The organism is Methylorubrum zatmanii (assembly GCF_014845115.1).
GTDB lineage: Bacteria > Pseudomonadota > Alphaproteobacteria > Rhizobiales > Beijerinckiaceae > Methylobacterium > Methylobacterium zatmanii.
Map to the genome: position 1 here is coordinate 1 of NZ_NKUI01000061.1, position 50,272 is coordinate 50,272.

The following is a 50,272-nucleotide window of genomic DNA, read 5'->3' on the forward strand; positions in this document are numbered from 1 at the left end:
GGTCCCGGCCTCGGTGCGCACCGCCGGCTTCTCCCTCGCCTATTCCCTCGCCACCGCCTTCTTCGGCGGCTTCACGCCCCTGATCTCGACATGGCTGATCGAGCGGACCGGGGATCAGGCCGCCCCCGGCCTGTGGATGGCCTTCGGCGGCGCCTGCGGCCTCGCCGCCACATTGCTGATCTACCGCCGCGCCTCCTGGGAGGTCCGGCCGGCGGTCGCGCCCTAAGTCCGGCTTGAACAGGCGCCTTCAGACGGCGATGCTCGCCGGCACAACATCGGCGGCCGAGCCCCTATCTCGCGCCGGAAACGGGACGGAAAGCGCAAGACGATGAAAGCCCTGGTGTGCAGCCGGCTCGGCGGGCCGGAGGATCTCGCGGTGGAGACCCTGCCCGATCCCGTGGCGGGGCCCGGCGAGGCGCTGGTGCGGGTGCGGGTCGCGGCGCTGAACTTCTTCGACACGCTCATCATCGCCGGCCGCTATCAGGTGAAGCCGGAGCTGCCGTTCTCGCCCGGCGGCGAAGCCTGCGGCGTGATCGAGGCGCTGGGGCCGGGAGCGGAGGGCTTCTCCGTCGGCGACCGGGTGATGGTCCATGTCAGCCACGGCACCGCCCGCGAGCGGATCGCGGTGCCGGTCCGGCGCCTCGCCCCGGTGCCGGATTCCGTCTCCGACGAGACCGCCGCCGGACTGTCGATCACTTACGGCACCACGCTCCACGCCCTGCGGGACCGCGCCCGGATCAAACCCGGCGAAACCCTGGTGGTGCTCGGCGCCTCCGGCGGCGTCGGGCTCGCGGCGGTGGAACTCGGCAAGCTGCTGGGCGCGCGGGTCATCGCCTGCGCCTCCTCCCCCGCGAAGCTGGAGACCGCCCGCGCCCACGGCGCCGACGACCTCGTCGACTATCAGGCGAACAACCTGCGCGAGGAGCTGCGCCGGCTCACCGGCGAAACCGGCGTGGATGTCGTCTACGACGCGGTCGGCGGGGATCTCGCCGAGCCCACCATGCGCTCGCTCGGCTGGAAGGGCCGCTATCTCGTGATCGGCTTCGCCGCCGGCGAGATCCCGAAATTTCCCCTCAACGTCATCATGCTCAAGGGCATCGACATCCAGGGCGTCCATTGGGGCGCCTTCGTCGAGCGCGAGCCGGAGGCGCATGGCGCGAACCAAGCCCAGCTCCTCGCCTGGGCGGCGGAGGGCCGGCTGACCGTGAAGGTGCACGGGGTCTATTCCCTCGACGCCTACGAGGAGGCGCTGGGCATCCTCAAGCGGCGCGAGGCGGTAGGGAAGGTGCTGCTGCAGGTCGGCGCTTAAGCTCGGCGCCGCGCGGGGATCAGCCCTGACGGGCCAAGGCCGCGGCGATCCGGGCGGCTCCGAGACCGGTGCCGGCGCCCACGGCGTGGCGCCGGTCCAGGGCGATGGCCCCGCGATGGCTGGCATGGGTGATGGCGATGGCGAGCGCATCCGCCGCGTCGGCGAGCTTGAACTCCGCCTTCGGCAGGAGGAACCGCACCATCGCCTGGATCTGGACCTTCTCCGCGTGACCGGAGCCGGCCACCGTCTTCTTCACGAGGTTGGCGGCGTATTCCGCGACGGGCAGCCCGGCCAGGGCCGGCACCAGCAGGGCCACGGCGCGGGCATGGCCGAGCTTGAGCGTGGCCTGGGCGTCCTTGTTGACGAAGGTCTCCTCGACCGAAACTTCATCGGGCGCATAGGTGCCGACGATGCGGGTGAGGCCCTCGTGCAGTTCCCGCAGGCGCAAGGCCAGGGGCAGGTCGCCGTCGGAGGTGACGACGCCGCAGGCGAGATAGGACAGCTTGGTGCCCCGCGCCGTGATCAGCCCCCAACCGGTGCGGCGCAGGCCGGGATCGATGCCGAGGATGCGGACGTCGCTCGTCATGGCCCTGAGCCTTCCTCACGCGCGCCCGCCACGTCGGACGCCGCTTCGCTGAGCGAGCAGGCTCGAAACGAGACCTGCCCGCCGGGTCCGGCTTCATACGGCACATATCGTGAACGGAGCGTTGCGGCAAACCCACACCCGCTCCGCACTCTCATTGCAGCTTGAATTCACCCTCGAGCCGGAGGGCGACCTCATCCCCCAGGAGCGGCAGGAACGCGTTCACGCCGAACTCCGAGCGCTTGATCACGACCCAGCCGTCGAAGCCCACGGAATAGGCCTTGTCGACCGGGTTGACGCCCGCTTGGTTGAAGGTGGCATCGAACGAGACCGGCTTCGACACGCCGCGCAGGGTCAGGGTGCCGTTGACGCGGGCGGTGGTCGGGCCGGTGGGATCGACCGAGGTGCTGACGAAGGTCGCCTGCGGGAATTTCTCGACGTCGAGGAAGTCGGGCTGCTTGAGATGGGCGTTGAGCGTGTCGTTGAGCCCGTTGACGCTGCCGGTCCCGATGGTCACGGACAGGGTGCTCTTGCCCGGCTCCTTGGGGTCGAGCACCAGCTCGCCCGAGACATCGGTGAACTGGCCGTAATAGGTCGAGAAGCCGAGATGGCTGATCGACCACGTGATCTTGCCGTGGGCCGGATCGAGCCGGTAGCGCCCGGCCTTGACCTGACCGGGATCCTTGGTGAAGGCCGGGGCGGCCTCCTGGGCGCGGGCGCCGCCCGGCCCGGTGAGGATCAGCCCCGCCGAGAGGAAGGTCGCGAGGAGGGTGGCGAGCGTGCGCTTCATGCGGTCACCTTGTCGGTTGGGCCACCACGACGGATATGGCGTAACGCCAAGCGCGGCAACGGACCGATGCGCCCGCGCGGCGCTTGAGCGCAATCGAACTCCGCTCTCCCCGGAGGGATCGGTCGGCGTTCGCATGAGGATCGGCACGCTCAGATGATCGGCAAGCTCAAGGGCCTGGTGGATTCCTACGGCGAGGATTTCGTGATCCTCGACGTCAACGGCGTCGGCTACGTCGTGCATTGCTCCGCCCGCACCCTGCAGCGCCTGCCGAAGCCGGGCGAGGCCACGGACCTCGCCATCGAGACGCATGTGCGCGAGGACATGATCCGCCTCTACGGCTTCCGCTCGGATGCCGAGCGGGAATGGTTCCGCCTGCTCCAGACGGTGCAGGGCGTCGGCACACGGGTGGCGCTCGGGGTGCTCTCGGTGCTGGAACCAGAGGCCCTCGCCACCGCCATCGCCACCGGCGACAAGGGCGCCATCGCCCGCGCCCCCGGCGTCGGCCCGCGGCTCGCCGCCCGCCTCGTGGCGGAGTTGAAGGACAAGGCCCCCGCCTTCGCTCCCATCGATCCGGCCCTGGTGGCGCTCACCGGCGCGGTCGAGGACAGGACCGCGCCCCAGCCGGTCGCGGACGCGATCTCGGCCCTGGTCAATCTGGGTTATCCCCAGGTCCAGGCCTCCGCCGCCATCGCCGCCGCCCTGAAGGGGGCGGGTGAGAGCGCCGGGACGCTGGAGGCGAAGACGTTGATCCGGCTCGGGCTGCGGGAGCTCGCCCGGTAGAAGGGGCCTCAGCCGCCCTCGTCGAAGGGCGGCGGCTGCAGCCTCTGCCAAGCCGAGGCGATCCGCTCCGGCTTTACCCCGAGCGCCTCGGCGCAGGCGAGCAGAGACGGCTCGTCGCCCATCACATGGTCGAGCACGGCCCCGAGGAAGCTGGGATCGTGCATGCTCTCGCGCAGGGTTCCGGGCGCCAGGCCGCTCGCGGCCACGAACCGGAACAGACGGTCCTCGTCGGCGGCGAGCCATCCGAGCACATCGACCGCGAGGCGCTCGCTCGCCGCATCGCTATGATCAAGTTTGCGTTTCATCAACGAGTAGCAATCTAAGAGAGGACGAAGGCAGGGCCACGGAGTGGAACGCCATCGCGACCGCGCCGGAGCAGGTCATGAAGAAAACCGTTCTTATCGTTGAAGACAACGAGCTGAACATGAAGCTCTTCAACGATCTGCTGGAGGCGCACGGCTACGCGACCCTCAAGACCGCCAACGGCATCGAGGCCATCGAGCTGGCCCGGGCTCACCATCCCAACCTGATCCTGATGGACATCCAGTTGCCCGAGGTGTCGGGGCTGGAGGTGACGAAATGGCTTAAGGACGACGACGACCTGCGCGATATTCCAGTGATCGCCATCACCGCCTTCGCCATGAAGGGCGACGAGGAACGCATTCGTGAAGGCGGGTGCGAGGCCTATCTCTCCAAGCCGATCTCCGTTGCGAAGTTTTTGGCAACAGTCCGCAAGTACATTGGAGACGAAGGCGCTTCCTGAGAGCCATCCGGCCCGGACGCCCTGCGGCCCTCCCGCCGCAGATCGGAGGAACGATGTCGGCTCGCGTTCTGGTCGTGGATGACCTCCATCACAACGTCCGCCTGCTCGAAACAAAGCTCTCCCTCGAATATTTCGACGTCGCCGTGGCCATGAACGGGCCGGATGCCCTGGCGATCTGCGAGCGGGGCGCCTGCGATCTCGTCCTCCTCGACGTGATGATGCCGGGCATGGACGGATTCGAGGTCTGCCAGCGGCTCAAATCCAACCCCGACACCGCCCATCTGCCGGTGGTGATCGTCACCGCCCTCGACCAGCCCGCCGACCGATTGCGGGGCCTCGATCCAGGGGCGGACGACTTCCTGACCAAGCCCATCGACGACACCGCGCTGATGACGCGGGTCCGCAGCCTGCTGCGGCTCAAGGCGGTGACCGACGAACTGCGCTCGTGTGCCCTGGCGGCCCGCAAGATCGGCGGCCCCGATCCCCTGGCCCTCGCCGCCGCCGATACCGGGGAAGGCGCGCGCATCCTCCTCGTGGAGGACCGGCCGAGCGCCATCGATCGCATCGGTACGGCGCTGGCGCAGAAGCACACCGTCACGGTGGAGACCGATCCGCACCGGGCCCTGGTGCGGGCGCCGGAGGGAGAGTTCGACCTCGCCATCGTCAGCCTGGATCTCGATGGGCATGACGGCCTGCGCCTGTGCAGCCAGTTGCGCTCCCTCGAGCGAACCCGCAACATGGCGCTGATCATGATCGGCGAGACGCACGAGAAGGCGCGCATCACCCGCGGCCTCGATTTCGGCGTCAACGATTACCTGCTGCGCCCGATCGACCGCAACGAGCTGATCGCGCGGGTGCGCACCCAGGTGCGGCGGCGGCGCTTCTCGGAGACGCTGCGCCGGGCGCTCCAGACCTCGATGGAACTCGCCATCACCGACGACCTGACGGGGCTGCACAACCGGCGCTATCTCGACCGGAACATGGGGGCGATCTTCGGCGAGGCCGCCTTGCAGCAGAAGGGCCTTGCCTGCCTCCTGCTCGACATCGACCGCTTCAAATCGATCAATGACACCTACGGCCATGAGGCGGGAGACGAGGTGCTGCGCGCCTTCGCCGAGCGCATCCGCCAATACGTGCGGCCGGTGGACATCCTCGCCCGCTACGGCGGGGAGGAGATCGTGATGGTGGTACCGGGCGTGGAACTGCCGGACGCGCGCGCCATCGCCGAGCGCATCCGCGAGCGGATCGAAGCCTCCCCTTTCGCCGTCCGGGGCGGAACACTAGATATCGGCGTCACCGTTTCGGTCGGCGTCTCCGTCCGGCGCCCGACCGATTCCGGCCCCGCCGACATCCTCAAGCGGGCCGACGACGCCCTCTACCGCGCCAAGTCCTCCGGTCGGAATCGGGTCGAGGCGGCGGCGGCCTGACCGACCGGCCGCTCAATCCGGCACCGGCATGCGGACAACCTCGGGATTGGGCGGGGAAACACCCAGAAGCCGGGCGATCTCGTCGCCCTCGCCTCCGCCGAGCAGATCCGCCAGCGTGGTGCGGTCGAGCACCGCCAGGAAGGCGGCCAGGGCCTCGCCCAACACGCGCCGCAGGCGGCACGGCGCGGTGATCGCACAGCCAATTCCGGCAAAACAGTCGACCAGCGCGAGATCGTCCTCGGTCTGACGGACGACGGCTCCGACCACGATCTCCGCCGGTGCCTTGGCGAGGCGCAGGCCGCCGCCGCGACCGCGGATGGTCTGGACCAGCCCGAGCCGCCCGAGCTGATGCACCACCTTGGTGAGATGACTCTCCGAAATCCCGTAGGCGGCCGCGATCTCGGCGATCGAACTCTGCCGGGGCTCGCGCAGCCCGACATAGATGAGCGTCCGCAGGGCATAGTCGGTGTAGCGGGTCAGGCGCATGGCGGTTCCGGGCAGCTTATAAGGTATATTTTAATTGCATCTTTTCCAGGCCCTGCCTAAAAGGTTCATATCGAATGAACCTTTGGATCCGTCGATGCCCACGCCCCTCTCCGCCCGTACCATCGCCGTCGTCAAAGCGACCATTCCGGCCCTCGAAACCCATGGGCTCACCATCACCCGGCGCATGTACGAGCGCCTGTTCCAGAACACGGACATCCGCGACCTCTTCAACCAGTCGCATCACGGCGAGACCGGCTCACAGCCGAAGGCCCTCGCCCTGGCGGTGCTGGCCTATGCCCGCAACATCGACAATCTCGGCGTGCTCACCGGCGCCGTCGAGCGCATCGCGCAGAAGCATGTCGCGCTCAACATCCTGCCGGAGCATTATTCCTTCGTGGCCGATGCCCTGATCGGCGCGATTCAGGACGTGCTCGGCGAGGCGGCGACACCGGAGATCGTCGAGGCCTGGGGCGAGGCATACTGGTTCCTGGCCGAGTTGCTGATCGGCCGGGAGGCGACGATCTACCGTGATCTCGCCTCCAAGTCGGGCGGCTGGAACGGCTGGCGCGACTTCGTGGTGGAGAGCGTCACCCCGGAGAGCGAGATCATCCGCTCCTTCGTCCTCGTTCCGGCCGATGGCGGCCCGGTGCTGCGCCACGAGCCGGGTCAATATCTCGGCTTCCTGCTGGATCTGCCGGGGCGCGGCGTGCTGAAGCGGAACTACTCGATCTCTTGCGCGCCCAACGATCGCGCCTATCGCATCACGGTCAAGCGGGAGGCCAAGACGGAGCATCCCGCCGGCCTCGTCTCGAACTGGCTGCACGATGCGGCCATCGCCGGAACCGTCCTGAAGGTCGCGGCCCCGGCGGGCGACTTCTTCCTCGACCGGTCGAGCAATGCGCCGGTGGTTCTGGTCAGCGGCGGCGTCGGCCTGACACCGATGGTGAGCATGCTGGAAAGCATCACAGAGACCACGCCCGAGCGGCCGACCTGGTTCGTCCACAGCGCCCTGAACGGCCGGGTGCATGCCTTGCGCGAGCATGTCCGTAACCTCGCGGCGAACCGGGACAATCTGCGGGTGCGGATCTTCTACACCGCGCCGGAGGCCCAGGACCGTGTCGGCGAGGCCTACGACATCCCGGGCCCGGTCACGGCGGAGTGGCTCGTGGCCAACACACCGTCGGAGCAGGCCACCTACTACCTGTGCGGCCCGAAGTCGTTCCTGGCCTCTCTCGCCAACGGCCTCGTCCGGGCCGGAATCCCGGCAGAGCGGGTGCGTTTCGAGTTCTTCGGCCCGGCCGACGCGCTTCTCGAAGAGCCGAAACAGGCCGCCTGACCCGCAGCAGGGGATGAAGCCTCACCCGGACAGCGAGCCCGGAGGAGGGTCTATCCCGCCCCCGGATCGGTCTCGTCGCCCTGCGCCGGGACGCCCGGCTTGCCATCGGTCTTCTCGCTCGGATCCTTGACCGCATCGGGGGCGCTGTTGGCGGGTTTCGTCCCGCCCTCGCGCTCCCGAGGCTTCCGGCGATCGTCCTCCGCCTGCCTGTCCATGGCACCCCTCCTCGGAACCCGTCAGGAATGTTTCGCCGAATTTTTGGCTCGGGCCGGCTCACCGGCCACGGGCCGACCCTCCTGCGGGCCGGACGACGCCATGCGGTCGGAATGGCCGCCGGATGAGCCACCGAGGGCGGGCGGCGTCTGCCCCGCCTGCCCCTTCTGACCGCCCGCGCCCCATTCACCGCGCCGCTCGGCATCCGAGCGCCCGCCCGACCCCTGGGACGTGATCGCCGCCTGCTCGGCGGTCTGGTGGCCTCCGCCCGCCGGATGGGGACCGCGCGAGCCGACGGCCTCGTCGGGCTTGCGCGTGCCGGTATTGCTCAGATCCTCGTCGGGCCGGTTCTCATTTCCCATGGCGCGGCGCCTCCTCCTGCCCGACGGCGGCGGTGGCGCGCTCGATCGCCTCCTGCGCCGTGTCGTCGGGAGTGGCCGGCGAGGGGGATGGCGAAGAGGACGGGTCGGAGATCCGGCGCAGGTTCTCCTCGGGCGTCTCGGCCTCGGTCTGATCGACGGCGTCCTGGCGCGGCAGGCCGGAGGCGATGCGCGCCGCTTCGGCCCGGCCATCCGGATCGCTCTTCAGATCCGCCTGGGTCCGGGAGGGAATGCCGACATCGAGGGGAGACGCGGTGCCGAAATCCTGGCCGTTGCGGTCCGCGTCGGCGCTGAACTCCTTCAGCGACGGCCGGGAGCGGGTGTTGTCCGTCATAGCGTCCTCCTGATCTGACCGGGACAACCGCCCGGAGCCGGAGGAGTTGCGGCGCGGGCTCGCGACGGACCCGCGCCGGCCTTTCGGTCTAGCCGATGCCCTCGAACAGCACCGAGGAGATGTAGCGCTCGGCGAAGGAGCAGGCGACGGTGACGATGCGCTTGCCCTGAAACTCCGGCCGGCCGGCCAGTTCCAGCGCCGCGGCGACGTTGCCGCCCGTCGAGATGCCGCCGGGGATGCCCTCGTACTTGGCGAGGTCGCGGGCGGTGTCGATCGCCTGCTGGTTCGTCACCTTGAGCACGCCGTCGAGCACGTCGGTGTGCAGGTTGTCGGGGATGAAGCCCGCGCCGATGCCCTGGATCTTGTGGGGACCGGGCTGGCCGCCGGAGATCACCGGGCTGTCCACCGGCTCCACCGCGAACACCTTGAGGTTCGGCAGCCGGGGCTTCAGCACCTCGCCGACGCCGGTCACCGTGCCGCCGGTGCCCACGCCCGCGACGAAGGCGTCCAGCTGCCCCTGTGTGTCGTTCCAGATCTCCTCCGCGGTGGTCTTGCGGTGGATCTCAGGATTGGCCGGGTTCGAGAATTGCTGCGGCATCACCGCACCGTCGATCTCGCGCAGCAGCTCCTCCGCCCGGGCGATGGCGCCCTTCATGCCCTGGGGGCCCGGCGTCAGCTCGAGCTGCGCGCCGAGGAAGGCGAGCATCTTGCGCCGCTCGATCGACATCGTCTCCGGCATGACCAGGATCAGGCGGTAGCCGCGGGCGGCGGCGACGAAGGCGAGGGCGATCCCGGTATTGCCCGAGGTCGGCTCGACCAGGGTGCCGCCGGGCTTGAGCCGGCCGGACGCCTCGAGGGCGTCGATCATGTTGACGCCGATGCGGTCCTTGACGCTCGAGATCGGGTTGAAGAACTCGAGCTTGAGCAGGATCTCCGCATCGACGCCCCGCTCCTTAGGGAGCCGGTTGAGGCGCACGAGCGGCGTGTTGCCGATGGTCTCGGTGATCGAGCCGTAAACGCGGCCATGCCCAGGCTTCCGCGCGATGTCCGAGGTCGAGAGGTCTGTCATCGTCTGTCCGCTCCCTGGCATCGGCCCGAAAAGACATGGCCCGTTCCCGGGCAAAGCCGATGCGAAAACAAATGCTTCGCGCCCCGTCCCAGCGGAAGGCGCCCAGGCGACGGGTAGCCGATTTCGCAAGCTCCGTCGAGGTTTGACCCTGACGGATACCGGCGCTTTACACGGCCCCGACATGCTTGAGCTTGGGGAGAGAATTTTATTTTCTTTTATCGCCCTCGAACGACAGTATTGTCATCCGCGCCCGGGCGACGATTCACCCGTGTCGTGGCGTCAGGCGACGAACAACCGGGTAGCGAGGACGAGAAGGCCGATCCCGGAGCCGGCGGCGAGGGCGGCGATCGCCGCGGCCCCCTCGTGATGGGCCCGGACGAAGTCGTAGCGGGTCGCGGCCCAGGCCGCCGGTCGCGCCCTCGGAACGACACGCTGATGAGACCGGGCAATCCGCATTCCGCCTCTCCGCCTGACCGGCCGCGCGGAGCGCAACCGAGGGCGGGAGCAAACGGCCGGGAGACCTGACGGAGGATGAATCCCGGATCTCAGCTGCGAATCGTCGTCAACGGAGCCTTAAACCGACGGCGCCGACTTTTGCAGAAAGCCGGCGACCGCCTTTCGGGCCGATGCTTCGTGTCTCGCACAAACCTCCCGCCACGCTGTCGCATCCCGAGTGAGAGCGTCAGGGACCGGGAGTTTCGTGAGACAATTCTTACAGCGCGCGGTCGAAGCGCAGCTCGCCGTTCGGGCTGCGGATCACCAGCTGCGAATCCACCAGATCCCATTGGCCCGCCGTCCGCAGGGCGACGAGGAAGGCCTGCTCGCTGGCGGCGAGGGCCTTGTCGCAGGTCTTCTTGGTCAGGGCGAGCGGGCCGACGGCGAGATGCTGCTCGCGCAGCGGGAAGGCGGTGGCGGTGAAGGTGTTGCAGCCGCCATAGCCGCGGGCACGGTACTGCGAATCGATGATGAAGCTCGGCCGGTCCGCACCGGTGAACGGCTTGCCGTTCATGCTCACCGCGGTCCACATCGAGCCGAGGGGAAACACCTTTTCCTGAGCCTTGGTGCCCGGAACGTATTGCGGCTTCTTCTCCTGCTGCTTGGCGCCAAAGCCGGACGGATTGCCGCCCATCTGCATCTGCGCCATGGCCGGCCCGGCAGCGAGCACGCCCGCGGCGACCGCACCGATCAGCGCGGTGGTCAGCATCCTGTTCATCGTTCAGCCCCCTTTCTGCTCGGCCGCCTCATCCCGTCCGGTGAAGCCGAGCCGGCACCGCCCTGGTCGGCAGGCACCAGCCAAGCGTCGCCCGCACAATTGCGAAGGCTCGCGGAATCGTCAGAAATTCAAGCACAATTATGGTCGAGGCGGGGTTACCACCGATACGCCCCCTGCACCACGGCGGCACGCTTGTGCACAGCCGAACCGCTGGCGGGCCGCCGATGCCGGACGGCGGCCGGTTTCTTATGCCCTCGCCGAAACGATCACGGCACCGGAATCGTTGATCGGTCCGAGGCCCGGCGCGGCCGGGCCCTCAAGGATGGAAAGAGCGAGGAGAGTGGCGTGACCGGATCGGACGAAGGCGTATCGAGCGGAACCTCGCCCAACACGATGACGCCCGCCCAGAGCCGGGCGGCACGTGGCCTGCTGGGCTGGTCGGAGGCGGATCTCGCCCGCCGGTCCGGCCTCGACGAGGGCTTCATCAAGGGGTTCGAAGCGGGAACGGGCGATCCCGCCTCGGGCCGGATCGAGGCCCTGCGCAGCGCCCTGATGCAGGGCGGCATCGTCTTCACCGATGGGACGACGCCTGGCGTGCGGCTCTCCGAGCAGCAACGCGGCGGCAACGAGGGCACCCGGCTCGACCAACTCACCACCGAGAACGACCGCTGAGGCGGCGCATTATCGGGTCGCGAGGGCCTTGAGGTCGAAATCCGGATCGGCCGCCTGCTCCGGCGTCACTGTCTTCGCCGCGGCCAGCAGGCGGCGTGCGGCCATGTGATCGGCGGGACGGTCGACCGACTCGACGGCGCTGAGGGCGCCAGCGCGGAAGCGGAAGACGGAGAAACCGGCTCCCGTCCGCCTGACGACGCTGGCATCGCCCGGCGCGGCAAGACCGGCGATCTGGAGCTTGCGCGGGCCCTGATCGCTCCAGAACCACGGCACCGCATCGTAGGCGGAGGGCCGGCCGGTGAGGCGCGCGGCGAGGCAGCGGCCCTGATCGACCGCGTTCTGCACCGATTCGATCCGCAGCCGGTCGCCGCCGGGCATCCCGCTGGCGAAGCGGGTCGGGAAGCGGGCGCAATCGCCGATGCTCGAGATCGCCGGATCGGAGGTCGCGAGGAAGGCATCGACCTCGATGCCGTCGCGCACCGGCAGGCCCGCCGCCTCCGCCAGCTCCTGGTTCGGCACCACGCCGATGCCGACGAGCACGAGGTCGGCGGGCAGGAAGCGGCCGTCGGCGGTGCGGACGGCGGAGACCTTGCCCCCCTCCCCCTCGATGGCGCTGACCCCCGCCCCGAACAGGAAGGTGACGCCGGCCTCCTCGTGGAAGGCGCGGAACGCCTCCGAGGTCTCCGGCGACACCGCCCGCGCCATGACGCGGTCGGCGGCCTCGATCACCGTGACGGAGAGGCCGCGCCCGGCGCAGACGGCGGCGAATTCCAGGCCGATGAAGCCGGCGCCGATCACGACGATCCGCCCGGCTCCCTCGATCGCCGCGCGCAGGCCGTCGGCATCGTCGAGGGAGCGGAGCTGATGCACCCCGGCGAGTCCGGTCCCCGGCACAGGCAGGGGCCGGTTGCGGGTGCCGGTGGCGAGGATGAGGTGATCGTAGGCGACGCGCTCGCCATCGGAGAGGCGCAGGCTGCGGCTGGCACGGTCGATGGCCGCGACGCGGGTGCCAGCCCGGTGCAGGATGGCGTGCTCGGCAAAGAAGCTGTCCTGTCGGAGCAGCAGCCCGCGGGCATCGGTCTTGCCGGCGAGATAGGCCTTGGACAGCGGCGGGCGCTGATAGGGAAGCGCGGCCTCCTCGCCGATCAGGGTGAGGCTCCCGGCATAGCCCGCCTCCCGCAGCGAGGCGGCGGCCTGAAAGCCCGCCTGACCCGCTCCGACGATGACGATGCGGTCCATCGGCCCGCTCATTCGCCCGCCTCGGCGGGGCTGCGGGCAGCCTCGGCGGCGAGGCCGTCCGCCGCGCTCTCCGGGAAGAAGCCGCCGGGGATGTCCGGCAGGAAGCGGCGGCCCTCCCGGGCGAGATAGTCCCAGAACGCATCGGAGGCCGGGCCGAGCACCTTGTCGGCGCGGCGCACGACGTACCAGTCGCGACGGATCGGCAGGCCCTCCACGTCGAGGAGGACGAGGCGTCCGCTCTCGATCTCCGCCGCGACGGAATGGCCCGACAGCAGCGCGATGCCGAGGCCGGCCATCACCGCCTGCTTGAGCGTCTCGTTGGAGCCCGAATCGATGCCGAGCTTGGCCCGGCGGATCATGACGCCGCTCATGAATTCCTCGAAGACCGAGCGCGTGCCCGAGCCCTCTTCTCGCACGAGGAAGGATTCCTCCGCCAGATCCGCGCGCGTCAGGCCGCGCCGCCCCGCCATCGGATGATCCGGCGCGGCGATCAGCACCAGCGGATGAGGCCCGAAGGTCTCCGCCTCGATGGCGAAATCCCGCGGGGGGCGGCCCATGATCGCGAAATCGATGTCGTAATTGCGCAGGGCCTCGATCGTGTCCTGCCGGTTGCCCACCGTCAGGGAGATCTCGACCTTCGGGTGGCTCTCCATGAAGCCGGCGATGACGAGCGGCGCGAAATACTTCGCCGTCGAGACCACGCCGAGGCCGACCCGGCCGCCGCCACCCCCTTTCAGGGTCCGCAGCCGATCGGTACAGGTCTCCAGCACGGTGTTGATGCTGTTGATGGCCCACAGCATCTCGCGGCCGGCATCGGTCGGCTTGAGGCCGGTGGGGGTGCGGTCGAACAGGAGGAGGCCCGCCTCCTCCTCGAGTTGGCGGATCCGGGCATAGAGCGCGGCGGAAGTGACGTTGAGCTCCTGCGCGGCCCGCGTCATGGTGCCGAGCCGCGCCACCGCGGCCACCGCCTGAAGCTGCTTGAGCGAGAGATTGCGCATACTCCGCTTTTAGTTTTTTTGCGGAGCACCACAAGTTTTTTTAGAATTCTTTCGACAGCAGACCTGTGCCGTCTGGCGTTGCCACCGTCGCACAGCGTATCATGCCTGGGAAAAGCCGGTACGCCCCGGGCGGACATGGCCGACAAGAACGCCGCGCAGGCCCCGCCAGGGCCGAGGCGTGGCCGCGACGGGAGCGAGCCTTAAGACGATGACGAAGCCGATCGGGTCATCCCTCGACGACCATCTCGACGCCGAGATCGCGCGTGACGCCGCGCTGGCCGACACCGCCGCCACGATCCGGGCCCTGGCTGCCGCCGCCATCGATGTGAGCGAAGTGGTCGGGCGCGGGGCGCTGGCGGGGGATCTCGCCGCCCAGGGCGAGCACAACAGCGATGGCGACGTGCAGAAGGCGCTCGACGTGATCGCCCACAAGCGCTTCATGCAGGCGCTGGAGCAGGCCCCCGTGGCGCAGGTCGCCTCGGAGGAGGCCGAGGACGTGGTCGAGCTGAAGGCCGACGCCCCCCTGGCCGTGGCCATCGACCCGCTCGACGGCTCCTCCAATATCGGCGTCGGCATGGTGGTCGGCACCATCTTCGGCATCCGCCCGGTCACCCGTGGCCAAGGCGTCGAAGACCCGAACGCCTCCTTCCTGACGCCCGGCACCACGCAGACGGCCGCCGGCTTCGTCGTCTACGGCCCGGCCACCACCTTCGCGCTGACGCTGGGCAACGGCACCCGCATCTTCACCCTCGACCGGGCGGCGGGCCAGTTCCGCCTCACCCACGACGCGATGAAGATCGTTCCGAGCGCCAACGAATACGCCATCAACGCCTCAAACGCCCGCCACTGGGACGCGCCGGTCAAGGCCTTCATCGAGGATTGCCTGCGCGGCTCGGAAGGCCCGCGCGACCGCGACTTCAACATGCGCTGGACGGCTGCCCTGGTGGCGGACGCGCAGCGGGTGCTGATCCGCGGCGGGGTGTTCCTGTATCCGGGTGACAACCGGAAGGGCTACGCGCAGGGGCGTCTGCGCCTCCTTTACGAGACCGCCCCGATCGCCTTCCTGATCGAGCAGGCGGGCGGCGGCGCCACCGACGGCCAGGGCCGCATCCTCGACCGGGTCGCCGCCAAGATCCACGAGCGCTCGCCGCTGGTGTTCGGCTCCGTCGAGGAGGTCGATTGCGTCGCCAAATACTATGACGGGCGCCAGCCCACCGCGGGCCGCTCGCCCCTGTTCGGCCAGCGCGGCCTGATGCGCAGCTAAAGCGCTCTCCGCCGGAGCGGATGCCGGTTCGGCGGTAGAGAGTGCGTCACAACAAGACCTTAGGGCCCTTCCGATTGCCCCGTGATCGGGAATGGCCCTAGAGCATCAGCCGCTCACCCCTGAAAACCCATGTCGGCGCGTCATCCCATCATCTCGGTCACCGGCTCCTCGGGGGCCGGGACCACCTCTGTGCGCAACACCTTCGAGCAGATCTTCCGCCGGGAGGATGTGAGCGCGGTCTATATCGAGGGCGACGGCTTCCACGCCTATGACCGCGACACCATGCGGGCGATGATGGCGCATGAGCCGACGCTGAGCCACTTCGCCCCCCGGGCCAACCTCCTGCCCGAGCTGGAGGAGGTGTTCCGCAGCTACAGCGAATCCGGCACCGGCCGGACCCGGCACTACGCCCACGAGGAGGCGGATGCCGTCCGCTACGGCGTGCCCGCCGGCAGCTTCACGCCGTGGGAGCCGTTCCAGCCCGGCTCGGACCTGCTGTTCTACGAAGGCCTGCACGGCTGCGTGGTCGACAACAACGTCGATCTCGCCCGCTACCCCGATCTCAAGATCGGGGTGGTGCCGGTCATCAACCTCGAATGGATCCAGAAGCTGCACCGGGACCGCTCGACCCGGGGCTACTCGACGGAGGCCGTCACCGACGTGATCCTGCGGCGGATGCCGGATTACGTGCAGACGATCTGCCCGCAATTCTCGTGGACCGACATCAACTTCCAGCGGGTGCCGATGGTCGACACCTCGAACCCCTTCATCGCCCGCTGGATCCCGACCGCGGACGAATCGATGGTGGTGATCCGCTTCAAGGACCCGAAGGGGATCGACTTCTCCTATCTGGTCTCGATGATCCACGACAGCTTCATGAGCCGGGCCAATTCCATCGTGATTCCCGGCGGCAAGCTCGACCTGGCGATGCAGCTGATCCTCACGCCGATCATCATGCAGCTGGTGGAGCGGCGGCGGCGGCTGGCGTGATACGGGTTGCGCCTTGCTGTGGGTTGCCCCGTCTGAAGCCGCACAGGAACGCGGGGGCGGCCGCTCCCTCAGGCACCCGAGGCGGCCGATAGCGCTGCCCTGTCCTTGGATTCCGCCCGCATCTCCCCGTCCAGGAACGCCGCCACGGCTCGCGAAAATTCCGGTGTGCGCAGGTAGCCGTAGGATTTGTGTGGGTTCTTGCCGCCGCGCGGGCGGCGATAGGCGTTGATCACGGGGCAATCGACCACGCCGATCCCGGCCCGGTTCGGGGCATAGGCCTCCGCCAGCGTGGTGCCGACCGTCGCGAGATCCTCGCGGTCGCCGAGATTGCTCCAGCGGGCCACCGCCTCGGGCACGCGCAGGTCGCCGTGCTCGGAGGCGAGCCGGCGCTTGATCTCGGCCAGCCCCAGCGGTGCGCCCATGGTGACGAAGTGAGCGATCCGGGGCAGTTTCCCCTGGCGTTCGAGCAGCCGCAGCACATCGTAGGCGATCAGCGAACCCATGGAATGGGCCGCGAGCAGCAGCGGGCGCCCCTCATGCTGCGCCAGGGCCTGCCGCAGCCGGTCGCGGGCAGCGTCCCGGAAAACGCTGTCCTCGTAATAGCCCCAGAGATCGTCGAGCCGGTGCTCGATGATGAGGTCGTCGAGGATCAGGCGCCCGGCCTTCACCTGGATCCATTCGATGACCCGGTAGAGCCGGTCGGTCAGGGTCGGCGCGCAGACCCCGTCGGGGCTTGGGAACGGTCCCCTCCCCCGGGCGGGATAGTAGGGTTCGCGGTTGTGATCGTCGGCGAGCGGTGCGTCGTAACGCAGGTCGGCCCAGTACACGAAGTCGAAGGGAAGATCCGGCGGCGATCGCCCGACATTGCGCCGAAGCCCCTCCGCGACCGCCTGGCCCCACCATGCCTGCTTCTCTTCCCGGGGCGGCTTATTGGCGAGCCCGTGGATGCCGAGGATGAGCGGGCGGTCGTGCATCGGTGGAGGAAGCAAGCCTGGCGATCGTTCGGTCGCCGGCTCAACACCGGCATCGCCGGGCATATAGCGCATCGACACTCGTCAGCCGCGCGACAAATCGGCAGCATGCTGCCCCTCCCGGCGGCCTCGGTGCGGAAGCCGAAGCACCGCCTTACGCGGCCTTCACCGAACCTGCGACAGCCGCCGAGGCGACCGTCGAAGGATCGGGAAATCGAGGGGATATCCGCGCCGAGAAGCAGGCGCCCTCAGGCGCCCATCTTCTCCACCAGGGCCTCGGAGAGGGCGAAGTTGACGTAGACGTTCTGCACGTCGTCCTGATCCTCGATCACCTCCACGAGGCGGATCAGCTTCTCGCCGGTCTCGTCATCGACATCGATGGTGTTCTGCGCCTTCCAGATCAGGCCGGTGCGGCGCGGCTCGCCGAAGCGCGCTTCGAGTGCTTTCGAGACCTCGCCATAGGCGTCCTGGGCGCAGGTGACCTCGTGCCCGTCGGCATCCGAGCGCACGTCGTCGGCGCCGGCCTCGATGGCGGCCTCCAGCATCGTGTCGGCGTCGGCGACCTCCGGCGGATAGGCGATCACGCCGACCCGGTCGAACATGAAGGCGACGGCGCCGGTCTCGGCGAGGCTGCCGCCGGATTTGGTGAAGGCCGAGCGCACGTCGCTCGCCGTGCGGTTGCGGTTGTCGGTCTGCGCCTCGACGATCAGCGCGGCGCCGCCGGGGCCGTAGCCCTCGTAGCGGATATCCTCGTAGTTCTCGCCGTCATTGCCGGCCGCCTTCTTGATGGCGCGCTCGATGTTGTCCTTGGGCATGTTCTCGGCCCGGGCCGCGAGGATGGCGGCGCGCAGGCGCGGGTTCATCGTCGGGTCGGGGGTGCCGAGCTTGGCCGCCACCGTGATTTCACGGGCGAGCTTGCTGAACACCTTCGAGCGGACCGCATCGACGCGGCCCTTGCGGTGCATGATGTTCTTGAACTGGGAATGCCCGGCCATGACGGGATCGTCTTCTCGTTCGTTCGGCCAGAAGGCTGCTTCCGATGAAGGAGCCTCGACGCCGCGCGGGAAATGTCTGGAACACGGCTTATAGGCCGCCCGCCCCCGCCGAGGCAACGCGGACGGCGCCGGTGAACGGCCCCGTGCCGGCCGGCGTTCCCTTGCCGAGCCGAATGGAAAGGCAGCCGATGCACAAGGACAAGGGTTCGCTCCGCCAGGGTCCGGCCCGTTCCGGCTGGCGGTTCGGCCTCGCCCTCCTCCTCGGCGCCGTGGCGGGGGCGACCGCCTTTCCCCGGCCCGCCAGAGGCGGTGGCACCCGGAACGACAAGAAGGACGGCCTCAGGGCTGGTCCTGCGCCAGCAGCGCCCGGTAGCGCGCCGCCGAACGGCTGACGACGGCGCGCGCACCGTCACCGATATGCAGGCCGAAGGCGCCGTAGAGGCGCTCGAAGGCCCGTCCGTCGAGGCGCGACGCGATCCGGGCCACGGTGCCGCCGGAGAGCGGCAGCCAGTTCGGGTAGCTCCACAGGAAGGAAACGGTGCGCCGGTCCGCCCCCACCTGCACGATGTCGCCGGTCAGAAGCGCCCCGCGCCCCTCCGCGCCGTCCCGCCAGTGCAGCACGGTGCCGCCGGGGAAATGGCCGCCGAGGCGCAGCAGGGTCAGGCCGGGTCCGAGGCTGCGCTCGTCCTCGTCCCAGAACACCACCCGGTCGTCGGGTCGCATCACCCAGGCGCGGTCGCGGGCCTGGAGATAGACCGGCGCATCGAAGGCGGCCGCCCAATCGGGCATGGTGGTGTAGTAGTGAGGGTGCGAGATCGCGATGCCGGACAGCCCGCCGAGGGCGCGCACCAGGGCGACCGTGGCCTCGTCGAGCAGGGCGAGGCAGTCCCACAGGATATTGCCGTGGGGCGTGCGCAGCAGGAAGGCGCGCTGGCCGATGCCGAAGCGGGGCTGGGTCTCGATCTCGAACAGGTCCGGCTCCATCTGCCGCCAGGCATTGGCGTGGCCGGCGGCGAGCGCCTGCGGCGTGGTCCAGCTCTGGCCAGAGGCCGGCACGTATTGCCGCTCCTCGTCGCAGATCGGGCAACGGGCGGGCGGCGCCGGCTGCTCGGGAAAGCTCGTCCCGCAGGTGACGCAAATCTGGATCGGCATCGTCCCTCCCCCTTTCGCCCATGCCCTCCCGAGGCTCAGCCGCCGCGATATCCTTCGCCGTCCTTGGCGCGCGGGTGCTCGCGCGGGGGCGCCTCCTCGTCGCGCGGGGCGCCGATATCGCCCGGCTCGGTGGCGCCGGGCGAGCGGCGCCCCTGGACGGCGGGCGAGACCGGACGCGGCTCGTAGCTCCGGGCGGCGGGCGTCTCGGCGGGATCGTCGGGCTTGGTGGTGCTCAAGGGCAGACCTCCGAAATCGTCCCCGGTCAAGAACCGCGATCCGCCCCTTGTTCCCGGCGACGCGCGGAGGGAACCGCGAGAACCGGCTTGGCGCGAAGGCGGTTCACGGGTCAGAACCTCACGCCTGACCTCGGACCCGAATCGGGACCCATGACGATGAACCGCTCGATCCTTTCCCGCTTCGTCTGCCTCTCCCTCGCCCTCGCGGCTTTGCCGGCCACGGCGCAGGAGCGGCCCTTCACCCCGTCGCTCACCTGCGGAGCCGTGAAGGCCCTGGTGGCACGGGAGCGGAGGATCGTGCTCGCCACGAGTCCGAACGCCTACGAGACGGTTCATTTCGAGAGCGGCGCCTGCACCAACGAGGTGACGGCCGCACCCGCCTTCGAGCCCACCCTCGACGACCGGTACTGCTTCGCCGGCTATCGCTGCGTCCAGCGCAACAACGGCGAGAACTCCGTGCGCTGAGTTCGCGGTTCCGGCGCATGCGCCATCCGTTCGATTCCTCCGGGAGGGCGGATGGCATCATCGCTCAAGCGCCGTATCAGCCCCGCCGGAGCAGCCGCTTGGCCTCGGCGCGGGCACGGTGCTCGAAGCGGGCGAGGCGCAGGCGTCGCTCCAGGGAAATCAGGCCGGCGCCCGGCGGCACGGCGATGATCTCGGCGATCCTTTCCCGCTCGGGATAGAGGCTCTCCAGCGCCGAGCCCGGCATCGTCGCCGAATCGAGCCGCCCGGCGAAGGCCTCGGCGTGGAAGGCCCGGACGATGGCGTCTTCGAGGACGAGGCCGGGAGCCTGCGCCCGAAGCGTCTCGTCATAGGCGGTCTTGAGGAGATGGGCGGTCCCGCCGCAGACCAGGGCGAGGCTCGCGGCCACCGCCCGCCCGTCGAGCCGCAGCAGGTCGGCGCGGACGGTGACGGGGCCGCCCTCGGGCCGGAACAGGGCGCGGGCGAAGCGCTCCGTCTGCGGCTTGCACAACAGGGCCGTGCCAGCCGCGCCCTTCCAGCCGGCGGCTTCGAGGGCGAGGAAGCTGCCGAGGGCCCGTTCCAGGGCGGCGCCCTCCGTCGCGGTCTCGAGGTCGAGCACCCCGCTCTCCTCCAGCCGCCGCCGACGTCGGCGCAGATCCTTGAGGCGGCTGCGGTGCGGGTGGCCGGCGAGGAAAGCGTCGTAATCGGCCCGCCGGTCGAGCACCGGCCGCTCGAAGCCGTCCACCACGCCGACCTGCCAGCCGGCCCGGCCCATGGCCGCGAGGAGCCCGGCTCCAATCCGCCCGCCGCTCGCCAGGAGCGGCCAGCGCCAGGGTCGGCCGCCAGAGGCGCGCGCCAGCCCGCCGACCAGGGCATCGAGCCGCGCCTCGAAGCCCGGTCCCCCGGCGACGAGAGGGGCGCTCTCGGTCACGTAAGGCGACAGGAAGGGCTGGGCGAGGCTGGCGCCGAGACCGGCGATATCCGGGCGGAGAAGGAAGGGGAGCAGGGCCACGGGCGCCCCCCCCTCGCGGACGACCACGGCCGAGAGCCGTGGCGGGCACAAGCCGTGGGCCCGGTGGGCCTCGATCACCGCCCGCGTGTAGAACGGATGAGGAGCGGCCGCGTCGGATACCAGGGCGTCCCAGGCCGCCGCCTCCGTGGCGAGGGCCGGGATGGGTTCGACGGCGGCACGGGGCGCGTCCGGCGTGGCGCTGCGGGACGGCATCATCGGGCGGCTCCCCGCGGAAAGACATCGACGACCGGCGTCGCGAGGCCGTGGATGGCGCGGGCGCCGAGCGCCATGGCGAGCCCGCGCAGCACGGCCGCGACGGCGACGGCGGCCGCCGCGCCGGAGACGCCGAGCCACGGCACCAGGGCGAGGCAGAGGAGCGCGGCCAGCGCCAGCATCGCCAGGGTGATGCCGGCGCAGAGCCGTTCGCCGCCGAGCATGGTCAGCACGTCCTCGGCCGGGCCGAACAGGCTCGCCGCCACGCTGCCGGCGACGAGGATCGCCAGCACCGGCAGGCTGCCGCGAAACCCTTCGCCGAACAGGCCGAGCAGCAGGGGCGAGACGGCGAGGATGGCAAGGCCGATTCCCGCCGTGGCGAGAAAGGTCCAGCGCGCCTGCCGCCGCACCAATCCGGCGAGCCCGGCCTCGTCGCCCCGCGCCCGCGCCGCCGCGAGGCGCTGCGCCGTGGCGGCGGAGGCGGCGTAATGCACGAAGGCCACGAATTGCTGGATGCGGGTGGCGGCGAAGTAGAGGCCGACCGCCTCCGGCGGGACGAGGAAGCCGAGGATCACCACGTCGACGAAGCCGAAGGCGCTCGCGGCGAGATCCCCCGCCGCGATCGGCAGGCAGGCCGTGAGCCAGAGCCGCCACGCGTAGCGGCGCGGCCCCGCCGGGAGGTGGCGCCGCAGGCGCAGCAGCAGCAGAGCGGCCTGGAGCGTGGCCGCGAGGCCGGTCGCGGCTAGCGTGCAGGCGATGGCGATCCAGGCCTCCGCCGGGGCGCCCCCCAGCACGGCCCCGGCCATCGTGACCATGATCAGCCCCTGGCGCAGCAGGTAGGGCGGCGCGATGGCCAAGAGCGGCCAGCCCTGGCTGCGCGCCACCCCCTCCAGATAATCCTGGAAGGCGAAGAGCGGCACGACGAGGGCCGCCACCAGGATCGGCGTGCCGTAAGGGCCGGCGAGCAGGCCGTCCCGCAGGAGGGCGACCGCGAGCCCGCCGAGGGACAGGGCGAGCCCGCCGCCGAGGCTCGCCAGGGCGCCCCCGAGGAGGAAGCCGCGCACCCTGTCGAGCCGGCCGGTCGCTTGGTCGGCGGGCAGGAAGCGGCACGCCCCCTGGGACAGGCCGAAGGTCGCGGTGTGGCCGAGGATCGCGATCCAGACCCAGACGGTGGCGAAGATCCCGTATTCGGCGCCGCCCATCATCCGCGCCATCAGGACCTGCGCGCCGTAGGCGAAGCCCGCCGCGGCGATGCGGATCGCGAACACGCCGAGCGCCGAGACGGCGGCGGTCGCGCGCACCGCCCGCAGACGGGCCAGGATCGGATCGAGGGGAGAGGTGGCCGCGATCGCCTTGTCCGCTGCCATGGCTGCCGTTCCGAAGGCGCCGATGGCGGGAATGGCCAGGACGCTCGCCGGAATCCTTAGAAGCGCGGCGTTTCGGGCCGGTTAAAGGGCAAATCGGGCCGGCCGACTTCGCGGCGGCGGATCGCCCTCACGGTTGCTTGGGCGGCGCCGGCTTCTCGGCGGAACCGGGCGTGCCGGTCTGGGCGGGATCGAGCGGCGGCGCCCCCGCCTGAGTGGGCTCCGCCTTGGGAGCGTCAGCCTTGAGAGCGTCAGCCTTGGATCCATCCGTTTTGGAGGCATCCAGCTTGGCCGCGTCCGGCTGGAGCAAGGACAGGGTGATCGCCCGGGTGGCGTGCTCGGCCATGCAGCGCAGGCCGAGATCGTTGAGCCGGAAATGGCGGCCGAGCATGTGAACCTCGGTCGTGCCGCGGGTCGAGAGGTAGCGCATCGCCGCGTAGCGGTGGACGAGCGGCACCGCCTCCCGGCGGGCCACGTCCTGCACCGTGCGCACCATCTCGGTGTAATAGGCGTCGTCGGCCAGGCTCTCGGTGAAGACCGGATCGATCAGCACGATGTCGATCTCATGGGATTTCACCCACTTGACCGACTCCTCCAGCGCCTCGCCGAACGCCTCGATATCGACCCGGGCCAGGGCATCGTTGGTGCCGACCTGCCAGACCACGAGATCCGGCTCCACCTCGGCGACCATGGAGCGGAGCCGCTCGCCCGCCCCGCTCGCCACCTCGCCCGGCAGGCCGCGGGCTTCGACATCGACCTGGACGTCGGGCAGCGCCTGTTCCAGCGCGTTCTCCAGCTTGACGGGATAGCTCGCCGAGGCGCCGAGCCCGGCCGAGGAGGAGCCGATCGAGAGCACGCGGACCGGCCGCTTCTCCTTGAGCGCCGCCTTGACCGCCTTGAGCCGGGCCAGGGTGTAGAGCTTGGAGCCCGGCACCCGGCATTCCGGCGACAGGCTCTGATCGACGGCCTCGGCGGGGGCCGAAGCGGCCGGGGGAGCCGGCACCTCGGCGCGGGCGGGCGCCGATGACAGGAGGCTCAGGCCCAGAAGGCTCAGGCTGAGGACGGCGAGGCGGCGTCGGGCGCCTTGCGTGCCGGCCGCGGCTTGCGGGAACGCCATTCGACGAACCATGCGGTAAAACCCAGTGCGAACAGGCCGGACCCTACGACCGAAACGTCAACGATGATAACGCCACCGGTCTGGAAGCGCACGAACTGTCCGGCGAGGCTCAACAGCGATCCCATCGAGAAGACCGCGAGCGAGTTGCGCCCCAAACCCGACAGAAAACGGGCGAGCGGCCCCAGGCGCGGGGCGAGGAGTGCGTAGACGCCCTGGAAAGCCAGCACCATGCCGCAGAAATGGATCAGCCGGGCGGGCGAGAGATAGGTCTTGTCGAAGGTGAAGACCAAGCGCGGCTCCGGCGCCAACATCGGATCCGGCCGCCATTCCAGCACCGCGAGCACGACGCCGACCGCGACGATGACCACGCCGAGGGGCATCAGGCTCCGCCACAGATGCCGGAGCCGCTCGGATTCCCGCGTCGCCTCGTTGGCGAGGAAACCCAGCACGAGCAGGAGCTGCCAGCAGAGCGGATTGAAGAACCAGTCGCCCTCGCCTGGCCAGGACGGGAAATTCCACTCGAAGACGAGGCTCGCGCCGTAGAGCGTGAGCGACATCGCCAGCAAAGCCGCCCGGCTCACCCGGCCGATCAGCACCACGGCGGGAGCGATGGCGATCAGCACCACGTAGAGCGGCAGGATGTTGAAGTAGCCGAGCTGGTGGGTGAGCACCACGACGCCGACCATGGTCTGGATCGGGTCGGCGAAGAAGCCGCCGGCATTGTGCCATTCGAGGATGAGCGGATTGTCGAGATAGAGCGCGCAGCCCGCGATCATCGCCAGGGCCAGGGCCATGATCGTGATCTGCGCCCGGTAGACCTCGACGGTGCGGGACAGGAGCCGCAGCACCGTGGTCAGGCGCGGCTCCGGCTTGCCGTCGCGCCCGCGGGTGGCGAGCCCGATCGACCAGCCCGCCAGGAACACGAACAGCTCGGCGGCGTCCGAGATGCCGTACTGGGAGAAGGTGTAGCGCTCGAAGACGTTGCCGGGGATGTGGTTGATGAAAATCGTGATCAGCGCGAAGCCGCGCCAGAAATCGATCGCGTTCGGCTCGCGCATCAGGCTCCACGGTCCGGCGGTGTGACGTCGACGCGGCAGGATCCCGGCCTCCCGCGCGGACCGCGAGCGGCCGGCACGGCGCCGTTCCGGGACCCGCGACCCGGAGCGGAAGGCGGGCGCCCTGATAGACCGCGCCGGGGCCGGTTGGGAAGCCGCCGCGCGGTCACGAAAGGGCCGGATCCGGTCCCTCAGGCCGCGCCGCGCAGATGCCCGGCGTGCCAAGCACGCAGGGCGTCGAGGGTGACGATGCCGTCGGGCCAGGCATGGCCCTGAAGGTGATCGTGGGGGGCATCCGGCTCACCGAGATCGGAGACGGCCGAGAAGGCACCGTCGAGACGGTGGCTCTGGGTGTAGCGGCTGCGGGTGGCGAGCACCGGCAGGCCGGCGGCCAGGGCCGAGCGGATGCCGGCGGCCGAATCCTCGAAGGCGATGGCCTCGGACGGGTCGATGCCGAGGCGGTGGACGGCCAGCGCGAAGATGTCCGGTGCCGGCTTCTTCTGCGCCGCCTCGTCGCCCGCCGCGATCACGTCGAAGGGCCGCTCGACCTGCGGGAAATTGAGCGTGAGCAGGAGGTCGATATTGGGCCGGCTGGTCGTGGTCGCCACCGCCAGCCGCACGCCGTCCGCCCGCGCCTGCTCGACGAGGCGCCGCACGCCCGGGCGCAGAGAGAGGCTGCCGCTGCGGGCGAGTTCGCCGTAATAGCGCGTCTTGAGGTCGTGGATTTCCGGCATCCGCCGTTTCAACACCTCCGCATCCTCGCCGTGGAAGCGCTCGATGTAGTGGATCAGCCGCTCCTTGCCGCCCATCACCTTGAGCAGTTCGGCATAGAGTTCCGGCGACCAGTGCCAGGGCAGGCCCAGTGCCCGGAAGGCGCGGTTGAAGCCCTGGCGATGGAGGTCCTCGGTCTCGGCGAGCGTGCCGTCGACGTCGAAGATCAGCGCCCTCAGCATCGCACACCGTCCCGCCCGGTGGCCGCGCCGGCCGCCTCGCGGATCGCCGCGATGTTCTTCTGGTACGCGGCCGGGCCGCCCTTGAAGGCCGCCGAGCCGGCGACCAGGATGTTGGCACCGGCCTGCGCCGCCGGTCCGGCGGTCTCCGGGGTGATGCCGCCATCCACCGAGATGTCGATGTTCCGCCCGCCGACCAGGGCCTTCACGCGCGAGACGGTCTCCAGCGCCGAATGGATGAAGCTCTGCCCGCCGAAGCCGGGATTGACGGTCATCACCAGCACGAGATCGACCATGTCGAGCAGCGGCTCGATGGCGGAGGCCGGCGTGCCGGGATTCAGCGCCACGCCCGCGCGCCTGCCGAGGCCACGGATGGTCTGAAGCGAGCGGTGGATATGCGGACCCGCCTCGACATGGACCGTGATCGCGTCCGCCCCGGCCTCGGCGAAGGCGGCGAGATAGGGATCGGCCGGCGCGATCATCAGGTGGACGTCGAAGACCTTGTCGGTCCAGGGCCGCAGCGCCTTCACCACGGCGGGCCCGAAGCTGATATTGGGCACGAAATGCCCGTCCATCACGTCGAGATGGATCCAGTCGGCGCCGGCTTGCGCGACCGCCCGTGTCTCCTCGCCGAGCCTGGAGAAGTCGGCGGCGAGGATCGAGGGTGCGAGGATGGTCATGAAACGGCTCGGGACGGACGGCGCGCCGCCTCGCACGGGAGGGGCGGCCCAGGGATGAGGGGTTTCCTGTAACCGATCTAGGGCACCGGCCGACAAGATTCCCGCTGCCTTCACGCGAAAAGCCGGCACGGACAAGGCAAGATGCATCAAAGCCCCATAAAGACGCATCGTCCGCTTCATCCGGGGAGGGCGACAATCACATTCCGGGCGCGTCCGTCGCTTGGGCTGTCCGCTCAGGATGGGATGGGGCTCTGAGTCACGGCCGCAACCGGACGTTCAGCCTTCGAGCGTTCCCAGATCTCCCCACTCTTGGTCAGCCTCAATCAATCCCGCCCGAAACGGGAAACCCCGAGCTTCAGGCTGGGGAGGCCGCGAGCCATCGCACACAGCCCGCCATCGGTGCGGCCTCTCCCCTCCGATAGGCCGAGCAGCCCAGACCTTCTTTGATCGGACGTATCGGATCCAGGAGCGGGCCTCCCGCGATGCCGGATCTGGAGCCTCGTCGCCGCTTGTGAGGCTACCGGTCCCGTCATGCTCTGCCGGATCGCGAATTGGTGCGCCTTCTCGACACCCGTCAGGCCTCCGTCTGTCCTCGCTGGTTCCAAGCCTTGGCGACAGCGGGTGGCACGATCCTTCTAAATTTTGAGATCGTCGCAATTTTTAACACCTAGACTCAGTTGCCGCATGATTTGCGAGATTATAAAAAGTCAACAACGGAGAATCAAATAAACCAGCACACATGAAGATTATACCTCTAAATTCAGTCACAGCGCCAAGTTTTAATTGAATTAAACACGAGCCAGAGGTGCCTTTGCATGTCAAATAATTTGCATGATCACGCGGAGACTCATCATTTCAGGCATCTGCTTCTATTGGCTATGAACCGTGAATACTTCCATTTACCTGTGACCCCAGCCGCTCCGACACCGACCGCGATGCTGCGCGACGCGGCCGCCTTGGGCATGCTTCAGATCAATGCGAGGGCTGCAAATCAATCCGCCGTAAGTGGAGCTCCGTCCTCACTTCAGCATGCGTCCATCTCGGAACTGGGACCCGAGCGGCGATTCCATCAGTTTATCTTAGCATATACGCGGATATAATCCATGCAATGACTTACATAAATTTTATTCACTAGATATACTGAATTTTAAAAAACCCTTCGTCTTATATTGTGACGCACATAATCTTGTAAGACAATCTAGACTAGACACACCATTAACACATAGGACGATAAAAACTCTCCAGTCGGACGCCGCAGCACGTCGCCGATCGAGACATCCCGCGAGCTCAATCCTCCTGTCGTAGCATCGTTACTTATCAATCGAGCTGCCCCAACGTCGTCATGACTGCGTCACCAAGTCTGCAAGTTTGCCCCTCCGTCAACCCGGATCCTATTCTGGCTCCGAGGCCTTGGCTGTTTCGGCGCTTCCTTCCCCAGATCGACCATCGGACAACCGGCGATGTCCTGCAACACCCTGGCTTTGCGGAGATGCGGCGCCACTACATCACGGCCACGATGGCGCAATACGAATTCGCGAACTTCCCAGGCGGATGGCAAAGCACGGCTTACCGGGTCGCAGCCATTGGCATGCTCGTGTGCCTCCATGCCGCCCACGACAACGAAGATCGTGCGACATGGCCGACGCTCGCGCGCTTCAAGGAGGCCATGGCGATCTTCGGGCTCTCCAGCGCTCGCCAGATCGATCATTTCGTGGCTCGTCTCGTAGAGACGGGATACGTTGTGCTGGAGCGCGTCAAAGCGGACGGACGCCTAAGACTTCTCAAGCCGACCGAACAGCTTTTGGAGTGGGACCGTGCGGTCCTGGCAAGTTACTACGAGTCCTTGCGGATCTTATACCCAGATCCCGGATACCGCCTTCCCATTGCCCGCGATCAAGAATTTCACATAGCGATGCGGAAGACATCGACTCGGTATATTCAAAATATTGCCGATTTTATTCGCGCAAACACCGATCTCCTGCCATTCCATAGTATGTATCAGGGTGTTCACATCCTTCTCGCCGTGACCGGTTTGAACTTGGAGCCGCAACGGACCCCGGTACGTGAACGAGACCTCACCGACCTTCGGCAGAGTTTCGGAATCTCGCGGTCCCATATCCGCAACACGCTGGCCGCGGCCGAGGCAGGCGGTCTCATCACATTGTCCGGCCAGAACCAGAGAACCATCGCCATAACAACGCGCGGCCTTGCTGCCATTGATCTCTTCATCGCCAATACACTTGCAGCACACGATCTGGGCTACCAGCTGGCCATCGCCGAGCTCGTACATGCCATTGAGCCACCGGTTCATCCCAAACCCGGTTGATCCCTTCAGGGAGAGCGGATTGGGGCTTCGCTCAAGCGCCGCGCGGGCTTGCCGAGACGCAACCCGCTCCGATCAAGCGGAGGCCGTATCGTTCTCCCCTTGCGGCAGGATATCGGCGCAAACCGCTCGGCGACGTTCAGCGGCCGACTGGCATCGGCCGGTGCCGAAGCGCGCAAGCGTCAGGACCCGGAAGGGAACGCAAGCGGTTCCGTTCTCTCCGGTCGGCGCCAAGTCGAGGGCTGGTCGTCCGAGCCGGTGCCGAGGGGACATTGCACGATGACGCTGTCGCTCCAGCGCCCGAACTTGTAGCCGATGGCCGGAAGATAGCCGACGCGGGTGAAGCCGCAGGCCTCGTGCAGGCGTAAGGAGGCCTCGTTCTTCGCGTCGATATAGCCGATCATCTGGCGGTAGCCGCCGGCGGCGCAGGCCTCGACCAGGGCCGGCAGGAGCCGGCGCCCGATCCCCGCATGGAGGTGATCGGGATGCACGTAGATCGAGTGCTTCAGGGTGAAGCGGTAGGCCGGGCGCTTCCGGAACGGCACGGCATAGGCATAGCCGGCGATGGCCCCGCCCCGTTCGGCGACGAGATGGGGCAGGCGCTTGCTGCGCATGTTCTTGCGCCGCCGCTTGAGGTCGTCCGGCAGCAGGCGCTCCTCGTCGAAATCGCCGGTATCGCCGACCCCCTTGCGGATGTGCCGCTCGTAGATCGCGATCATCGCCGGCACGTCCGCGTCCGACGAGGGCCGGATCACCACGTTCGCGCCGGGCGGGATCACCGGCGAAAGGATTGGAGCGCCTTCCGCCATCAGGCGCCCTCGCGCAGGACGTAGGTGTGGAAGCGGATGCGCCCGTCCGCCTCGGTCTCGCGGTAGACGCCCTGGATCTCGGCCTCGAAGCCGGGAAACAGGTTGGCGGCCGCCTCGAACATCTTGAAATAGTCGAGCATCGGCTTGGCCCGCTCGTCGAGCCGCTCACCCGGCAGCACCGTGCCGATGCCCGGCGGATAGACCAGCATCAGGGTGGTGGCGATCCGGCCCTCGGCTTCGGCAATCGGCACGTAATCGACCTTGTTGCGGGTCAGCATCTGCGCCGCCGCCTTCGGGGCCATCGCCATCTCGGGCAGGTGCTCGGGCATGAACTGCTTGCGCTGCAGCGCCGAGGTGCCCGATTCGCGGTGGAAGGCGTGGTAATCGGCGCAGAGGTCGCGCAGGCCGACGCCGCGGTAGCGCTTGGGCCGCCGGGCGACGAATTCCGGCATGGCCTCCTCCAGCGGCACGTTGTCGTCGTGCAGCCGCTTGAAGGCGACGAGGCCGGAGATCAGCGTGCCGGCTTTCGACGATTCGACGCCCGGCGTCAGCAGGAAGAGCAGCGAGTTGAGGTCGTTCTTCTCCGGCACGATCCGGTTCTCGCGCAGGTATTGCGCGACGATGGGCGCCGGCACGCCGTGCTCGGCATATTCGCCGGTCTTCCGGTCGAAGCCGGGGGTGAGCACGGTGAGCTTGTTGGGATCGGTGATGGCGAAGCCCGGCGCCACATGGGTGAAGCCATGCCAGGAGGCGCCCGGCGTCAGCTCCCAGTAGCGGGCGTCGGAGGCCAGGAGGTCCGTCGGGATCGACTCCCACGGGGTCTCGTTGCCGTCGGGTCCGGTCACCATGTCGGGCACGAAGGGGTCGAAGAACCAGCGCCGCTTCGGATCGGTCTCGCGCTCCTCGAACTCCTTGCGGATGGCGCGGGCCTTCTTGCGCCACTCGATGCCGAGGCGGATCGTGTCGTCCCACAAAACCACGCCGGAGCGGCCCTTCATCATCTGCGCGCCGACATCGAGCGAGGCGAAGAGCGGATAGAACGGCGAGGTCGAGGCATGGACGAGGAAGCTCTCGTTCAGACGCTTGTGCTCGACCCGGCGGGTCTGGCCGCGGATATGCCCGTCCTTGGTGTGGATCTGCGAGGCTTGGCTGAAGCTCGCGAGCTGCTTGTGGGTCGATTGCGTGGCGACGATGCCCGGCGAGGTCTCGTCGAGCCCGGTGATGCCCATGGCGAAGCGGCGGGCATAGAGCGGGTGGAACTTCATGAAGCCCGCCCAGGCCTCGTCGAACAGGATGTAGTCGCAGAGATGCCCGATCTTCTCGACGATGGTCTGCGCGTCGTAGATCGTGCCGTCATAGGTGCATTGCTCGATGACGGCGCAGCGGAACGGACGCTCCTTGCGCCACGCCTCCTTGTCCTTCACCAGCGGATTGACGCGGATCTTCTCGCGGATGCGCGCCTCGTCGAGGGCCTCGTGATAGATCGGCCCGATCAGGCCGAAGGCGTTGCGGTCCGTCTCCAGGAAGATCGGGATGCCGCCGCCGAGGAACAGCGCGCCGTGATGCGCCGCCTTGTGGTTGTTGCGGTCGAACAGGACGAGGTCGTCCTCGGCCACCAGCGAGGACAGCACGATTTTGTTGGAGGCCGAGGTGCCGTTGAGGACGAAATAGGTCTTCTCCGCCCCGAAGATCTTCGCCGCCTCCTTCTGCGCCTTCAGCGCCGGGCCCTCGTGGGTCAGGAGGTCGCCGAGATCGAGCACCGAATTGTCGAGGTCGTCGCGGAAGATCGCCTCGCCGAGATGCTCGACGAAGATCCGGCCGATCGGCGAGCGGTTGTAGAAGATGCCGCCGTTATGGCCGGGGCAGGTCCAGAGCTGGTTGCCCTCCTCGGCGTAATCGACGAGCGCGCCGAAGAACGGCGTCTTCAGCGTGTCGGCATATTGCGTCACGCGGGAGACGAGGTTGCGGGCGATGAATTCCGGCGTCTCCTCGGCGAGGAAGATGTAGCCGTCGATGAAGTCGAGCAGCTCGACGGGGATGTCCTCCAGCCGCTTGCGCCGGACCATGATGACGATCGGCATCTCCAGGCCGCGCTTGCGCATCATGTCGATGAGGGCGGCCGCCTTGCCTTCGAGGCCGCGCTTGCCCCAATCCACCACGAGGCAGCCGACCGCCGAGTCGGTCTGCACCGCGATGGCCGCGTCCTCGACGCGTCGGGCCCGCACCACTTCGAAGCCGCGCTGCTCCACCGCCGCAACGATCTGGTTGACCCGCGCCCCCTCCAGATCGTCCGGATCGAAGGCGGGCGTGCACATCAGCACGGTAAAGCGGCGGTGGAAGTCCATAGAGCGCAGCTCTCCAAGAGCGCCCACCGCCGAACCGTGTGGCCGGTTCGGCGGAGAGGGGCGCGGCAGGGCTTAGAATCGATTCCGCCCGCTTAGCGGCCGGGATCGATTCTGGCGAATGAGAATCCAGCCTTTCCGGCCGATCCGCGACGTTTCGATGACAGCTCCCTCACCGCAGGGTGAGGGGAAAGCTCAGCTCGGTGAATCCTTCGAGGGTCAGCAGCCCGGCCGGCGGCGGCGGGAAGGGCGCGGCGGCCTGCACGGCGCGGGCCGCCCGCTCGCCCAGGACCATCGGTCCTTCCTCGAGGGCGATCCCGCCGAGGGCGCCGCTGGAATCGATCCGCACCCGGATCGTCACCGCGCCGCCCCGCCCGCGCGGCTCCGCCCGGCCCGCCATCCGGTCCGCCATGCCGATGCGGCTGACCACATCGGCCACCCAGGCCCGGGCCTTGGCATCGACCCGCGGCGCGGCATGGCCTGAGGCCATGGGAGCGGTCAGCATCAGCAGCGCGAGGACGAGCGGCCGGACGGGGGATGGGAGCACGACGCGATGGACTCCATGAACGGAAAAGGCGCCTCGCGGCGCCGTCTGTCGGGACAACGGCGCCGGGAGAAGCCGGGCCGTTCTCGATCTTCAACGCCGGCTTCGGACTTAAGTGCCCCGCTCAGCCGCGTCCGTCGCCCGGGGCCGGCCCGTGGTGGGCGAGGATCCCGCCTCCCCTCCCCGCCTCGGGATGAGGACGAGGACCGGATCCCAGATCGTTCGTCAGAACGTCGCCGCAGCCCCGCGACGCAGGTGCTCGTCGAGGCGCGGCATGATCTCGACGAAGTTGCAGGGGCGGTGACGGTAATCGAGCTGCTGGGCCAGGATGCCGTCCCAGGCGTCCTTGCAGGCGCCGGGCGAGCCCGGCAGCACGAAGATATAGGTTGCCCCCGCCACCCCGGCGGTCGCCCGCGATTGCAGGGTCGAGGTGCCGATCTTGTCGTAGGAGATGCGGTGGAACACCGCCGAGAAGCCGTCCATGCGTTTCTCGAACAGCGGCTCGATGGCCTCCGGGGTCACGTCGCGGCCGGTGAAGCCGGTGCCGCCGGTGGTGATCACGACATCGATCGTCGGATCGTGGATCCAGCCCTCGACCCGCTCATGGATGGCGACGATCTCGTCCGGCACGATGTCCCGCGCCGCCAGCCGGTGCCCGGCGGCGGTGAGCCGCGCGACCAGGGTGTCGCCGGACCGGTCGTCGGCGAGCACGCGGGTATCCGACACCGTCAGCACGGCGATGGAGAGGGGGATGAAGGCGCGGGACGTCGGCTCGCTCGTCATAGGCATGATGTTGTCCGGCGCGCGCGGCCGGTCAACCGTCGCCCGACGTCGCGGGGGGGCCATGCACATCCCGGCTCGCCTTCCGGCGGGGCCGCGCGTTGAGGGGCCGGGCCGGGCCGTGCTACGCGCGGGGAGATTTCGCGAGATACGCGACCCGTTCGAGGCACCGAAACACATGATCCCCCGCTACTCCCGTCCTGAGATGACCGCGATCTGGTCGCCGGAGAGCCGGTTCCGGATCTGGTTCGAGATCGAGGCCCACGCCACCACCGCGCTCGCCAAGATCGGCGTCGTTCCGAAGGAAGCGGCCGAGACGGTGTGGGAGAAGGGCCGCGACGCGGTGTTCGACGTCGCCCGCATCGACGAGATCGAAGCGGTGACGAAGCACGACGTCATCGCCTTCCTCACCCATCTGGCCGAGATCGTCGGGCCGGAGGCGCGCTTCGTCCACCAGGGCATGACCTCCTCGGACGTGCTCGATACCTGCCTCAACGTGCAGCTCACCAAGGCCGCCGACATCCTGATCAAGGATCTCGATGCCCTGCTCGCGGCGCTGAAGCGGCGCGCCTTCGAGCACAAGCTCACCCCCACCATCGGCCGCTCGCACGGCATCCACGCCGAGCCGGTCACCTTCGGCCTCAAGCTCGCCCAGGCCTATGCCGAGTTCGCCCGCGCCAAGGAGCGCCTGATCGCGGCGCGCAAGGAGGTCGCGACCTGTGCGATCTCCGGCGCGGTCGGCACCTTCGCCAACATCGACCCGCGGGTGGAGGAATACGTCGCCGAACAGATGGGCCTTCAGCCCGAGCCGGTCTCGACCCAGGTGATCCCGCGCGACCGCCACGCCATGTTCTTCGCCGTGCTCGGCGTCATCGCCAGCTCCATGGAGCGCCTCGCCATCGAGGTGCGCCATCTGCAGCGCACGGAGGTGCTGGAGGCGGAGGAATTCTTCTCCGAGGGGCAGAAGGGCTCCTCGGCCATGCCGCACAAGCGCAACCCGGTGCTCACCGAGAACATCACCGGCCTCGCCCGCATGGTGCGCGGCTACGTGACCCCGGCGCTGGAGAACGTCGCCCTCTGGCACGAGCGCGACATCTCGCATTCCTCGGTCGAGCGGATGATCGGCCCGGATGCCACCGTGACCCTCGACTTCGCCCTCGCCCGGCTCACCGGCGTGATCGACAAGCTCTTGGTCTACCCGGCCACCATGCAGAAGAACCTCGACAAGCTCGGCGGCCTCGTCCACTCGCAGCGGGTGCTGCTGGCGCTGACCCAGGGCGGCGTCTCGCGGGAGGATTCCTACCGGCTGGTCCAGCGCAACGCGATGCCGGTCTGGCGCGGCGAGGGCGATTTCCTGACCCTGCTCAAGGCCGACCCGGACGTCACCGCCGTGCTCAAGCCGGAGCAGATCGAGGAGTGCTTCGATCTCGGCTACCACCTCAAGCATGTCGACACGATCTTCTCGCGGGTGTTCGGCGAAGCCTGATCCCCCCGTATCCCCTTGCCCGGCGCGGCCTCCCTTGAGACGGAGAGCGCGCCGAGCACGGAATCTGCTTCGCGCCGCGAACCGATGACGGACGACCGAGAGAACCGATGACCCGCACCGCCTATCTCAACGGCCGGTTCCTGCCCCTGGACGAGGCCCGCGTGCCGGTGATGGACCGCGGCTTCCTGTTCGCCGACGGAATCTACGAGGTCGCCGCCGTGCTGCACGGACGCCTCGTGGACAATGCCGCCCACCTCGCCCGGCTCGACCGCTCGCTGTCCGAGATCGGCATCCGCAACCCCCATTCCGCGCAGGAATGGGAGCGGCTGGAGACTGAGCTGGTCGAGAAGAACGGCGTCCGCGAGGGCCTCGTCTACATCCAAGTGACGCGGGGCGTGGCCGAGCGCGACTTCTCCTTCCCCAAGGGGGACGTGCCGGCGACGGTGGTGATGTTCACGCAGGAGAAATCCATCGTCGCCAACCCGCTGGCCGAGTCCGGGGCCAAGGCGATCACCGTGCCGGACCTGCGCTGGAAGCGCCGGGACATCAAGTCGGTGGCCCTGCTGGCCCAGGTTCTCGCCAAGCAGCAGGCGTCCGAGGCCGGCGTCGCGGAGGCCTTCATGATCGAGGACGGAGTGGTGACGGAGGGCTCCTCCTCCACCGTCTTCATCGTCACCAAGGCCGGCGCGCTGGTGACGCGTCCGCTGTCCCACGCGATCCTGCCCGGCATCACCCGCAAGGCGGTGCTGGCGCTGGCCGAGGAAACCGGCCTCGCCTTCGAGGAACGGCTGATCAATGCCCGCGAATTGTTCGAGGCGGCGGAAGCGTTCTACACCTCGGCCTCGGCCTTCGTGATGCCGGTGGTGGAGATCGACGGCAAAACCCTCGGCGACGGGCGGCCCGGCCCGGTGGCGAAGCGCCTGCGCGAACTCTACTTCGCCTTCGCCGCACGAGACGCTGGCTAGCCTGACAGGAACGCCTTGGGGGGCGCCCCCGTTGGTCCGAAAAGGACCACCGAGGACGTGATGACTTTAGCCAAGATGACGCTGCGCGCCGCCGCCCTGATTGCCGGAATGCTGAGCGGCGCGGCCTTCGCGCAGGATCCCTCCGTGCCCCAGCGCGGCCAGGACAGCGACCCGAAGCTCCCGCCCCCCCAGGAGCAGGTGCCCGAAAAGGTCCGCCCGGAGGGCGAAACCGGCGGCCGCACCCTGAGCGACAAGCTCGAGAGATCGGACGGCGTGATCAAGCCACCGGCCGGCGTCGATCCGGAGATCAAGACGATCGCGCCGGAGCCGAATCCGAACTCGATGCCGGTGATCAAGCCACCGGGCACCGCGAAGTAGATCCCGAACTACGAGCAGCCATGCGGAGCGGTTCTGTCGGGGAAGGGTCCGCTTCGCTTGACCTGCCCGCCCATATCGCCGAAGACGCGCGCATATGCCCGATCCCCCGGCTCGGCGGCCGGGGTTTTCGCGCGTGGCGCAACTGCTTGGCGCCCGCGCCAGCGATTGCGAGACAGGTCAGACGCGCATGGCGAACGTCGTCGTCGTAGGCGCCCAGTGGGGCGACGAGGGCAAGGGTAAGATCGTCGATTGGCTCTCCGAGCAGGCCGACATCGTGGTCCGCTTTCAGGGCGGTCACAATGCCGGCCATACCTTGGTGGTCGGCAACGCCGTCTACAAACTCTCCCTGCTGCCCTCGGGCGTGGTGCGGCCGAACACGCTCGGCGTGATCGGCAACGGGGTCGTGCTCGATCCCTACGCCCTGGCCTCCGAAATCGACCGCCTCGCCGGCCAGGGCGTCACGGTCGGCCGCGACAACCTGCGGGTGGCCGACAACGCCACGCTGATCCTCTCGCTCCACCGCGAACTCGACGCCCTGCGCGAGGACGGGGCACCGGGCACCAAGATCGGCACGACCAAGCGCGGCATCGGCCCGGCCTACGAGGACAAGGTCGGCCGCCGGGCGATCCGCCTGATGGATCTCGCCGAGCCCGACACCCTGCCGCCGAAAATCGAGCGGCTGCTCGCCCACCACAACGCCCTGCGGCGCGGCTTCGGGCTGGAGGAGATCTCCGAGCAGGCGATCCTCGACGAGCTGACGGGCATCGCCGAGCGGGTCCTGCCCTATCAGGACACGGTGTGGCGCCTGCTCGACGAGGCGCGCAAGGGCGGCAAGCGCATCCTGTTCGAGGGGGCGCAGGGCGCGCTGCTCGACGTCGATCACGGCACCTACCCCTTCGTCACCTCGTCCAACACGGTGGCGGGACAGGCGGCGACCGGTTCGGGCCTCGGCCCGGGCGCCATCGGCTACGTGCTCGGCATCGCCAAGGCCTACACCACCCGCGTCGGAGAGGGCCCGTTCCCGACCGAGCTGCACGACGCGATCGGCCAGCGCATCGGCGAGCGCGGCCATGAATTCGGCACGGTCACCGGGCGCAAGCGCCGCTGCGGCTGGTTCGATGCCTGCCTCGTGCGCCAGACCGTGCAGACCTCCGGCATCGACGGCATCGCCCTGACCAAGCTCGACGTGCTCGACGGGTTCGACGAGATCAAGGTCTGCACCGCCTACGACATCGACGGGCAGCGCTTCGACCATCTGCCGGCGAGCCAGGCGGCGCAGCAGCGGGCCGTTCCGGTCTACGAGACGATCCCCGGTTGGACCGGCACCACGGCGGGAGCCCGTTCCTGGGCGGACCTGCCGGCCCAGGCGATCAAGTATGTGCGCCGGATCGAGGAACTGATCGGCGCGCCGGTGGCGCTGCTCTCCACCTCGCCGGAACGGGACGACACCATCCTCATGCACAACCCGTTCGAGGATTGAGGCGGTTTACGCTTGATCGAAGCCGAAACCGTGTCACCGAGCCTGGGCGGCGTCCAGGCAGGGATTCCGGCGCGCGACAGCGACGGGATCCCGCCGACACCGACCTCCGCATCGCCCCGCGATGGCTCGGAGGTCGCACGAGGCGCCCGGGACGGCGGGTAGGTACAGGCAGGTCCGGGCACGATGGCCGACTATTATCCGTTGCTGGCACGCGCGCTCGACGCCCTGCCCGACCGATCGCCGGCACTCCGCCGAGCGGTCTACGACCGCGCACGCAGCGCCCTGATCGCGCAGCTCCGTTCCCTCGACCCGCCGGTCCCGGAGGCGGATATCGATCTGGAGCGGCAGGCGCTCGATACCGCGATCCAGCGCCTCGAAACCGAGTACGAGCCGGCCACCGCTTCCAAAGAGCCGGAGGTTGCGCCGCCGCAAATTCCTTCCCCGGCGCCGGCCGAGCCACTGCGGCCCGAGCCGCTCGTGCCGGAACCGCTGCCGCCGACTCTGCCCGAACCCGAGCCGCCGCAGGCCGTAGACAAGCCGCCGCAGGCCGCCGAAGAGCCGCACCGAGCCGCGACCGCGTCACCGGTCCTGCCGCCGGCCTCCGTGCCGGCCGGCTTCCTGCCCGACGCTCCGCCGGCAAACGCCGAAACTCCGGCCGAGACGCTTCCTTTCATGCCTCCGCCCCGGCGGCCAAGGCTCGACGAGGCCCCGAAATCCGAGACCCCGGACGGCGCCGTCCCCTCGGCGGAGCCCCCCGCCGAGGGCGCCGCGTCCGAGGCCAACGGCCATGGCGAAGCGGTCAACGGGCGTCAGCGTCCCCGCATCGATGTGGTGACCCCGACCGAAGGCCGCTCACGCCTTCTGCGCAATCTGTTCGTCGGCGGTGTGCTGGCGGTCGTGATCGGGCTGATCGCGGTCGCGGCCTTCTTCCTGCGCGATCAGCCCTCGGACCTGCAGCAGAGCGCGGCCGAGCAGGGTGCCCCCGCCGAGGCGCCGGACGCGAAGTTCTCCGACCGGGTCGGCGGCGAGCACCATGAGGCGGAGGCGCGCCCGAAACCGGCTTCACCGGGCGCCGTCCCGGCCCAGCCCGAGGTGACGGTGTCGCAGCGGGCGATCCTCTACGAGGAGAATCAGAGCGATCCCCGCGCCCAGCCGATCTCCACCGGCGGACAGGCGATCTGGCGCGTGGAGGCGGTGAACGGTGAGCAGGGTCAGCCCCTGCAGACGGCCCTGCGGACCAGCGTCGAGTTCCCGGATGCCGGTCTCACCCTGACGATGACCATGCGCAAGAACCTCGATGCCACGCTGCCGGCCTCGCACACCATCGAGCTCGCCTTCACCAATTCCGACTCCGGCGCGAAGCGCATCGTGCAGAATATCGGCCTGCTGCAGCTGAAAGACGAGGAGAGCGCCCGCGGTTCTCCGGTTTCGGGCCTGCCAGTCCGCGTGCGCGACAACCTGTTCCTGATCGGCCTGTCCTCGTTGAAGAGCGATATCGACCGCAACACCGACTTGCTGCTTCACAAGAACTGGCTCGATCTGGCGGTGACCTATACGAACGGTCAGCGGGCCGTCATCAGTTTCGAGAAGGGCAATGCCGGCGCCCAGGCAATGCAGAACGCTTTCGCGCAGTGGCGGGACTGATACGGAATCCGCTTGATTCAAGCGGTCACCGTATCACTCAGCCCGCGCGGCGCCTGAGCGAAGCCCCAATCCGCCATCCCGAAGGGATCACCCGGATTGGGTCTGACGCGTTCACGCCACGCGTTGCACGTCTTCGATTAAAGGCCTCGCACCGATGGGCGCGGGACTTTGCGCGATCGATCGAAAGGCTGCCCTAACGACGAAGCCCGGCCAGGGGATGGCCGGGCTTCGTCGGATCAGGGCGGAGTCGGGAACCGTAAGGGCTCCCGCAGACCTCAGGAAATCCGCGCCTCGGTCCGCGGCAATTCGCGGGTGGCGAGGTTGCGCTTGACCGCTTCCTGCACCTTCTCGAAGGCGCGGACCTCGATCTGGCGGACGCGCTCGCGGGAGACGCCGAATTCGCCGGACAGATCCTCCAGGGTGATCGGATCGTCGGCGAGCCGCCGTGCCTCGAAGATGCGCCGCTCGCGCGGGTTCAGCACGCCGAGCGCGTCGCGCAGGGCCGAGAGACGGTTGCGCCCCTCTTCCTCGCGGGCGAGCACGGTCTCCTGGCTCGGGCTGTTGTCCACGAGCCAGTCCTGCCACTCGCCCTCGCCCTCCTCGCGCAGGGGCGCGTTGAGCGAGGTATCGCCGGAGAGGCGGCGGTTCATGTCGATCACGTCCTGCTCGGGCACACCGAGCGAGGTGGCGATCTGCTGAACCTGCTCGGGGCGCAGATCGCCCTCGTCGAGGGCCGAGATGCGGCCCTTGGCCTTGCGCAGGTTGAAGAACAGCTTCTTCTGGTTGGCGGTGGTGCCCATCTTCACGAGCGACCACGAGCGCAGGATGTATTCCTGGATCGCCGCCTTGATCCACCACATCGCGTAGGTGGCCAGCCGGAAGCCCTTGTCCGGATCGAACCGCTTGACGGCCTGCATCAGGCCGACATTGCCCTCGGACACGACTTCGCTGATCGGCAGGCCGTAGCCGCGATAGCCCATGGCGATCTTGGCCACGAGGCGCAGGTGCGAGGTCACGAGGCGATGCGCCGCCTCGCGGTCGCCCTGGTCGCGCCAGCTCTTGGCGAGGGTAAACTCCTCCGCCGGCTCCAGCATCGGGAACTTGCGGATCTCATCGAGGTAGCGCGAAAGGCCTCCCTCGTTGGCAAGCACGGGCAGTGCGCCAGCCATGTGCACCTCCTTCAACAGCCCCCCTTCGGGCGGGGCCCAAGCGCATGGCCGCTCTCTTGAGCCGGCCATGCCGCTTCCCATTTTCTAATGGAAATTCGTAATGCCCGGTAGCGGCCGACGCTGTTCACGCAGGGTCCCAACGCGCGAACCGGAGTCCGGGTTTAACGTGTCACGGGCGCGCACCGGCCGCTGTGCCGAAACGCACCTTTCCCATGCCTCGCGCCGCGTCTCATCCGAGCGCCGCGAGCAGCCTCGAAAAATCCTCCGGCACCGGGCTCTCGAAGCGCAGGCGTTCGCCCGAGCGCGGATGCAGGAAGCCGAGTTCGGCCGCGTGCAGCGCCTGACGCCCGAGGTCGCTCAAGGCGGCGCGGGCGGGCTCGGCCAAGCGGGCCGCTTTGGTCTTGAAGGCGCCGCCATAGACCGGATCTCCCAGGAGCGGGTGGCCGCGATGGCTCAGATGCACCCGGATCTGGTGGGTGCGCCCTGTCTCCAGGCGGCAGCGCAGCAGCGCCGTGACGCCATCCGCGCCGGGCAGGGCCTCGACCCGGTAATGGGTGATCGCCTCCCGGCCCTCTCCCTCGCGCACGACCGCGATCTTCTCGCGATTGTGGCGCGAGCGGGCGAGGTTCGCCCGGATCGTCCCGTGACGCGGCTCCGGCACATTCCAGACGAGGGCGAGATAGGCCCGCTCCAGGGCTCCGTTGCGGCCATGATCGGCGAACTGGGCCGAGAGCCCCTGGTGAGCGAGGTCGTTCTTGGCGACGACGAGCAGGCCGCTGGTATCCTTGTCGAGGCGGTGGACGATACCGGGACGGCGCACGCCGCCGATGCCGGACAGGCTCGCTCCGCAATGGGCGATCAGCCGGTTCACCAGGGTGCCGTCCTCGTGCCCCGCCGCCGGATGCACGACGAGCCCCGCCGGCTTGTCGATGACGATGAGATCCTCGTCCTCGTGGACGACGGTAAGCGGCAGCGCCTCGCCCATCGGTTCGGCGGGAAGCGGCGCCGGCACGCTCAGGTCGAGCCGGCAGCCTGCGCCGACCTTGCGCGCGGGATCGCGCAGGACCGCTCCGTCACAGCGCACGAGGCCGTCGCGCACCAGCGCCTGGAGCCGGGCTCGGGACAGATCCTCGAAGGCCCGGGCAAGGGCGCGGTCGAGCCGCTCGGGCGACGCACCGTCATCGAGGACGACACTGCGCTCCTCGTTCGCGCCGGACGTCGTGGAAAGCACCGTGGAGGACACCGTGAGAATTCTCGTCATTTCGCCCCGGAAACCGCTTGCGGGAGCCGAAACGCCTCGCTATACGAACCCCGGTCGGGCCGGAAGCTCCCATCGTCTAGCGGTCTAGGACGTCGCCCTCTCACGGCGAAAACAGGGGTTCGATTCCCCTTGGGAGCGCCACCGGGGTTCTCAAACGCTTGTTTGTTCTTGCGTTTCCAGGCCGAAGGTCCCACCCCGTCCTGGGAGGACTGCTTCGGTGGGACCCGGGCGTCGGAACCGCTCCTTCGAGGCAGTAGCGCCATCGCATCGTCGGCGAGGCGTGCGCGCTGAGCTTCCCGCGTGTAGCGTTCGACCTCCTCCAGCGTCCGATGTCCGGTGATCGCCATGATCTGATGCGGCGTCGCCCCGCGTTCCGCGAGCCTCGCGGCCGTGGCCTTGCGGCACCCGTGCGCGGAGCAATGCGGAAGTGCGGCCTGGATGCACCATTCCTTGAAGCGGTTGCCGAACCCGTTGGGCGAGAAGGAACGGCCGTAGTCCGTCTCGAGAAAGGACGGGCAGCTCGACGGGGGAACGGAAGCAATGGCTTCCGCGAGGTCGGGATGGATCGGAATGTCCATGGCCACCGGCGCGCGGTGCTCGTTCTTCGCCTGGACGTAGCGCATGCGACCCGCGGAGACGTGACGCGGCCCGAGCCTCACGACGTCCTCGCGCCGTCCCGCGGTGTAGAGCAGCAGAGCCAGCGCGAGGCGTGCTTTCGTGCCGAGCGGGTGAACGGCCTCGTAGGCTTCGACCTCGGTCAGGGACCAGGAGTGGTGACCCTTCGAAGCGTAGCGCACCCGCTTCACCTCACGCGTCGGATCGCCCGGCGCGAGGTCATGTTCGACCGCCCACGAGAACAAGGCGCGAAGCGCCTTCAGGAGAGTGTTGGCTGCCGCAGGCGTCCCGCGCCTCGAGTCGCGCATCTGGCGCACGTGTCGTGCGAGCAATCGCCGGATCAGCTTACCGCCATGCGCCTCGCAGGCCGCCTCGAGCCCGCGACGCCGCCAGGCCTGCGTCGAAGGATCGAGCGCTCCGAACGCTGAGCTGCCGAGGTACCGTTCGCAGATCGATCGAAACGAACCCGGTCGGACCTCCGCGCACGCGGTCGCCGCCGGGGCGTCGCCGGCAAGGCAGCGGTCGTACGTCTCCATGAAGATTTTCGAGCCCGGCTTCCCTCGCAGGCGCGTCTTCGGGTCCGGTCGGCGCCGGAAGTAGTAGCGGACGTTGCCGTGCCGATCGACGTCGGACACGACGAACTTCAGACGCAGCATGACCATGGAGAGACGTCCGCTTCGCGGCAATCCTGCATGGAGCATTCCCGATGCCGGACCCGACCGCAAGATCACGATGTTCGCGGACCTCGACTCGGCCGGTCGAAGCAATGAAGCGGCCCGGGGCCGTACCGATCCGACGATGGGTCCGGTTCGACCGGAATGGGTCTTTGCGCACCGGTCCGACGAGTCGGCTGACGGCGGCCTGATCCCGGATCGGAGGAGCGGTGTCGCGGTTCCGGAGTTCCGTGTGCGGCACGGCGCAAAAGGCGATTGGGAGAGGGGTACGGTGCAGCCGCCCCGATTGGAATCCCAAGCGCTCGAACCGCCTCCGAAGCACCGACTTCAGTCGCCCTCTGGGAGCGGCCTCCTCACGAGAATGAGACACAGCGATGCGCTTACCCAGTTCGCGATCCGAAAGCGGCTTCGATCCGCTCGCTAGGGACAGCGAACGGAACTACGAAGGATTGCGCTCTTCCTCTACGCTTGGCACGCGGCATTTCCGTTCAACCGGATTGGGAGCCGGGCAGCGGAGCGGTTCGCTGAACCAAGATCAGGCGGACGAATCCGAGGGACGGTTCGCGGGGATCGTCGATCCCGCACTCCTCCGGTCCGGCAGCAGGGCCATGGCGGTGTCGGCCATCTGCGCACGCAGGGCACTCCTCGTGTATCGCTCGACCTCCGCGAGCGACTGGTGGCCGGTGACAGACATGATCTGGTGTGCCGTAGCCCCGCGGGTCGCGAGCCTTGCAGCCGCGGCCTTCCGGCAGCCGTGTGCCGAGCAATGCGGAAGTCCGGCCTGGATGCACCACTTCTTGAACCTGTTTCCGAAACCGTTCGGCGTGAAGGGGCGGCCGTAATGCGTCAGGATGAAGATCGCTCCGCTCGGCTGCGCCGCGGCGATCGCTTCGGCGAGATCCGGATGGACAGGGATGTCGATCAAGACTGGGGCGCGATCCTCGTTTTTCCCCTGGACGAACCTGAACCGCCCAACGGCGAGGTTGTGCGGACCGAACCTAACGACGTCTTCGCGGCGACCTGCGGTGTAGAGCAGGAGCTCCAGCGCCAGCCTGGCTGTCGTTCCGACAAGGTGGGCGGCCTCGTAGGCTTCCACCTCCGACGGGCTCCAGGGATGGAAGCCCTTCTTCGCGTATTTCAGGAAATCCACGTTCCGGGTCGGATCGGAGGACGCGCGGCCATTCTCGTTGGCCCACTTGAACAGAGCCTTCAACGCCTTCAGCATCGTGTTCGCAGCCGCAGGCGTTTCCCTCTTCCCGTTGCGCAGCGTGCGGACATGACGCGCCTGCATCATGGCGACCCGCTTCGTGCCATGGGCCTCGCTGATCTCGTCCAGTGCCCGGCGTTGCCAGGCTCGCGTCGAGACATCGAGGCTTTTGAACTCCGGACTGCCGAGATAGGCGAGACGGAGCGCGGCGAAGGAGCCAGGCGCGGCAGGAACGCTTCTCGACTTCCGTTCCGGAATTTTGCCGTCCAGACAGTCATAGTATTTGTTCATGAAGGCTTCGGAACCCGGAATTCCCTCGAGGCGGACCTTTGGTGCCGGGCGGCGCCGAAAATAGTATCTGACGTTGTCATGCCTATCTGTGTCGGAGACGACGTACTCCGGGAGCTCCGCGGTTCCACGCTTCAATCCCATTCGTTGTCCTCCCCATCTCCATCGGCGAGAGCATCCCAGGCCGCGTCGAGCTTTCGGAGATCCCATCGGACGCATCCGCGCAGAGTGTTCGGGTCTGGCATCAGCTTGTCCTCGACGAGTTTGTCGAAGGTCGACGTACTGACCCCGACGTAGCGGGCAGCCTCCTCTCGCTTCAGGCCCCGCCGTGGTTCCCAGACGAGCCTTGGGGTAGCTTCGTCGCGCCGACTCATCGGAAAGTCCGCCGCCGTCCGATGTGCCGGAACCAGATTCCACCTGCCTGCGAGAAGAGCCTGCGGTCGCGAAGACCGCCTGCTGCCGACCCGACGCGTGGCGCTGGCATCCACACTGCGATTATGTGGATGTCCACCGTTCCAGGCACGGCGCCGCCGGTCGCGCGCACAGTGGGCGCATCGGAGCGTAGGAGCCGGAATTGAGGCGGAGATGGGCGCTCGAATAGGCGCCCGACGGGAACGGGTATTGGCCGCGTCTGCTCGACCCGCCGGATAGAAAATGCGGAAAGAAGGCTGATGGTCATGGCGGACGGATGTCCGTGGCAGTCATCGCTGTTCGGCCGCCATACAACCCTATATAGGGTAAAAGCGTCAACCCCTTTTAGGGTTAGAATATCGCCCGGACGTATCTTGCCATCAGCCTGCAAGCGTCGGGGTACTCGTCCAGCGCGAGGCGCAAAGAGCCGTGCCATCCTCCGGCCCGGACGATCCGCACTTTCCCCTCCGATTCGAGCAGGCGACCTATCACCCTTGAACCTTCAGGCTTTGCGGCATCGAAGAACATGGCAGTGATCCCGACTTGAACCGGAAGTTGTGAATGAAAGAAGGCGATGTCTCCAATTTCCAGTTCCGGCGCAAGATAGTGATGCGTCACACATATTGCGCAAGCATCTCGGTCATTGTCTAAAATACGAGGCCTCGGCACTTTGTCCCATTTCGTTAAATCAATATTGAAAACTCCATTATTGTCTACATATTGCGGAAAAAAGACTTTTATCAAATCAGATTTCTGTGAAAATGCTCGGACAGATCGTTTCCTCATTCTATTTCGCGACGGATCTAAAGATCGAAGCGAGGATTCTTCGCTCCCACCGTGGAGAACTACATCAGCAAGATCTAAACCCAAAGCTTTAAATATTTCAGGAAGAAAACGACTCTTCTTTGTGATCCCGTTCTCGATCTTGTCAACCGTAGTCTGACTGACGCGTGCCGCCTCCGCCAGCTGCTGCTGTGACCACCCACGCTTGATGCGGGCATCGCGAACCGTGGAGCCTATGGATGTCGTCGAAACCATGAAGACCTTTCGGGTTCAACCCCATTTAGCATCGGCGGCGCGCGTACGCGAGGTGTGGGCCGACGCGGCAACGGACAGGGTCCCTTCTCGCGGCAGCGTCCCGCTTGCCAGATGCCATCCAGATCTTCGTCGGCGGCTGCACCATGATGCTGATCAGCGGGATGATCAGCCGGGCGCGGGGTGCCCGCGAGCATCTGCCGGCGCCAGCGCCTGCCAGCATCGCCGATGTGCCGGCGTCCTTTCTGCAGGGACTGCGCAAGGCCAACGACATCCTGCGCGAGCTGCGTGATCTCACCCGCTGCCAGACTGAAGACACCGGCCGCATCGCCGAGTGCGTCCGCATCATTCGCGAGGAGACAGTGAAGCATACGAGCCAGCTCAGTTGTCGGCAGGAGAGGGAAGTCTGTCGGTAATCCGCTCCACCGAGGCCGCGCAGGAACTCGTCAAACCGAGGGCGCAGCCTTTGGCGGCGGCAATGGGATCGCCCAGCTGAGGGGTTTCCTTGCCTGTAACTTCGTGTCCAAGTCGGCCTGGACGCACGGCAAGATCGGCTTCGCCAGCGTCGGCGCGGCCGGTGTCCTTCCCACCGCAAATGGAAGCCCAGGCTGGAAGCCTTGCCTGGGCGAGCAGGATCTGAGCGGCGACAGTTCGAAGGCGGCAGAGCGTCGATATAGCCGACTTCGACGTGAGTTCGCGACGGTGCCGCACCGAGAGGCTGATCCGACATACAACGCGGGCTCCAGTTCAGGCGCCCGGAGTCGCCGACGCCCGTGCCCGCCTCACTCCACACGCGCGCTGCCGACCATCCGCCTCATCCCTCGTCACCAGCGATAGATCAGGCTGCCGATCACGGCCGCGGGCGCGCCGCGATAGCAGAAGCCCGCCTGACAGGTGAAGTAGTCGCGGTCGAAGATGTTGCTGGCGTTCACCTGCGCACGCAAACCTCTGTACTTCGGGTCGATCGCCGCGAAATCGTAGGCGACCAGCGCGTCGAACAGGGTCACGGTCGGGTTGCGGATCGTGTTCTCATCGTTGGCATAGCTGTTGGCGCTGAAGCGGAGGCCGCCGCCGAGTGTCAGGCCGCTCAGGGCCGAGCTCGGCGGGAACAGGTAGGTCAAGAAGCCGGTGAAGGTGTCCCCTGGAATCCCCGAAAGGTAATTGCCGTCCAGCACTTGCCCAGTGAACGAGGTATGATTGAGATAGCGTAGATCGAGATGCGTATAGGCCAGAGTCAGGTTGGTACCGGGGGCAAAATTGGCGATCGCCTCCATTTCGAAGCCACGCGACTGGACCGAGCCGGTTGCGATCTGGAAGGCAATGTTGTTCGGATCCGTGCGCAGCACACTGCTCTGCACGATGTCAAAGCCGGCGAAGCTTGCCTGGATGTTCGTGCCGGGGATCAGGTACTTGACGCCCGCCTCGATCTGATCGCCGGTCGCCGGCCGGAAGGCGCGACCCGAGGCGTCGGTGCCCGGCTGCGGCGCGAAGGTGGTGGCGTAACTGGCGTAGGGCACGAGGCCCGGCGCCAAGAGATAGTTGAGGCCGACGCGCCCGGTGAAGGCTTGGTCGTTCTGCTGCGTCGCGGTGCCAGTGGTGTCGACCGTGTTCTGGAATACCCAGTCATAGCGGCCGCTCAGGGTGAGCACGAAGCGATCGAACTTGGCCTGCTCCTGTAGGTAGAGCCCGACCTGATCCTGGCTCTGGGCGGTGCGCGGCCCCAGCGGGGCGGCGAAGATCGGCTGGAGGCCATAATTGCGGGTGACGAGGTTGAGATCGGGTGCCGTGCCGAAGCCGAAGCCGAAGCCGAAGCCGAAGCGATAGTTGAAATCGTAATGCGCGTAGTCGAGCCCCGCCAGCAGCGTGTGCTGGACTGGCCCCGTGGTGACATGCGCCTCGATCTGGTTGTCGAGGGTGAACTGGGTGAGATGCTGCCGGGAGAAGCCGGTCGAGCGGCTCGCGGTCACGCCATCGGGGTTGATGCCGGCAATCGAGGTGTAACGGTAATCGGTGTTGACATCGTAGAAACGAAAGTTCTGGCGGAAGAACAGATCCCCGTCGAAGCGGTGTTCGAAGGCGTAGCCGACGCGACCCTGCTGCTGCTTGAAGTCGTTGAAAGCGGGGTCACTCGCATAGAGCCGGGTCGGTCGGAAGTTCTGGTTGAAGAACGTGGTGCTGCCGGGAAGCTTGTTCTCCTGGTACTCGCTTAAGAAGGTGAAGGTCGTGTCGGCGGACGGCTTCCAGGTGAAGGCCGGCGCGATGTAGCTGCGGTCGTCGGCGCCCCCAGGTAGGAAGGTGTCGGATTGCCGCTTGATGCCGGTGATGCGGTAGGCGAGCGTGCCGTCCGTGCCTTCGACCGGGCCGCCGATGTCGAAGTTGCCCTGGTAGCGGTCGAAGTTGCCGACCTGCAGCTGCACCTCGCCGAACCGCGTGAAGACCGGCCGCTTCGTGGTGACGTCGAGGATGCCGCCGGGTGAGCCGAGACCGTAGAGCCCGGAGGTCGGCCCGCGCAGGATCGTGGCCGCCTCGATGCCGTAGGGCTCGATGCGCGGCACCGTCAGGCCCGACGCAATCTGTCGCAGGCCATCCCGGAAGATGCCGTCATAGGTCAAGCTGAAGCCGCGCACGTAGAAGGAATCGAAGCGCGGATCGAAACCGAAGACGTTCGAGGAGACGCCGGCCACGTAGCTGATCGCCTCCTTGAGGGTCTGGACGTTGCGGTCGTTGAGCTGCTCGCGCGTCAGCACCGTCACCGACTGCGGCGTCTCGAGCAGCGGCGTGTTGGTCTTGGTGGCGGTCGGGCTGATGCGGGCCGTGTAGCCCGTCACCCCGCTCGGGCCGCCGCCGCCGCCGCTCGTGGCCGCGCTGTCCTGGGAGACCGCGACATTGCTGTCCGCGCCAGCGAGACCGGTCCTGCTCCGGCTGCCCTCGACCGACAGCTCGCTCAGCTCGACGCTGGCCGGCTGCGCCAAAGCGGGGGAGGCGAGGACTAACGCCGACGAGAGCGCCGTGGAGGTGAGCAGCAGGCCGACGGGGGCGGTTCGAGGCGAAATCATGGACAGTCGGGAGTTGCAAGCTTGGATATGGAGTACTTTGCAGACTATTGCCCGGAAAGACAAGCGACGCCCAAAGAAATTTAGCTATTTTGCAGCTATTATAAACTGAGGGAAACAAATTACTTCCCGCACATCTATCGGTCGACTTGCCATGTCCTGCTGGGATCGATCATTATGCCTAAGATTCATCAACGGTATTCGCGGGTTTTGCTGCAAAGCACTGGGCCGTCACGGCAGCTTCGCTTCATGTTTCGCTGGCACCCGGCCCGAACCATCTCAGGAAGCGCCGAATGACGATCCTCTCGCGACGTACCGTGCTTGGACTCCCGATCGGGCTCTGCGCCGGGTTTGGGCTTCCGCACTCCTGGGCGGCGGCGGATGCGCCCGCGACACTCCCCGGCACGATCCGGTTCGATCTCGCGGGGGAGAGCCGCCCGCCCCGGCGCATCACACTCTACATTCCGCCCGGCGAGCCCCCGGCAGGTGGATGGCCCAGCCTCACCCTGCTCGACGGCAACGCGTTGGCCGGTACGGCCATCGACATCGAGCGGGTGCAAGCGGCCTATCCGGCTGGCAGCGGTGTCGGCTCCCGCTTCGCCATTGTCGCGATCGGATCCCCAACGGAGGAGGCTTACGACAGTGTGGCCCGCTCGTGGGACTACACCCCGCCGCCGGGCCGGACCTACCCGTCCTACAAGCCGGGCGGCCCAGAGCTGCGCACCGGCGGAGCTGCCGCCTTCCTCGATTTCGTGACGCGGGAGCTCAGGGACGAGATCGCCCGGCGCTGCCCAATCAATCGTTCGAGGCAGGCCCTGTTTGGGCATTCCTTTGGCGGCCTGTTCGTTCTCTACGCGCTCGCCCACGCGCCCGAGGCGTTCTCACACTGGATTGCCGCCAGCCCCAGCATCTTCTGGGAGGACGGATCGCTGCTGCCCAGCATCGGCGCCTTCGAGAAAGGATCACCGGTCTGCGCCCAGCTGCTGCTGCTGGCCGGCGCCTACGAGGCGGAGTTGGCGCCGTTCCAGCAGGCGCTGCCCGACCGGGAACAGCGCCTCGCCCGCCTACGAGAGGCGAGCACGGTCGAGCGGGCGCGCGCCATGGCGGAACGGCTCGGCCGCCATCCCGGCGTGACAAGCCGCTTCCAGCTGATCCCCGGCCGCACCCATATGAGCGTGCTGCCGGAGGCGCTCAACGAGGCGGCGGCCTTCGCCTTCCCGATCCATCCCGCCCCTTGCCCGAGCGACGGCTCCAAGTAAGCTGGTGGCGCGGATGGCCAGCCGGTCCGCCGCGCCCCACGCCACGACCGCGAATGTTTGGCGAAGCGTTGCGGCGCACGATCTTTTTGGAGTGGTGGCGCGTGGGATGGCTTGCGCCTTGGATCGAAGCGCGATTAGCCGTCGCCTGACCGCGTGGGAGACCGCTCCCGACTCCATCCAAACCTTCTTCACCAGCAGCTCGGATGTCCGGTTAGGGTGGAGGCTGTGTGAAAACTCAGGCGCGCACTGAAAATGTAGAACAATCTTCTGCGTTGCCGACATTCGAGCATTTTGGTTGGCAACCAAGATGCCGTCAGGGTGCCATGCCGGCGCTGCACAGGGTGTGCGAGGGGAAGATCCTTCTATGGCCTCAACGTTTTCACACAGCCTCGGTGGGGAGCCGGCATTTAGCGAGATGACGGCGAAAGACTGCATCGCCCGCGAGAGCGGACCCTCACGGATTAGGCGTCATAGGACTAGTGGTCTGAGTTGGAAG

At 68.0% G+C, this 50,272-nt stretch carries 49 protein-coding genes, 1 tRNA gene and 2 pseudogenes; 19 read left to right on the top strand and 33 right to left on the bottom strand.

Annotated features, from left to right (window positions below; genetic code table 11):
- Nucleotides 1–226: pseudogene (locus MZTS_RS08410) on the top strand (MFS transporter); the annotation flags it as partial.
- 102 nt (nt 227–328) lie between these two features.
- Nucleotides 329–1,309: an NADPH:quinone oxidoreductase family protein gene (locus MZTS_RS08415; RefSeq protein WP_192283193.1), complete on the top strand. Its 981-nt coding sequence runs from the start codon at nt 329–331 to the stop codon at nt 1,307–1,309.
- A 19-nt stretch (nt 1,310–1,328) separates the two neighbouring features.
- Here MZTS_RS08415 and ruvC read toward each other — a convergent pair whose 3' ends face one another.
- Both ruvC and MZTS_RS08425 read right to left on the bottom strand, forming a co-directional pair.
- Nucleotides 1,329–1,895 carry a crossover junction endodeoxyribonuclease RuvC gene (gene ruvC, locus MZTS_RS08420; protein ID WP_192283195.1) on the bottom strand — a complete coding sequence of 189 codons (567 nt, stop codon included), beginning with the start codon at nt 1,893–1,895 and terminating at the stop codon, nt 1,329–1,331.
- Nucleotides 1,896–2,046: 151 nt separating this feature from the next.
- Entirely contained in the window at nt 2,047–2,682 is a 636-nt protein-coding gene (locus tag MZTS_RS08425) for a YceI family protein (RefSeq protein ID WP_009865220.1), read from the bottom strand.
- Between the two features lie 153 nt (nt 2,683–2,835).
- On the opposite strand from MZTS_RS08425, the gene ruvA reads away from it, so the two are divergent.
- Nucleotides 2,836–3,462, top strand: coding sequence for a Holliday junction branch migration protein RuvA (gene ruvA, locus MZTS_RS08430; protein WP_192283197.1), 627 nt, complete (start codon nt 2,836–2,838; stop codon nt 3,460–3,462).
- Nucleotides 3,463–3,470: 8 nt separating this feature from the next.
- Here ruvA and MZTS_RS08435 read toward each other — a convergent pair whose 3' ends face one another.
- Complete coding sequence (locus tag MZTS_RS08435) at nt 3,471–3,767, bottom strand: DUF3572 domain-containing protein (protein WP_192283199.1); 297 nt, start codon at nt 3,765–3,767, stop codon at nt 3,471–3,473.
- 77 nt (nt 3,768–3,844) lie between these two features.
- On the opposite strand from MZTS_RS08435, the gene MZTS_RS08440 reads away from it, so the two are divergent.
- Both MZTS_RS08440 and MZTS_RS08445 read left to right on the top strand, forming a co-directional pair.
- Nucleotides 3,845–4,225 (top strand): response regulator, encoded by a 381-nt coding sequence (locus MZTS_RS08440; RefSeq protein ID WP_009865218.1) that lies wholly within the window; start codon nt 3,845–3,847, stop codon nt 4,223–4,225.
- A 53-nt stretch (nt 4,226–4,278) separates the two neighbouring features.
- Complete coding sequence (locus MZTS_RS08445) at nt 4,279–5,652, top strand: PleD family two-component system response regulator (protein ID WP_192283201.1); 1,374 nt, start codon at nt 4,279–4,281, stop codon at nt 5,650–5,652.
- A 12-nt stretch (nt 5,653–5,664) separates the two neighbouring features.
- Here MZTS_RS08445 and MZTS_RS08450 read toward each other — a convergent pair whose 3' ends face one another.
- Nucleotides 5,665–6,138, bottom strand: coding sequence for an Rrf2 family transcriptional regulator (locus MZTS_RS08450; protein WP_192283204.1), 474 nt, complete (start codon nt 6,136–6,138; stop codon nt 5,665–5,667).
- Between the two features lie 94 nt (nt 6,139–6,232).
- On the opposite strand from MZTS_RS08450, the gene hmpA reads away from it, so the two are divergent.
- Entirely contained in the window at nt 6,233–7,474 is a 1,242-nt protein-coding gene (hmpA, locus tag MZTS_RS08455; RefSeq protein ID WP_009862936.1) for an NO-inducible flavohemoprotein, read from the top strand.
- Between the two features lie 50 nt (nt 7,475–7,524).
- On the opposite strand, the gene MZTS_RS08460 is transcribed toward hmpA, so the two are convergent.
- The 6 genes from MZTS_RS08460 to MZTS_RS08485 all read right to left on the bottom strand — a co-directional run bounded on the left by MZTS_RS08460 (nt 7,525) and on the right by MZTS_RS08485 (nt 10,683).
- Nucleotides 7,525–7,689, bottom strand: coding sequence for a hypothetical protein (locus MZTS_RS08460; RefSeq protein ID WP_192283206.1), 165 nt, complete (start codon nt 7,687–7,689; stop codon nt 7,525–7,527).
- 21 nt (nt 7,690–7,710) lie between these two features.
- Nucleotides 7,711–8,049: a hypothetical protein gene (locus MZTS_RS08465; protein WP_192283208.1), complete on the bottom strand. Its 339-nt coding sequence runs from the start codon at nt 8,047–8,049 to the stop codon at nt 7,711–7,713.
- On the bottom strand, nt 8,039–8,401 hold the full coding sequence (locus MZTS_RS08470; protein WP_192283210.1) for a hypothetical protein: 363 nt from the start codon (nt 8,399–8,401) through the stop codon (nt 8,039–8,041). Before MZTS_RS08470 ends, MZTS_RS08465 begins: the two co-directional genes overlap by 11 nt.
- Nucleotides 8,402–8,489: 88 nt before the next feature.
- On the bottom strand, nt 8,490–9,470 hold the full coding sequence (cysK, locus tag MZTS_RS08475; protein ID WP_192283212.1) for a cysteine synthase A: 981 nt from the start codon (nt 9,468–9,470) through the stop codon (nt 8,490–8,492).
- A 279-nt stretch (nt 9,471–9,749) separates the two neighbouring features.
- The gene (locus MZTS_RS08480; RefSeq protein ID WP_009864835.1) at nt 9,750–9,926 is read right to left on the bottom strand and encodes a hypothetical protein; all 177 of its coding nucleotides are present in this window, start codon (nt 9,924–9,926) and stop codon (nt 9,750–9,752) included.
- Nucleotides 9,927–10,182: 256 nt separating this feature from the next.
- Nucleotides 10,183–10,683, bottom strand: a complete 501-nt coding sequence (locus tag MZTS_RS08485) for an META domain-containing protein (RefSeq protein ID WP_192283214.1) — start codon at nt 10,681–10,683, stop codon at nt 10,183–10,185.
- A gap of 393 nt (nt 10,684–11,076) precedes the next feature.
- On the opposite strand from MZTS_RS08485, the gene MZTS_RS08490 reads away from it, so the two are divergent.
- Nucleotides 11,077–11,355 carry a helix-turn-helix domain-containing protein gene (locus MZTS_RS08490; RefSeq protein WP_192283258.1) on the top strand — a complete coding sequence of 93 codons (279 nt, stop codon included), beginning with the start codon at nt 11,077–11,079 and terminating at the stop codon, nt 11,353–11,355.
- Between the two features lie 9 nt (nt 11,356–11,364).
- Here MZTS_RS08490 and MZTS_RS08495 read toward each other — a convergent pair whose 3' ends face one another.
- Together MZTS_RS08495 and MZTS_RS08500 are read right to left on the bottom strand one after the other, a co-directional pair.
- A complete protein-coding gene (locus tag MZTS_RS08495; RefSeq protein ID WP_192283216.1) occupies nt 11,365–12,606 on the bottom strand; it encodes an NAD(P)/FAD-dependent oxidoreductase in 1,242 nt (413 codons plus the stop codon).
- Nucleotides 12,603–13,592 (bottom strand): LysR family transcriptional regulator, encoded by a 990-nt coding sequence (locus MZTS_RS08500; RefSeq protein WP_192283218.1) that lies wholly within the window; start codon nt 13,590–13,592, stop codon nt 12,603–12,605. Before MZTS_RS08500 ends, MZTS_RS08495 begins: the two co-directional genes overlap by 4 nt.
- 208 nt (nt 13,593–13,800) lie before the next feature.
- Here MZTS_RS08500 and MZTS_RS08505 point away from each other — a divergent pair, with 208 nt between their 5' ends.
- Nucleotides 13,801–14,856 (top strand): class 1 fructose-bisphosphatase, encoded by a 1,056-nt coding sequence (locus MZTS_RS08505; protein ID WP_192283220.1) that lies wholly within the window; start codon nt 13,801–13,803, stop codon nt 14,854–14,856.
- 129 nt (nt 14,857–14,985) lie between these two features.
- The gene (locus MZTS_RS08510; protein ID WP_192283222.1) at nt 14,986–15,846 is read left to right on the top strand and encodes a phosphoribulokinase; all 861 of its coding nucleotides are present in this window, start codon (nt 14,986–14,988) and stop codon (nt 15,844–15,846) included.
- A gap of 68 nt (nt 15,847–15,914) precedes the next feature.
- Here MZTS_RS08510 and MZTS_RS08515 read toward each other — a convergent pair whose 3' ends face one another.
- The 4 genes from MZTS_RS08515 to MZTS_RS08530 all read right to left on the bottom strand — a co-directional run bounded on the left by MZTS_RS08515 (nt 15,915) and on the right by MZTS_RS08530 (nt 19,200).
- Nucleotides 15,915–16,820 (bottom strand): lipase/acyltransferase domain-containing protein, encoded by a 906-nt coding sequence (locus MZTS_RS08515; protein WP_246482054.1) that lies wholly within the window; start codon nt 16,818–16,820, stop codon nt 15,915–15,917.
- Between the two features lie 245 nt (nt 16,821–17,065).
- Entirely contained in the window at nt 17,066–17,812 is a 747-nt protein-coding gene (locus tag MZTS_RS08520) for a YebC/PmpR family DNA-binding transcriptional regulator (RefSeq protein WP_192283224.1), read from the bottom strand.
- Between the two features lie 339 nt (nt 17,813–18,151).
- Nucleotides 18,152–18,964, bottom strand: coding sequence for an MBL fold metallo-hydrolase (locus MZTS_RS08525; protein WP_009864020.1), 813 nt, complete (start codon nt 18,962–18,964; stop codon nt 18,152–18,154).
- A gap of 35 nt (nt 18,965–18,999) precedes the next feature.
- Nucleotides 19,000–19,200, bottom strand: a complete 201-nt coding sequence (locus MZTS_RS08530; protein WP_192283226.1) for a hypothetical protein — start codon at nt 19,198–19,200, stop codon at nt 19,000–19,002.
- Nucleotides 19,201–19,350: 150 nt separating this feature from the next.
- On the opposite strand from MZTS_RS08530, the gene MZTS_RS08535 reads away from it, so the two are divergent.
- Nucleotides 19,351–19,665 carry a hypothetical protein gene (locus MZTS_RS08535; RefSeq protein WP_009863315.1) on the top strand — a complete coding sequence of 105 codons (315 nt, stop codon included), beginning with the start codon at nt 19,351–19,353 and terminating at the stop codon, nt 19,663–19,665.
- 76 nt (nt 19,666–19,741) lie between these two features.
- Here the strand turns inward: MZTS_RS08535 and MZTS_RS08540 are convergent, their stop codons facing one another.
- The 6 genes from MZTS_RS08540 to rpe all read right to left on the bottom strand — a co-directional run bounded on the left by MZTS_RS08540 (nt 19,742) and on the right by rpe (nt 26,053).
- Nucleotides 19,742–20,887: a GNAT family N-acetyltransferase gene (locus tag MZTS_RS08540; RefSeq protein ID WP_192283261.1), complete on the bottom strand. Its 1,146-nt coding sequence runs from the start codon at nt 20,885–20,887 to the stop codon at nt 19,742–19,744.
- Nucleotides 20,887–22,254 (bottom strand): lipopolysaccharide biosynthesis protein, encoded by a 1,368-nt coding sequence (locus tag MZTS_RS08545; protein WP_192283230.1) that lies wholly within the window; start codon nt 22,252–22,254, stop codon nt 20,887–20,889. Before MZTS_RS08545 ends, MZTS_RS08540 begins: the two co-directional genes overlap by 1 nt.
- Nucleotides 22,255–22,381: 127 nt before the next feature.
- Nucleotides 22,382–23,368, bottom strand: a complete 987-nt coding sequence (locus MZTS_RS08550) for an SGNH/GDSL hydrolase family protein (RefSeq protein WP_192283232.1) — start codon at nt 23,366–23,368, stop codon at nt 22,382–22,384.
- Nucleotides 23,302–24,426, bottom strand: coding sequence for an OpgC family protein (locus tag MZTS_RS08555; RefSeq protein ID WP_192283234.1), 1,125 nt, complete (start codon nt 24,424–24,426; stop codon nt 23,302–23,304). Before MZTS_RS08555 ends, MZTS_RS08550 begins: the two co-directional genes overlap by 67 nt.
- Nucleotides 24,427–24,614: 188 nt before the next feature.
- Nucleotides 24,615–25,376 carry an HAD-IA family hydrolase gene (locus tag MZTS_RS08560; RefSeq protein WP_192283236.1) on the bottom strand — a complete coding sequence of 254 codons (762 nt, stop codon included), beginning with the start codon at nt 25,374–25,376 and terminating at the stop codon, nt 24,615–24,617.
- Nucleotides 25,370–26,053 (bottom strand): ribulose-phosphate 3-epimerase, encoded by a 684-nt coding sequence (rpe, locus tag MZTS_RS08565; RefSeq protein ID WP_192283237.1) that lies wholly within the window; start codon nt 26,051–26,053, stop codon nt 25,370–25,372. Before rpe ends, MZTS_RS08560 begins: the two co-directional genes overlap by 7 nt.
- Nucleotides 26,054–27,542: 1,489 nt before the next feature.
- Here rpe and MZTS_RS08570 point away from each other — a divergent pair.
- Complete coding sequence (locus MZTS_RS08570) at nt 27,543–28,379, top strand: hypothetical protein (RefSeq protein ID WP_246482052.1); 837 nt, start codon at nt 27,543–27,545, stop codon at nt 28,377–28,379.
- A 179-nt stretch (nt 28,380–28,558) separates the two neighbouring features.
- Here MZTS_RS08570 and MZTS_RS08575 read toward each other — a convergent pair whose 3' ends face one another.
- The 4 genes from MZTS_RS08575 to moaB form a co-directional block, all read right to left on the bottom strand.
- A complete protein-coding gene (locus MZTS_RS08575) occupies nt 28,559–29,185 on the bottom strand; it encodes a GNAT family N-acetyltransferase (protein ID WP_192283239.1) in 627 nt (208 codons plus the stop codon).
- Entirely contained in the window at nt 29,185–31,530 is a 2,346-nt protein-coding gene (locus tag MZTS_RS08580; protein ID WP_192283240.1) for an Orn/Lys/Arg family decarboxylase, read from the bottom strand. Before MZTS_RS08580 ends, MZTS_RS08575 begins: the two co-directional genes overlap by 1 nt.
- A 169-nt stretch (nt 31,531–31,699) precedes the next feature.
- Complete coding sequence (locus tag MZTS_RS08585; protein WP_192283241.1) at nt 31,700–32,074, bottom strand: energy transducer TonB; 375 nt, start codon at nt 32,072–32,074, stop codon at nt 31,700–31,702.
- 222 nt (nt 32,075–32,296) lie between these two features.
- Nucleotides 32,297–32,854, bottom strand: a complete 558-nt coding sequence (gene moaB, locus MZTS_RS08590; RefSeq protein ID WP_192283262.1) for a molybdenum cofactor biosynthesis protein B — start codon at nt 32,852–32,854, stop codon at nt 32,297–32,299.
- A 175-nt stretch (nt 32,855–33,029) separates the two neighbouring features.
- On the opposite strand from moaB, the gene purB reads away from it, so the two are divergent.
- The 5 genes from purB (at nt 33,030) to MZTS_RS08615 (ending at nt 38,804) form a co-directional block, all read left to right on the top strand.
- Entirely contained in the window at nt 33,030–34,337 is a 1,308-nt protein-coding gene (purB, locus tag MZTS_RS08595; protein ID WP_192283242.1) for an adenylosuccinate lyase, read from the top strand.
- Nucleotides 34,338–34,444: 107 nt separating this feature from the next.
- On the top strand, nt 34,445–35,302 hold the full coding sequence (locus MZTS_RS08600) for a D-amino-acid transaminase (RefSeq protein WP_192283244.1): 858 nt from the start codon (nt 34,445–34,447) through the stop codon (nt 35,300–35,302).
- 60 nt (nt 35,303–35,362) lie between these two features.
- Nucleotides 35,363–35,680: a hypothetical protein gene (locus MZTS_RS08605; RefSeq protein ID WP_192283246.1), complete on the top strand. Its 318-nt coding sequence runs from the start codon at nt 35,363–35,365 to the stop codon at nt 35,678–35,680.
- A gap of 187 nt (nt 35,681–35,867) precedes the next feature.
- Entirely contained in the window at nt 35,868–37,160 is a 1,293-nt protein-coding gene (locus MZTS_RS08610) for an adenylosuccinate synthase (RefSeq protein WP_192283248.1), read from the top strand.
- 183 nt (nt 37,161–37,343) lie between these two features.
- Nucleotides 37,344–38,804 (top strand): histidine kinase, encoded by a 1,461-nt coding sequence (locus MZTS_RS08615; protein WP_192283250.1) that lies wholly within the window; start codon nt 37,344–37,346, stop codon nt 38,802–38,804.
- Nucleotides 38,805–39,079: 275 nt separating this feature from the next.
- On the opposite strand, the gene rpoH is transcribed toward MZTS_RS08615, so the two are convergent.
- Complete coding sequence (rpoH, locus tag MZTS_RS08620; RefSeq protein ID WP_192283252.1) at nt 39,080–39,973, bottom strand: RNA polymerase sigma factor RpoH; 894 nt, start codon at nt 39,971–39,973, stop codon at nt 39,080–39,082.
- A 229-nt stretch (nt 39,974–40,202) separates the two neighbouring features.
- Nucleotides 40,203–41,234 carry an RluA family pseudouridine synthase gene (locus tag MZTS_RS08625; protein WP_192283254.1) on the bottom strand — a complete coding sequence of 344 codons (1,032 nt, stop codon included), beginning with the start codon at nt 41,232–41,234 and terminating at the stop codon, nt 40,203–40,205.
- A 65-nt stretch (nt 41,235–41,299) separates the two neighbouring features.
- Between MZTS_RS08625 and MZTS_RS08630 the strand changes: the two genes are divergently transcribed.
- Nucleotides 41,300–41,375, top strand: a tRNA-Glu gene (locus MZTS_RS08630).
- Nucleotides 41,376–41,536: 161 nt separating this feature from the next.
- On the opposite strand, the pseudogene MZTS_RS25595 reads toward MZTS_RS08630, so the two are convergent.
- The 4 genes and pseudogenes from MZTS_RS25595 to MZTS_RS08645 form a co-directional block, all read right to left on the bottom strand.
- A pseudogene (locus MZTS_RS25595) lies at nt 41,537–42,550 on the bottom strand (tyrosine-type recombinase/integrase); the annotation flags it as partial.
- Nucleotides 42,551–43,058: 508 nt separating this feature from the next.
- On the bottom strand, nt 43,059–44,021 hold the full coding sequence (locus MZTS_RS08640; RefSeq protein WP_246482053.1) for a tyrosine-type recombinase/integrase: 963 nt from the start codon (nt 44,019–44,021) through the stop codon (nt 43,059–43,061).
- A gap of 131 nt (nt 44,022–44,152) precedes the next feature.
- The gene (locus tag MZTS_RS25165; protein ID WP_108939212.1) at nt 44,153–44,392 is read right to left on the bottom strand and encodes a helix-turn-helix domain-containing protein; all 240 of its coding nucleotides are present in this window, start codon (nt 44,390–44,392) and stop codon (nt 44,153–44,155) included.
- A gap of 388 nt (nt 44,393–44,780) precedes the next feature.
- Complete coding sequence (locus tag MZTS_RS08645; RefSeq protein ID WP_108939213.1) at nt 44,781–45,467, bottom strand: helix-turn-helix domain-containing protein; 687 nt, start codon at nt 45,465–45,467, stop codon at nt 44,781–44,783.
- A gap of 104 nt (nt 45,468–45,571) precedes the next feature.
- Between MZTS_RS08645 and MZTS_RS08650 the strand changes: the two genes are divergently transcribed.
- Nucleotides 45,572–45,880: a hypothetical protein gene (locus MZTS_RS08650; RefSeq protein ID WP_192283256.1), complete on the top strand. Its 309-nt coding sequence runs from the start codon at nt 45,572–45,574 to the stop codon at nt 45,878–45,880.
- Between the two features lie 408 nt (nt 45,881–46,288).
- Here the strand turns inward: MZTS_RS08650 and MZTS_RS08655 are convergent, their stop codons facing one another.
- Complete coding sequence (locus tag MZTS_RS08655) at nt 46,289–48,520, bottom strand: TonB-dependent siderophore receptor (RefSeq protein ID WP_108939215.1); 2,232 nt, start codon at nt 48,518–48,520, stop codon at nt 46,289–46,291.
- A gap of 290 nt (nt 48,521–48,810) precedes the next feature.
- On the opposite strand from MZTS_RS08655, the gene MZTS_RS08660 reads away from it, so the two are divergent.
- Nucleotides 48,811–49,776, top strand: coding sequence for an alpha/beta hydrolase (locus MZTS_RS08660; protein ID WP_108939216.1), 966 nt, complete (start codon nt 48,811–48,813; stop codon nt 49,774–49,776).
- Nucleotides 49,777–50,272: the final 496 nt, after the last annotated feature.

Coding starts and splice junctions, on each gene's coding strand:
- MZTS_RS08470 (WP_192283210.1), bottom strand. CDS start 8,401: ATGACGGACAACACCCGCTCCCGGCCGTCGCTGAAGGAGTTCAGCGCC.
- MZTS_RS08540 (WP_192283261.1), bottom strand. CDS start 20,887: ATGCCGTCCCGCAGCGCCACGCCGGACGCGCCCCGTGCCGCCGTCGAA.
- MZTS_RS08510 (WP_192283222.1), top strand. CDS start 14,986: ATGTCGGCGCGTCATCCCATCATCTCGGTCACCGGCTCCTCGGGGGCC.
- MZTS_RS08610 (WP_192283248.1), top strand. CDS start 35,868: ATGGCGAACGTCGTCGTCGTAGGCGCCCAGTGGGGCGACGAGGGCAAG.
- MZTS_RS08655 (WP_108939215.1), bottom strand. CDS start 48,520: ATGATTTCGCCTCGAACCGCCCCCGTCGGCCTGCTGCTCACCTCCACG.
- MZTS_RS08535 (WP_009863315.1), top strand. CDS start 19,351: ATGACGATGAACCGCTCGATCCTTTCCCGCTTCGTCTGCCTCTCCCTC.
- MZTS_RS08520 (WP_192283224.1), bottom strand. CDS start 17,812: ATGGCCGGGCATTCCCAGTTCAAGAACATCATGCACCGCAAGGGCCGC.
- ruvC (WP_192283195.1), bottom strand. CDS start 1,895: ATGACGAGCGACGTCCGCATCCTCGGCATCGATCCCGGCCTGCGCCGC.
- MZTS_RS08440 (WP_009865218.1), top strand. CDS start 3,845: ATGAAGAAAACCGTTCTTATCGTTGAAGACAACGAGCTGAACATGAAG.
- MZTS_RS08545 (WP_192283230.1), bottom strand. CDS start 22,254: ATGGCAGCGGACAAGGCGATCGCGGCCACCTCTCCCCTCGATCCGATC.
- rpe (WP_192283237.1), bottom strand. CDS start 26,053: ATGACCATCCTCGCACCCTCGATCCTCGCCGCCGACTTCTCCAGGCTC.
- MZTS_RS08580 (WP_192283240.1), bottom strand. CDS start 31,530: ATGGACTTCCACCGCCGCTTTACCGTGCTGATGTGCACGCCCGCCTTC.
- MZTS_RS08505 (WP_192283220.1), top strand. CDS start 13,801: ATGACGAAGCCGATCGGGTCATCCCTCGACGACCATCTCGACGCCGAG.
- MZTS_RS08525 (WP_009864020.1), bottom strand. CDS start 18,964: ATGCCGATCCAGATTTGCGTCACCTGCGGGACGAGCTTTCCCGAGCAG.
- MZTS_RS08640 (WP_246482053.1), bottom strand. CDS start 44,021: ATGAACAAATACTATGACTGTCTGGACGGCAAAATTCCGGAACGGAAG.
- MZTS_RS08490 (WP_192283258.1), top strand. CDS start 11,077: ATGACGCCCGCCCAGAGCCGGGCGGCACGTGGCCTGCTGGGCTGGTCG.
- MZTS_RS08570 (WP_246482052.1), top strand. CDS start 27,543: ATGCGGCGCCACTACATCACGGCCACGATGGCGCAATACGAATTCGCG.
- MZTS_RS08495 (WP_192283216.1), bottom strand. CDS start 12,606: ATGAGCGGGCCGATGGACCGCATCGTCATCGTCGGAGCGGGTCAGGCG.
- MZTS_RS08515 (WP_246482054.1), bottom strand. CDS start 16,820: ATGCACGACCGCCCGCTCATCCTCGGCATCCACGGGCTCGCCAATAAG.
- MZTS_RS08550 (WP_192283232.1), bottom strand. CDS start 23,368: ATGGCGTTCCCGCAAGCCGCGGCCGGCACGCAAGGCGCCCGACGCCGC.
- MZTS_RS08460 (WP_192283206.1), bottom strand. CDS start 7,689: ATGGACAGGCAGGCGGAGGACGATCGCCGGAAGCCTCGGGAGCGCGAG.
- MZTS_RS08575 (WP_192283239.1), bottom strand. CDS start 29,185: ATGGCGGAAGGCGCTCCAATCCTTTCGCCGGTGATCCCGCCCGGCGCG.
- MZTS_RS08450 (WP_192283204.1), bottom strand. CDS start 6,138: ATGCGCCTGACCCGCTACACCGACTATGCCCTGCGGACGCTCATCTAT.
- rpoH (WP_192283252.1), bottom strand. CDS start 39,973: ATGGCTGGCGCACTGCCCGTGCTTGCCAACGAGGGAGGCCTTTCGCGC.
- MZTS_RS08600 (WP_192283244.1), top strand. CDS start 34,445: ATGACCCGCACCGCCTATCTCAACGGCCGGTTCCTGCCCCTGGACGAG.
- MZTS_RS08480 (WP_009864835.1), bottom strand. CDS start 9,926: ATGCGGATTGCCCGGTCTCATCAGCGTGTCGTTCCGAGGGCGCGACCG.
- MZTS_RS08645 (WP_108939213.1), bottom strand. CDS start 45,467: ATGGTTTCGACGACATCCATAGGCTCCACGGTTCGCGATGCCCGCATC.
- MZTS_RS08555 (WP_192283234.1), bottom strand. CDS start 24,426: ATGCGCGAGCCGAACGCGATCGATTTCTGGCGCGGCTTCGCGCTGATC.
- MZTS_RS08445 (WP_192283201.1), top strand. CDS start 4,279: ATGTCGGCTCGCGTTCTGGTCGTGGATGACCTCCATCACAACGTCCGC.
- MZTS_RS08560 (WP_192283236.1), bottom strand. CDS start 25,376: ATGCTGAGGGCGCTGATCTTCGACGTCGACGGCACGCTCGCCGAGACC.
- purB (WP_192283242.1), top strand. CDS start 33,030: ATGATCCCCCGCTACTCCCGTCCTGAGATGACCGCGATCTGGTCGCCG.
- MZTS_RS08485 (WP_192283214.1), bottom strand. CDS start 10,683: ATGAACAGGATGCTGACCACCGCGCTGATCGGTGCGGTCGCCGCGGGC.
- MZTS_RS25165 (WP_108939212.1), bottom strand. CDS start 44,392: ATGAGTCGGCGCGACGAAGCTACCCCAAGGCTCGTCTGGGAACCACGG.
- MZTS_RS08660 (WP_108939216.1), top strand. CDS start 48,811: ATGACGATCCTCTCGCGACGTACCGTGCTTGGACTCCCGATCGGGCTC.
- MZTS_RS08625 (WP_192283254.1), bottom strand. CDS start 41,234: ATGACGAGAATTCTCACGGTGTCCTCCACGGTGCTTTCCACGACGTCC.
- MZTS_RS08435 (WP_192283199.1), bottom strand. CDS start 3,767: ATGAAACGCAAACTTGATCATAGCGATGCGGCGAGCGAGCGCCTCGCG.
- moaB (WP_192283262.1), bottom strand. CDS start 32,854: ATGACGAGCGAGCCGACGTCCCGCGCCTTCATCCCCCTCTCCATCGCC.
- ruvA (WP_192283197.1), top strand. CDS start 2,836: ATGATCGGCAAGCTCAAGGGCCTGGTGGATTCCTACGGCGAGGATTTC.
- MZTS_RS08605 (WP_192283246.1), top strand. CDS start 35,363: ATGACTTTAGCCAAGATGACGCTGCGCGCCGCCGCCCTGATTGCCGGA.
- MZTS_RS08415 (WP_192283193.1), top strand. CDS start 329: ATGAAAGCCCTGGTGTGCAGCCGGCTCGGCGGGCCGGAGGATCTCGCG.
- MZTS_RS08425 (WP_009865220.1), bottom strand. CDS start 2,682: ATGAAGCGCACGCTCGCCACCCTCCTCGCGACCTTCCTCTCGGCGGGG.
- hmpA (WP_009862936.1), top strand. CDS start 6,233: ATGCCCACGCCCCTCTCCGCCCGTACCATCGCCGTCGTCAAAGCGACC.
- MZTS_RS08615 (WP_192283250.1), top strand. CDS start 37,344: ATGGCCGACTATTATCCGTTGCTGGCACGCGCGCTCGACGCCCTGCCC.
- MZTS_RS08500 (WP_192283218.1), bottom strand. CDS start 13,592: ATGCGCAATCTCTCGCTCAAGCAGCTTCAGGCGGTGGCCGCGGTGGCG.
- cysK (WP_192283212.1), bottom strand. CDS start 9,470: ATGACAGACCTCTCGACCTCGGACATCGCGCGGAAGCCTGGGCATGGC.
- MZTS_RS08465 (WP_192283208.1), bottom strand. CDS start 8,049: ATGGGAAATGAGAACCGGCCCGACGAGGATCTGAGCAATACCGGCACG.